Origin of the sequence: Streptomyces sp. NBC_01463 (assembly GCA_036227345.1) — a bacterium.
In the GTDB taxonomy this organism is placed as follows: Bacteria; Actinomycetota; Actinomycetes; order Streptomycetales; family Streptomycetaceae; genus Streptomyces.
Genome location: CP109469.1, coordinates 1 through 57213, shown reverse-complemented (window position 1 = coordinate 57213; position 57213 = coordinate 1). Strand labels below are relative to the sequence as shown.

56 protein-coding genes and 2 pseudogenes (1 of these 58 only partly in view) are annotated in these 57213 nt (G+C 67.9%); 28 read left to right on the top strand and 30 right to left on the bottom strand.

Going from position 1 to position 57213, the window contains the following annotated elements:
• From OG521_39870 to OG521_39845, 6 genes are all read right to left on the bottom strand, one after another.
• Positions 1-777 carry the 5' portion of a replication-relaxation family protein gene (locus OG521_39870; protein WUW27010.1) on the bottom strand. The gene continues 582 nt to the left of window position 1, outside the view, so only the first 777 of its 1359 coding nucleotides appear in the window; it begins with the start codon at positions 775-777; its stop codon lies beyond the left edge, outside the window.
• 340 nt (positions 778-1117) lie between these two features.
• Positions 1118-1891 carry a hypothetical protein gene (locus tag OG521_39865; GenBank protein WUW27009.1) on the bottom strand — a complete coding sequence of 258 codons (774 nt, stop codon included), beginning with the start codon at positions 1889-1891 and terminating at the stop codon, positions 1118-1120.
• 292 nt (positions 1892-2183) lie between these two features.
• Positions 2184-2576: a hypothetical protein gene (locus tag OG521_39860; GenBank protein ID WUW27008.1), complete on the bottom strand. Its 393-nt coding sequence runs from the start codon at positions 2574-2576 to the stop codon at positions 2184-2186.
• Positions 2577-2599: 23 nt separating this feature from the next.
• Entirely contained in the window at positions 2600-3559 is a 960-nt protein-coding gene (locus OG521_39855; GenBank protein WUW27007.1) for a helix-turn-helix domain-containing protein, read from the bottom strand.
• A 120-nt stretch (positions 3560-3679) separates the two neighbouring features.
• Positions 3680-3868, bottom strand: coding sequence for a hypothetical protein (locus OG521_39850; GenBank protein WUW27006.1), 189 nt, complete (start codon positions 3866-3868; stop codon positions 3680-3682).
• A 601-nt stretch (positions 3869-4469) separates the two neighbouring features.
• Entirely contained in the window at positions 4470-5702 is a 1233-nt protein-coding gene (locus tag OG521_39845) for a hypothetical protein (protein WUW27005.1), read from the bottom strand.
• A 224-nt stretch (positions 5703-5926) separates the two neighbouring features.
• On the opposite strand from OG521_39845, the gene OG521_39840 reads away from it, so the two are divergent.
• Both OG521_39840 and OG521_39835 read left to right on the top strand, forming a co-directional pair.
• Positions 5927-6274 (top strand): hypothetical protein, encoded by a 348-nt coding sequence (locus tag OG521_39840; protein WUW27004.1) that lies wholly within the window; start codon positions 5927-5929, stop codon positions 6272-6274.
• 101 nt (positions 6275-6375) lie between these two features.
• The gene (locus OG521_39835) at positions 6376-6621 is read left to right on the top strand and encodes a DUF6233 domain-containing protein (GenBank protein WUW27003.1); all 246 of its coding nucleotides are present in this window, start codon (positions 6376-6378) and stop codon (positions 6619-6621) included.
• A 72-nt stretch (positions 6622-6693) separates the two neighbouring features.
• Here OG521_39835 and OG521_39830 read toward each other — a convergent pair whose 3' ends face one another.
• Positions 6694-8535 carry a hypothetical protein gene (locus tag OG521_39830; GenBank protein ID WUW27002.1) on the bottom strand — a complete coding sequence of 614 codons (1842 nt, stop codon included), beginning with the start codon at positions 8533-8535 and terminating at the stop codon, positions 6694-6696.
• A 227-nt stretch (positions 8536-8762) separates the two neighbouring features.
• Here OG521_39830 and OG521_39825 point away from each other — a divergent pair, with 227 nt between their 5' ends.
• From OG521_39825 to OG521_39805, 5 genes are all read left to right on the top strand, one after another.
• On the top strand, positions 8763-11720 hold the full coding sequence (locus OG521_39825) for a DNA/RNA non-specific endonuclease (protein WUW27001.1): 2958 nt from the start codon (positions 8763-8765) through the stop codon (positions 11718-11720).
• On the top strand, positions 11717-12355 hold the full coding sequence (locus tag OG521_39820; GenBank protein ID WUW27000.1) for an SMI1/KNR4 family protein: 639 nt from the start codon (positions 11717-11719) through the stop codon (positions 12353-12355). Before OG521_39825 ends, OG521_39820 begins: the two co-directional genes overlap by 4 nt.
• A 184-nt stretch (positions 12356-12539) precedes the next feature.
• Complete coding sequence (locus OG521_39815) at positions 12540-13688, top strand: ParA family protein (protein WUW26999.1); 1149 nt, start codon at positions 12540-12542, stop codon at positions 13686-13688.
• Complete coding sequence (locus OG521_39810; protein WUW26998.1) at positions 13685-14659, top strand: ParB/RepB/Spo0J family partition protein; 975 nt, start codon at positions 13685-13687, stop codon at positions 14657-14659. Before OG521_39815 ends, OG521_39810 begins: the two co-directional genes overlap by 4 nt.
• A 317-nt stretch (positions 14660-14976) precedes the next feature.
• A complete protein-coding gene (locus OG521_39805) occupies positions 14977-15873 on the top strand; it encodes a hypothetical protein (GenBank protein WUW26997.1) in 897 nt (298 codons plus the stop codon).
• An 854-nt stretch (positions 15874-16727) separates the two neighbouring features.
• Here OG521_39805 and OG521_39800 read toward each other — a convergent pair.
• Positions 16728-16985, bottom strand: coding sequence for a hypothetical protein (locus OG521_39800; GenBank protein WUW26996.1), 258 nt, complete (start codon positions 16983-16985; stop codon positions 16728-16730).
• Positions 16986-17941: 956 nt separating this feature from the next.
• Here OG521_39800 and OG521_39795 point away from each other — a divergent pair.
• Positions 17942-18310, top strand: coding sequence for a hypothetical protein (locus tag OG521_39795; GenBank protein WUW26995.1), 369 nt, complete (start codon positions 17942-17944; stop codon positions 18308-18310).
• Between the two features lie 319 nt (positions 18311-18629).
• Here OG521_39795 and OG521_39790 read toward each other — a convergent pair whose 3' ends face one another.
• The 14 genes from OG521_39790 to OG521_39725 form a co-directional block, all read right to left on the bottom strand.
• The gene (locus OG521_39790) at positions 18630-18827 is read right to left on the bottom strand and encodes a hypothetical protein (GenBank protein ID WUW26994.1); all 198 of its coding nucleotides are present in this window, start codon (positions 18825-18827) and stop codon (positions 18630-18632) included.
• A gap of 22 nt (positions 18828-18849) precedes the next feature.
• The gene (locus OG521_39785; protein WUW26993.1) at positions 18850-19512 is read right to left on the bottom strand and encodes a GGDEF domain-containing protein; all 663 of its coding nucleotides are present in this window, start codon (positions 19510-19512) and stop codon (positions 18850-18852) included.
• A 22-nt stretch (positions 19513-19534) separates the two neighbouring features.
• Positions 19535-20641 (bottom strand): hypothetical protein, encoded by a 1107-nt coding sequence (locus tag OG521_39780; protein WUW27014.1) that lies wholly within the window; start codon positions 20639-20641, stop codon positions 19535-19537.
• A gap of 600 nt (positions 20642-21241) precedes the next feature.
• Positions 21242-21694, bottom strand: coding sequence for a hypothetical protein (locus OG521_39775; protein ID WUW26992.1), 453 nt, complete (start codon positions 21692-21694; stop codon positions 21242-21244).
• Positions 21695-22179: 485 nt separating this feature from the next.
• A complete protein-coding gene (locus OG521_39770) occupies positions 22180-24327 on the bottom strand; it encodes a chromosome segregation protein ParM (GenBank protein ID WUW26991.1) in 2148 nt (715 codons plus the stop codon).
• 85 nt (positions 24328-24412) lie between these two features.
• A complete protein-coding gene (locus OG521_39765) occupies positions 24413-24829 on the bottom strand; it encodes a conjugal transfer protein TraB (protein WUW26990.1) in 417 nt (138 codons plus the stop codon).
• Positions 24830-24853: 24 nt separating this feature from the next.
• Complete coding sequence (locus OG521_39760) at positions 24854-26566, bottom strand: ATP/GTP-binding protein (GenBank protein WUW26989.1); 1713 nt, start codon at positions 26564-26566, stop codon at positions 24854-24856.
• A gap of 557 nt (positions 26567-27123) precedes the next feature.
• Positions 27124-27432: a hypothetical protein gene (locus tag OG521_39755; protein WUW26988.1), complete on the bottom strand. Its 309-nt coding sequence runs from the start codon at positions 27430-27432 to the stop codon at positions 27124-27126.
• Complete coding sequence (locus OG521_39750; GenBank protein WUW26987.1) at positions 27429-27905, bottom strand: hypothetical protein; 477 nt, start codon at positions 27903-27905, stop codon at positions 27429-27431. The genes OG521_39755 and OG521_39750 overlap by 4 nt, the downstream gene beginning before the upstream one ends.
• A gap of 114 nt (positions 27906-28019) precedes the next feature.
• Positions 28020-29780, bottom strand: a complete 1761-nt coding sequence (locus tag OG521_39745) for a DUF2637 domain-containing protein (GenBank protein WUW26986.1) — start codon at positions 29778-29780, stop codon at positions 28020-28022.
• 184 nt (positions 29781-29964) lie between these two features.
• The gene (locus OG521_39740) at positions 29965-30285 is read right to left on the bottom strand and encodes a hypothetical protein (protein ID WUW26985.1); all 321 of its coding nucleotides are present in this window, start codon (positions 30283-30285) and stop codon (positions 29965-29967) included.
• A 362-nt stretch (positions 30286-30647) separates the two neighbouring features.
• Complete coding sequence (locus OG521_39735; protein WUW26984.1) at positions 30648-31073, bottom strand: hypothetical protein; 426 nt, start codon at positions 31071-31073, stop codon at positions 30648-30650.
• Positions 31070-31603: a WhiB family transcriptional regulator gene (locus OG521_39730; GenBank protein ID WUW26983.1), complete on the bottom strand. Its 534-nt coding sequence runs from the start codon at positions 31601-31603 to the stop codon at positions 31070-31072. The genes OG521_39735 and OG521_39730 overlap by 4 nt, the downstream gene beginning before the upstream one ends.
• A gap of 187 nt (positions 31604-31790) precedes the next feature.
• A complete protein-coding gene (locus tag OG521_39725; protein WUW26982.1) occupies positions 31791-32399 on the bottom strand; it encodes a hypothetical protein in 609 nt (202 codons plus the stop codon).
• A 510-nt stretch (positions 32400-32909) separates the two neighbouring features.
• On the opposite strand from OG521_39725, the gene OG521_39720 reads away from it, so the two are divergent.
• The 8 genes from OG521_39720 to OG521_39685 all read left to right on the top strand — a co-directional run bounded on the left by OG521_39720 (position 32910) and on the right by OG521_39685 (position 40584).
• Positions 32910-33722: a GntR family transcriptional regulator gene (locus OG521_39720; GenBank protein WUW26981.1), complete on the top strand. Its 813-nt coding sequence runs from the start codon at positions 32910-32912 to the stop codon at positions 33720-33722.
• Between the two features lie 54 nt (positions 33723-33776).
• Positions 33777-34334, top strand: a complete 558-nt coding sequence (locus OG521_39715; GenBank protein WUW26980.1) for a UTRA domain-containing protein — start codon at positions 33777-33779, stop codon at positions 34332-34334.
• Between the two features lie 76 nt (positions 34335-34410).
• On the top strand, positions 34411-34746 hold the full coding sequence (locus OG521_39710) for a hypothetical protein (protein WUW26979.1): 336 nt from the start codon (positions 34411-34413) through the stop codon (positions 34744-34746).
• Positions 34747-35433: 687 nt separating this feature from the next.
• Positions 35434-36906: a hypothetical protein gene (locus OG521_39705; protein WUW26978.1), complete on the top strand. Its 1473-nt coding sequence runs from the start codon at positions 35434-35436 to the stop codon at positions 36904-36906.
• Complete coding sequence (gene dnaB / locus OG521_39700) at positions 36903-38270, top strand: replicative DNA helicase (GenBank protein WUW26977.1); 1368 nt, start codon at positions 36903-36905, stop codon at positions 38268-38270. Before OG521_39705 ends, dnaB begins: the two co-directional genes overlap by 4 nt.
• 138 nt (positions 38271-38408) lie before the next feature.
• Positions 38409-38642 (top strand): hypothetical protein, encoded by a 234-nt coding sequence (locus tag OG521_39695; protein ID WUW26976.1) that lies wholly within the window; start codon positions 38409-38411, stop codon positions 38640-38642.
• Between the two features lie 921 nt (positions 38643-39563).
• A complete protein-coding gene (locus OG521_39690; protein WUW26975.1) occupies positions 39564-39857 on the top strand; it encodes a hypothetical protein in 294 nt (97 codons plus the stop codon).
• A 10-nt stretch (positions 39858-39867) separates the two neighbouring features.
• The gene (locus OG521_39685; protein ID WUW26974.1) at positions 39868-40584 is read left to right on the top strand and encodes a hypothetical protein; all 717 of its coding nucleotides are present in this window, start codon (positions 39868-39870) and stop codon (positions 40582-40584) included.
• A gap of 242 nt (positions 40585-40826) precedes the next feature.
• Here the strand turns inward: OG521_39685 and OG521_39680 are convergent, their stop codons facing one another.
• On the bottom strand, positions 40827-41027 hold the full coding sequence (locus OG521_39680) for a hypothetical protein (GenBank protein ID WUW26973.1): 201 nt from the start codon (positions 41025-41027) through the stop codon (positions 40827-40829).
• 222 nt (positions 41028-41249) lie between these two features.
• Between OG521_39680 and OG521_39675 the strand changes: the two genes are divergently transcribed.
• Together OG521_39675 and OG521_39670 are read left to right on the top strand one after the other, a co-directional pair.
• Positions 41250-41999 carry a helix-turn-helix domain-containing protein gene (locus tag OG521_39675; protein WUW26972.1) on the top strand — a complete coding sequence of 250 codons (750 nt, stop codon included), beginning with the start codon at positions 41250-41252 and terminating at the stop codon, positions 41997-41999.
• A 409-nt stretch (positions 42000-42408) separates the two neighbouring features.
• Positions 42409-42621: a hypothetical protein gene (locus OG521_39670; protein ID WUW26971.1), complete on the top strand. Its 213-nt coding sequence runs from the start codon at positions 42409-42411 to the stop codon at positions 42619-42621.
• Between the two features lie 218 nt (positions 42622-42839).
• On the opposite strand, the gene OG521_39665 is transcribed toward OG521_39670, so the two are convergent.
• Positions 42840-44237, bottom strand: coding sequence for a helix-turn-helix domain-containing protein (locus tag OG521_39665; protein WUW26970.1), 1398 nt, complete (start codon positions 44235-44237; stop codon positions 42840-42842).
• Positions 44238-44458: 221 nt separating this feature from the next.
• Between OG521_39665 and OG521_39660 the strand changes: the two genes are divergently transcribed.
• Positions 44459-44719, top strand: a complete 261-nt coding sequence (locus OG521_39660; GenBank protein ID WUW26969.1) for a hypothetical protein — start codon at positions 44459-44461, stop codon at positions 44717-44719.
• Between the two features lie 345 nt (positions 44720-45064).
• On the opposite strand, the gene OG521_39655 is transcribed toward OG521_39660, so the two are convergent.
• Positions 45065-45793, bottom strand: coding sequence for an HNH endonuclease family protein (locus tag OG521_39655; GenBank protein ID WUW26968.1), 729 nt, complete (start codon positions 45791-45793; stop codon positions 45065-45067).
• 503 nt (positions 45794-46296) lie between these two features.
• Between OG521_39655 and OG521_39650 the strand changes: the two genes are divergently transcribed.
• Positions 46297-46443 carry a hypothetical protein gene (locus tag OG521_39650; GenBank protein WUW26967.1) on the top strand — a complete coding sequence of 49 codons (147 nt, stop codon included), beginning with the start codon at positions 46297-46299 and terminating at the stop codon, positions 46441-46443.
• 10 nt (positions 46444-46453) lie between these two features.
• Here the strand turns inward: OG521_39650 and OG521_39645 are convergent, their stop codons facing one another.
• Together OG521_39645 and OG521_39640 are read right to left on the bottom strand one after the other, a co-directional pair.
• Positions 46454-46717: a hypothetical protein gene (locus OG521_39645; protein WUW26966.1), complete on the bottom strand. Its 264-nt coding sequence runs from the start codon at positions 46715-46717 to the stop codon at positions 46454-46456.
• 168 nt (positions 46718-46885) lie between these two features.
• Entirely contained in the window at positions 46886-47062 is a 177-nt protein-coding gene (locus OG521_39640; GenBank protein ID WUW26965.1) for a hypothetical protein, read from the bottom strand.
• A gap of 799 nt (positions 47063-47861) precedes the next feature.
• On the opposite strand from OG521_39640, the gene OG521_39635 reads away from it, so the two are divergent.
• The 3 genes from OG521_39635 to OG521_39625 all read left to right on the top strand — a co-directional run bounded on the left by OG521_39635 (position 47862) and on the right by OG521_39625 (position 51054).
• On the top strand, positions 47862-48728 hold the full coding sequence (locus tag OG521_39635; protein ID WUW26964.1) for a hypothetical protein: 867 nt from the start codon (positions 47862-47864) through the stop codon (positions 48726-48728).
• 289 nt (positions 48729-49017) lie between these two features.
• Complete coding sequence (locus OG521_39630; protein WUW26963.1) at positions 49018-50163, top strand: helix-turn-helix domain-containing protein; 1146 nt, start codon at positions 49018-49020, stop codon at positions 50161-50163.
• A 60-nt stretch (positions 50164-50223) separates the two neighbouring features.
• Complete coding sequence (locus tag OG521_39625) at positions 50224-51054, top strand: hypothetical protein (protein ID WUW26962.1); 831 nt, start codon at positions 50224-50226, stop codon at positions 51052-51054.
• Positions 51055-51604: 550 nt separating this feature from the next.
• On the opposite strand, the gene OG521_39620 is transcribed toward OG521_39625, so the two are convergent.
• A complete protein-coding gene (locus tag OG521_39620; protein ID WUW26961.1) occupies positions 51605-52381 on the bottom strand; it encodes a hypothetical protein in 777 nt (258 codons plus the stop codon).
• A 225-nt stretch (positions 52382-52606) separates the two neighbouring features.
• Here OG521_39620 and OG521_39615 point away from each other — a divergent pair, with 225 nt between their 5' ends.
• From OG521_39615 to OG521_39605, 3 genes and pseudogenes are all read left to right on the top strand, one after another.
• Positions 52607-52858 carry a hypothetical protein gene (locus OG521_39615; GenBank protein WUW26960.1) on the top strand — a complete coding sequence of 84 codons (252 nt, stop codon included), beginning with the start codon at positions 52607-52609 and terminating at the stop codon, positions 52856-52858.
• 190 nt (positions 52859-53048) lie between these two features.
• Positions 53049-53357: pseudogene (locus OG521_39610) on the top strand (relaxase domain-containing protein).
• 205 nt (positions 53358-53562) lie between these two features.
• Positions 53563-53715: a relaxase domain-containing protein gene (locus OG521_39605; GenBank protein ID WUW26959.1), complete on the top strand. Its 153-nt coding sequence runs from the start codon at positions 53563-53565 to the stop codon at positions 53713-53715.
• Between the two features lie 38 nt (positions 53716-53753).
• Here OG521_39605 and OG521_39600 read toward each other — a convergent pair whose 3' ends face one another.
• Entirely contained in the window at positions 53754-54272 is a 519-nt protein-coding gene (locus OG521_39600; GenBank protein WUW26958.1) for a hypothetical protein, read from the bottom strand.
• Positions 54273-54696: 424 nt separating this feature from the next.
• On the opposite strand from OG521_39600, the gene OG521_39595 reads away from it, so the two are divergent.
• Positions 54697-55293 carry a hypothetical protein gene (locus OG521_39595; GenBank protein ID WUW26957.1) on the top strand — a complete coding sequence of 199 codons (597 nt, stop codon included), beginning with the start codon at positions 54697-54699 and terminating at the stop codon, positions 55291-55293.
• A 580-nt stretch (positions 55294-55873) separates the two neighbouring features.
• On the opposite strand, the gene OG521_39590 is transcribed toward OG521_39595, so the two are convergent.
• Positions 55874-56053 (bottom strand): hypothetical protein, encoded by a 180-nt coding sequence (locus OG521_39590; protein WUW26956.1) that lies wholly within the window; start codon positions 56051-56053, stop codon positions 55874-55876.
• Positions 56054-56473: 420 nt separating this feature from the next.
• On the opposite strand from OG521_39590, the pseudogene OG521_39585 reads away from it, so the two are divergent.
• Positions 56474-57213, top strand: a pseudogene (locus OG521_39585) (hypothetical protein).

Below are 57213 nucleotides of genomic sequence, written 5' to 3'. Positions count from 1 at the left end.
CAGGGGCGGGTAGCCGGCGCGGGGGGAGTCGTCCCACAGTGTCGACCAGAACGGCACGTCCTTGCCCCGGTGGTCCTTGGTGGTGCGTTGGAAGAACCGGCGGTAGTTCTCGATCTTCCGTGCGACGACGGCGGCGGGCTCGGTGTGGTTGTCTACCTCGACGAACAGCACCGGCACCCCGTCCTCCGGCGCGGTGAGTACCGCGTCCGCGCGCAGACTTCCCCGCGCCGGTGTCGTGAACGTGCCCGAGACCGGCAAGGCCACCTCGGTCTCCCACCCACGCAGATGCCCCAAACCCTGGGGGCGTGTCGGCAGTACCCGGGCCTGGACGGGCACCGAGCCGGCCGGGGTGCGGCGGGCGACGGGCTTGGTAGGCAGGGGCGGGGACTGGCGGAACGCGTCGATCGTGTCCGTCACCGCGAGGGCGTGCGGGGCGCCGGCCTTCGCCGCGTCACGGGCGGTGCCGCCCATCTCCCGCACCGGACGCCCCACCTCCGTGGCGGCCGAGGCGAGGCCGGCCGTGGTCAGGTTCCACAGATCCCGCCACACCGGCCTCCCGGACTCTGTGACGAACGAGGTGCGGCCGACCGACTCCACCAGGCCGACCGACCGCAGGTCCTTGCACGCGTTCCGGACCGTCTGCACATCCGCCGTCCCTGGCAGCACCAACTGGCGCAGCTGCTCCGCGGTCGCGACCTTCACGACCCCGAGTGCCAGGAGCACCAGGCCCCGGTTCTTGCCTGTCGACTTGTACGGCCACGCACTCGCCCCACCCATCCCGGCCACTCCCCTTCCCTCGCCCAGTGCCTGTGCACTGGTCGCACCCCTTCGCGGGTCAGCACGGGCTGCCCGCGGCCCGCGCCGCCGCGACCACCGTCCGAACCCGTTCCCCGCCCAACAACAGCGGGGAAGAGGGTCGTCGGCGCGCTCGGCGAGTCCCGAAACGGGCACTGACCTGCGCGAGAACCAGGCACGCCAGCCATGGTCACTGTAGGGAAGAGTGTAGGGGCAACCGTAGGGGGATCTGTAGGGGAAACCGTGAGGTAGCGCTGCATCCTGCTGCACCTGCAGGAGGCCCGCGCGGGTCCAGGTGTGGTGCCCTCGGCAGAGCGGCTGCCTATGCCAGATGAGGGACAACTTGGTCTTCGTCCGTCACCTCGTAAAGGTCTATCCGCAGCACGCGGCGGACATGGAGCGGGACTCGTTCAGCGGCTTTTGCGGAAGACGTCGGTACGACCAGGGCGTACCGGGTGGTCGTGGTCTGGGCGGTCATTCGGCGCAGGAGTTGGCCGTATGCGATGTCGGCGTCGACGCCCTTTTCGCTGGTGCGGCCCTTGGCCTCGCAGATCAGGCGTTCCTCGCCGCGTACTGCTTCGATGTCCGTCCAGCGATCGGTGGGTGTGACCAGCACCCACTCTTCGGCGAGCAGCCAGCGCCGGAACGCGGCGGTGACGCGGTCTTCGTCGCTGGTCCGGGCGAGGAGCTTGCGTACCGTCGCCAGGTCGGTGTCCCGGTTTCGCCGCAGGCGGCCCCCGCGGTCGGCGTCGAGGTCTGCGGGCCGGATCACCACGAGTCTCAGTCCGTGCGCTGGGATCTGGCTGCCGCGGCGGGCGTCGTATAGAGCACGTTGTTCACCGCGGTGCACGCCGCTGACGGTAAGTCGGTTTGGCTTGTCGAAGTGCGCAACCGGCCGGTCGTGCTGGATCTCCCGGTACTCGACCACCATGCGGCGGCCGGGCCAGAAGGCGTCGACCGGCAGCTTGGCCCGCCGGCCGCTTGTCCCAGGGTCCCCCAGGAGCCAGTCGAACGTGTGCTGCGTGAGCGCCGTCTCCTCGAGGGCCTCGTTGCACAAGCCGACCACGTACGCCTCATCGCTGTCGTCCCTGCTCATGCCTGGGAATGATGGCACCTGCTCCGGACACTGGCTTCGGAATCGGTCACGCAGATGTCGGGTGGTTGGTGGAAACCGAATTGCAGTATCCCGAGGGGCGGGCGGCGGCCACTGCATGATCGTGACATGTCGAATCCTGCTTCCTTCCGTGACCAGTCCAACTGGGGCGCCGGACCGGCAGGGCTCCGGTACCGGAGCCCTGCCGGTGGGATGAACGCCAAGACGTGACCGGGGTCGCTGCCGGTTAAGGCTCGGGGCGGTGGCCGCCTACTCCCCATGAGGGACCACACCGTCAAAAGCTGGCCGGGGTTGCTGCAGGGCAGCGTCGGGCGGCGGCCAGGAGCGTGCTGACGACCGCTGGTTCGGTGCCGGTCACAGTGGCGATCTTGTCGATGCTCAGGCGCAGTTCTTCGTGGAGGAGCAGTGTCTCCTCTGCTGCGGTCAGCGTGCGGCCGCTGCGGCGGGCGACGGCCCGTGTGTGGCGTTGCCAGGCCCAGGCCGCAGGGTCGGGTTCGCTGACGACGGAGGTCCAGTTGCTGGCGACGAGGTCGAAGAGGTGGGAGACCGCTATCTGGGCCTCCTCCGGGGCCAGGCAGGCCGCGGCGTAGGCGCGGTAGGCGGGGCGGTGCAGGTCGTAGAACGCGTAGAAGGCGTTGATGAGGACGGTGGGCGGGGCTGGCTTCATGATCTTTCTCTGATCGGTTGTGGTCAGCCGAACGCGCCGGCAGAGAAGGTGGATGTAGCTGTGGAGGTGGAGGTGCTGTCGCCGGGCTCGACGGTGGAGCGAGCGTTGCGCCACATCGGCCATGTGATCTCCGGCAGGCTCTGGAAGGCAATGGTGAGCTGGCGGACAACCTGCCATTGCGGAACACCGGGGCCCTCGAATGCCTGACGCACCTCGGCCTTGATGATGGTGCGCTGGACGGAGTTGACGATCCGTGTGTCGCTGGGAGATCCGGCGGCGTAGTGCAGGGCGCGGAGGTAGGAGCGCATGGCCCGGACGGGTTCGTCGGCGGGGGTCTGTAGGCCGGTGGCGACTGCCCATAGGGGTTTGACCAGGTCGAGATTGCCGGCGCACTTGTCGACGATCATGTTCATGTGTTGCAGGGAAATGTCCCGCTCGCCGGAGAGCATGCGCGAGACGTAGGAGGCGTCGATGTTCATGTGCCGGGCGAGGGCGCTCTGAGGGAGTCGGGACTGCTTCCACATGCGGGTCATGGCGCAGGCCAGACGCTGGCGGGGCTGGCGCAGCAGGTCCTTCGTGGTGGGCACGGTTGCTGCGGTGGTGGTGAGGGACGCTCGCAGAGGGCGGGTGCGGGTGGCCAGGTTACGGTCGATGGTCTGGGGGTCGTATTTCTTGCGGATCCGGTCCTCGGTGAGATTGAGCTCGGGGGCGAGATCGCTGAGCGGTTTGCCCTGGGACCTCTGGCGCACGACGATGCCGCCGGTTGCCTGTTGTGCGAGGGAGGTGACCGTGTTGACGAGGTGGAGCAGTTCGGGGGCGGTAGCGGTGTTGTCGGAGGCGCGGTGGATGAGCGCGTCGGCGACGATGACGATGTCTTCGGCGATGTCGCGTACGCGCTCGGTGCAGCGGCCGGCCCGGTCGGCATCGACGGCGGGCCCTTTGCGCGTCGGCTGTTGGGGGCCGGGGTGCGAACGGATGGACATGGTGGGTCTCTTTCGGGGTGCGGGGGCGGGTATCTGTACCCGCCGGCTCTGTCGGCGCGGGGAGGATTTGGCCTGACGGCCGTGTGACGGGGACCTGGGGCCCGTCACACGGCCGTCAGGTCAGCGGCGGCGTACCCATTGGCGGACCAGCAACGATCCGTGAGAAGCCGTCAGGAAAAGCGCCAGAAAGGGCAGCACCCCGGGCGCGGCAAAGCCCGGGATCATCAGCAGGGGCAGACACAGCACGACGATGAGCAGACTTCCGCGGACCGTGACAGCTGTGACATCCCATTGCGGTGTTTGAACCATGCCCGGAGCAGGGATGATACGTTCGCGACTCAGTTTTCGCGTAGGTGCAGACGCACGTGCGGGGAGACGAGATCGACGTCGGTTGGACACGAGGGGATTCCCTTCCTTCAGGGTGTCAGACAGGCGTTGAGGAGCAGCAAGAGACCCCGGTGAGGCGACCAACCAGTAGCCGGGGTCTTTGCATGCCCGGCGAAAACCGGGAATCGGACTGTACTACCAAGCGCATCCGCCTGGTGCCGGAAAGTAGCGCCGTGGGCATGGGTACCCGCCGCCGACTCGCGGATCGGCCGGTTAAGCACTGTGGCACCAAAGGGTTGACGACCGGTCAAATACCGCCACCCGAAACGGGCAACAGGCTTAAATACCCTGTAATCGGCACCCGCGGAGTGCGCCCGCGTGGGCCCCGCCACCCCCCGCGCCACCACCGCGCTCCCTCTCTACCCACCCCCGAAAGCCGCCGAACTTGTCAAGGAATCCCTGAGGGCCGAGCACGCCGCTAACTCGAACGGGTGAACGCCTGGTCGCTCCCCGCCAGTCGACAGGCGGCGGCCGGACGGATCTCGCTGACCCCTGTCAGCGAATGCGCAGCCTTCTTCCAGCATCAGTTGCTGTCAGCCACATAGACCTTCTCGCCCAGCATGAGGGGCGCGTCGGCCGGCCCTTTGATGTAGGGGCCGCGCCAGATGAGGCGGTGTTCCTGAGCCGAGGGGTACCACTGCCGCACCTTGTGCATACGCACGGGCCACCGGTGGCGGTAAGTCCGCACCTCTTTGCCCTGGCCGGCTTCTGAGGTCCGTTGGGCCGGGATCTGCCGGGCCAGGCGTACCACTCGGATGTCAGGGTCATGGGGGTGGCCTGTTGACTGGGGGCCTTGGGGTGCGGGGGGCGGGGAGGTTGTGGTGGTGATGCCTTGGGCGACGAGGCGCCAGAATGCGAACATGTAGCGGCACGCGAAGTCGTCGTCATGGTCTTCCACACGCCCGCCGGACCACTCGCCGATGTCGGCGACCGGCTCGGAGCGCCAGGCGGATGCTTGTGTGAGTGCGGCCTGGAGTTCCTTGTGCTTTTGCGTCAGCAGTTCGGTGGACGGCTCGCTGGGGTGGGTTCCGGGGCGGTCGCCGCGCATCCCGTACGTACCGTCGGGAACGAGCCGGGGCAGGGGGTGGCCGGCGGCGCGGGCCTGGGCCACCGCGGCGCGCCAGTCGTCCGTCTGTACCGGGCCGTCGCGGTCCATGAAGGTGCTGATGCGGACGCCCGCGTACTGGGCGGTGGGGTGTATCTGGTGCTGGGTCGTGAACTGCCAGCCGTAGGCGAGGGTGTCGGACTGTGATCCGGTGCGGTTCACGCACACGACGGGCTCGGGCAGGACGAGCATGCCGGTGGGGGTGACGACGTCCCGGTCGCGTGAGAGCAGGGTGAGGTCGCCGGGCTCGAGGGTGGCAGCGGCCGCCATCACCGCGGCGTGAGCAGAGGGCGAGATGACCGTCAGCTCAGCTGATCGCAGGACGCGCACGTCCTGATCCAGTTGCCATGTCGCGGCCGCGTCCGGACCGGACGGCCATGGTGGGCGCATACCGAGCTTGCCCAGGATCATCGAACAGGCCAGCTCCCACGCGGAGCCCTCAGGTGCGTCACTGTTGAGGAGCACCCGGTACATGTCACTGAGCACGTTGTTGATGTTCGAGCTGACCATGACGCGCACCCAGGGGTTTCCCGGCAGAAACCTCAGCGTGTCCGACCGTATCGCTGACGCCTTCACCGCCGCCCTGGTGGCGGTCCACTCGCCCTGGTGGTCCCGGTCGCGTGCCTTCTTGCCCCGGCTAGCCCGCCCCACCGCTGCCCCCCTCCGTCAACTCCGGAAGATCTACCCACCCCCACCGCACCGACACCTCACCCAAAGCTCTCTGTAGTCGCTCGAACCCATCCCGTGAGTCAACGAACCGCGGCACGCACCCGACGGGCCCGCCCCCTTCGGGCGGCAGGGCTGTCCGGGTGAGCACTGCATGACGGGTCGGCGTGCCCTCACATCCATTATTCGAACAGGCGTACCATTCAAGGGTGCCGACGTACGACTTTCCCCAGGACCTGCGCGACGCCCAGCTCGCCCTCCACCGCACCCGTGCCGAAATGGAGAAATACGCCCTGACCTTGCCGTGGTCGGCTGAGCCGATGCCCGGCTGGGAGGCCGACAAGCAGCTGCACTCCGACTACCGCCCCACCAAGCCGGACAGCCCCGGCTACACCGACGAGCAGCACGAGCAGGTCGCGGCGTACAGGGCCGAACTGCTGCAGCTGAGCACCACCGTGATGACGCACCCCTACTGGAAAGGGCTGAGCGAGAACGTGGTCGCGGCCCGGACCGCGCTGCAGCATGTCCATGAGCAGCCGGTCGGCGAAGCGGACTGAGAGCGATGCCCGGCGCCGGCTCTGGTGCGATATCCAGCCTCGACAAGTGGCGGGCGACGCGCGAGTACCTCGCGTGGCAGCTGCGGTGCGCAGACCAAAGAGTGCGCGAGCTCGAAGCCGCGGAGGAACAGGAGCGCCGGCAGGCTGAGCAGGCGCGGGCGCGCGAGTCATGGAAGATCCAGCCGCAGCGCTCGCACGAGGCCGCGCTCCTGCACCGCGGGGACTGCTCCCTCTACAAGAGCGCCTTCGGCTTCATCAGCCACACGGACGCGCTCATCGCTCTGGACGAGCCGGATGTCGAGCCCTGCCAGATCTGCATGCCCGAGAGCGGACTCCCTCCTGCATGATTCCCCTCAGCTGCCCGGCACCCGGGGCCGCGGGGCGACGGCCCTCGGCCGCGTGTTGACCGGCGACTCAGCTCAGTTCACCCGACTGAAGGTGAAGGCCCGCAGTTGCGTGCCGTCGGGCGAGTCTGCCCATTGCACGTGCATGGTGTCGTCCTGGGGGCGGGTCATGACGCGACTGGGGGTTTGTGTGCAGAAGCCTTCGGGTTGGGACGCGGTGACGGTCTCCGGCCCGAAGACCAGCGTGTCACCGCCGGAAGCAAGGATGGAGAAGCCTTCGCAGTGGTGGGCGTCTCCGTCCCAGGTGAACGTGGCACGCGCCTTCCCCAAGGCACCCTGCCGGATGGTCATGCGCACCGAGGAGGTCGGGTCGTTCCCATCCTGGGCCCACCATGTGCCGACGTAGGGGGCGGGCACGGCCCGGTCCGGGGAGGAAGCGCGGTGCAGGGTGACAGTGATCCCGTCCGACTTCCAGGTGAGGCCGGCGTCCCCGTGGGTGCGCAGGGTGATGTCTCCGGCCGGGGTGCACAGGTGTGTGGGGGTGGCGGTGGTCGTTCTGGGTGCGATGACCAGCAAGGTGCCGGTGGAGCGGAGGGTTCCTTCTGCCTGGCACAGGGAGGTTCTCGACTGGGTCATGATGTCGGCGATCTCGGTTCCCACCAGGCCTTCACGCAGCACGATCCTGCGTAGTGAAGGGGCTTGTTCGCCGGGTTCGGTGAATTCGCCTTCCCAGGCGCCGACGTAGGTGTCGGGGACGGAGGAGGTGCTCCGGGTCTTGAGGGCGGACGGAGAAGGGGAGGGGCTGCGGGCGGGCGGGGTGGCGGAGGGTCCACGGGAAGTGGTGGTCGAAGAGCTCGGAGTCGGGCTCGGGGATGAGCGCGGCAGCGCAGCAGTTGTTTCGGGGGTCTTGTCCTGGGCTGCTGTGCGTGCGGGCTCGTGGTTGGGCAGGCCGAGTGTGGTGACGAGTACGGCTGCGGTGACTACCGCGGTGAGTGCCACGGCCGTGACCGCGACTTTGGCGGTGCGCCACCGTGTCGACCCGTCCCGGGCCTGTGCTGCGTCCGGACCTGTGGGCGCTCCGCTACTGGGCAGGGCGAGGAGTGTGTCGGTGTCGTACATCGTGGTGGGGGTGCCCGATAGGCGGGCAATGAGGGTGCGGGCCGCGGTGTGCTGCTCAGTCAGCGTGGCGCGCGAGACGAGGAGGATCGCGGCCGCGCCCCGTGAGGCCGCGGAATCACGGACGGGCAGGGCGTGATCGTCGCCGCTGTCCTCGGAGTACGCCGGGCTCTGTGCGGTATCGGCTTCGGAGCGGGGCAGGGATGCGGCTGCATCGTTCCGTACCCGGGTGAGCGCGGTGTGCACCAGGCGGACCTGGAGCAGGCTGCTCTCGGCTTCGCGGAGATCGTTGGCCGCCTGGTTGATGTCTCCGGCTCCCTGGGGCATTGATGCCGCTGAGGGGGCGGCGGTGGCGGTGGGAGGGGTGAGCTGTATCTGCAGGCCCGCGATGACGCCGAGAAGGATGTGGATGAGCCGCTCGGCGTCCTGCAGGGTTGTTGTGGCCTGGTCGAGGGTTTCCTCGGGTGCCACCGGCCGGCTGACGGCTTCCGGCTCCGCGGGGGCGGCGGGTTGTTGAGCTGCGACCGCCTGGGCGTGCAGGTCCCGGGCCGTTGCCAACAGCTGGGTGCGGGAGCGTTCGTCGTGTGCCAAGTCGTGCACCAGGCGTTCGAGCACGTGCAGATGGATGGTCTTGGTTCCTGAGCGGTACTCGCCCCAGAGCGTCTTGCTTCCCGCGCTCTTGTACCGGTCGGCGAGGTCGCGGACCGTCAGGCCCTTGGTGAGGTTGCGCAGGAAGAGGGCCAGTGCGTTGGCCTGCTCGTTGTGCCCTTTGGGCCCGCCCTGTGGGCGCCCGGCCTTCACCACTGTGGATCCCCCGTAGTTGTCCGTTGTCCGCGTTGTCCGCCGCTTGCGCGTGTCCCATCTGCACGTATCCAGCAGGGCAGTTGAGGACAATCAGACCAGGTCACACCGTGAGAGCTCCAGCACTTCCCGGACAAACTCTGGAGCATCTCGTGACCCGTGCGTATAAGAGGGGCCATGGCCGGTCCCGCCCCCGTGCCGGCAGAGCGCCGACGTTCCTGCGGCGTGTGGGCGTCGTCCTGGCCGGTGCGCTGACTGCCGGAATCCTGTCCGCGTTTCCCGCCCTGGCTGACGACGGTGCCCCGGCAGCCGGCGCGCCCGTCGCCCTGGGCGTGGTGGCGGCGACCGGGGACGACCAGCTCTTCGCGCTCGCCGCGGACCACTCGGCCGTCTACCGGTGGAACGGAGAGGGAAGCGACTGGACCAAGGTCGGCGGCCCCGCCGAGACCCTGCACGCGGGAGGCGCCGGGCTGTTCGCTACCGCACCGGATACCGGCAAGGTCTTCAAGTACGAGGGAACGCCGGACGCCTGGTCACCGATCGGTGAGGCAGGTGCGGACTTCGCCGTCACCGGCGACCGCCTCTACGCGCTGAATCCCGACCGCACAGCGGTCTACGAATGGGCAGGCACTGGCAGCGACTGGACCAAGGTCGGCGGGCCCGCCAAGGACCTCGAGGCAGGAGGAGCCGGGCTCTTCGCCACCGGCCCTGACGGCAAGGTCTTCAAGTACGAGGGAACCCCCGAAACCTGGACACAGATCGGTGAACCCGGCGCCGCCTTCGCCGTCACCGGCGACCGCCTCTACGGCATCGCCGCCGACCGCACGGCCGTCTTCGAATGGACCGGGCACGGCACCGACTGGAGCCGGGTCGGCGGCCCCGTCCAGGACCTCTACGCCGGCGGTGCCGGTCTCTTCGCGACCGACCCTGTCACGGGGCAGCTCAGCAAGTACGGCGGGCAGCCCGACGCCTGGACGAAGGCCGGCGAACCCGGTGTCGGCTTCACGGTCAGCGACACCCACCTCTACGGCATCGCCACCACCCACACCGAGGTCCTGCGATGGGACAACGCCGGCACCGGATGGACCCCCCTCGGCGCACCCACGACCGCGCCGGCCCCTCCCCCGGCCCAGGAGACACCGACGGCACCCGCTCCGCCGCAGCCGCAGGAGACCACCCCCGTCGCCCCGGCGCCGCAGGAGACAGTTCCCGCCCCGGCGGAGGAGGCTGAAGCCACGGAAGAACCGGCCGAACCGGCCGAAGACGTGGCACCCGACCCGGACAAGGACGCTCAACGCGACATTACCCCGGCGCCGGTACAGGCCACCGGGCCGTCCGACACCCTGGACGAGAACGGCGTCCGCATGGCCGTCACCGCACAGGACGACCTCTACACCCTCACCGCCGACAAGAGCGCTGTCTGGAAGCGCGGCAGCGACGGCTGGTCGCCCCTCAGCGGCGCCGCGAACGCCGTCTACGCCGGCCGCGCGGGCGTCTTCATGACCAAAGACGGCGGCGAACAGATCCAAAAGCACAACGCCGCCACCAGCACCTGGGACCCTATCGGCGGCTCGACCGGCCAGTTCGCCGTCACCGGCGACCACCTCTACCGGCGGGTCCCCGACGGCATCGGGGAATGGGACGGCGACACCTGGACCGCGATCGGCGGACCCGCGCGGAACATCTACGCCGGGCATGCCGGCCTCTTCGCGACCAACCCCGACACCGGCGACCTCTACAAGTACAACGGCAAGCCCGGCAAGTGGACCCGGATCGGCGGCCCCGGCGCCCAGTTCGCCGTCGGCCACGACCGCATCTACGGCATCAACCCCGACCACACGGCCGTCTACGAATGGGCCGGGAAGGGATCCGGCTGGAACAGGATCGGCGGGCCCGCCAAGAACATCTACGCCGGCGGCGCCGGGCTCTTCGCGACCAATCCCGACACTGGAAACATCCACCAGTACAACAACACCCCCGACGCGTGGACCGAGATCGGCGGCCCCGGCGCCACATTCACCGTCAGCGACACCCAGCTCTACGGCCTCTCCCCCGACCTCACCACCGCCTACCGCTGGAACGGAACCGGCAGTGACTGGACCCGGCTCGGCGGAGCCGCCGACATCGCCCAACAGGCACAGGACGAGAAGCTCCTGGCCGCGAACTGCGAGACCGGCCGCGACTGCGTCCAGGAATACCGCGACGCCAAGAGACTCCTGGAGACCAGCCTCACCGACTGGCTCAAGGACAACGGCGGCCAGATCCTCATCGACACCTTCGGCGTCACAGCCACCCTGGAATGCGTCGAGGACCACGATCTGAGCAGTTGCCTCGAAGTAGCCGCCGACGCCGGCACCACCCTCCTCGGTATCGGAGCAGTCAAAAAGAGCTACAAGATCGGCAGGTCAGTCAAGCGGGTCGCCACAAAGCTGCCCGAGTTCCGGGAGAAGACGAAGCAGGCACGCGACACCTACGACCTGCTCCGTAAGACCATTGATGAGGCACGAAAACTCAATGACACACAGGGCGAGCGGGGCCAGGACAAGACCAAGCCGCAGGACGACAGCGAACGGCTGAGGTACGGAACCTGCCTGAAGGACGGTAAGGGATGGCGTCGATACGGTGAGCGAGACGCCGTCCACGGCAACCGGGCCACGGGAGCGTACGCCTGTCTCAATAAGGCCTTCGTCAAGCGGAACCCCGGCAGCGACGTCACAGCCGAGACGAGGCCGCCCGGCTACAAGTGGGCCACCCGGTACGCCCGTTACCTGAAGCTCGCGCCCAGGAGCGTCATCAACAACTGCCATCTACTCGGAGCGGACCTCAGCGGCGAGGGCGACAAGTTGGAGAACCTGGCCACTTGCTCCCGACAGGCCAACTTCCATACCGCTGAGGAGAACGGCCGCCTGCCGTACAACATGTACACCTTCGAGGATCGGGTCAGTAAGGCAATCAAAGATGACCAGACAGTCGAGTACACCGTGCAGCCACAGTACGAGGGGCCACGTACCGTCCCCGTCTCCTTCAAGATGAAGGCCCGCGGTGTCAAGGAAGACGGCAGCGAAGGCCTGAGCTTCGACGAGATCATCCCCAATTCCGTGTACAGCCTCGCGTTGAAAGAGTGGCGGAGTCTCGGCACCGTCACCTACCCGGACGTGCCCATCCCTGTAGGGAGCATGGAGTGAACCAAGCGTACGGACGGGGTTCGGTAGCCGCGCTGACGCAAGTCCTCGCTCCTACCTTCGGCGCAGACGAGGGCATCGACTGGGAACTGCTCTCAGCGCGATGGAAAACTCGGTTCCCTGGCGACTACATCGCCTTCATGCGGACTTTCGGTGCTGGAGGGATGAGCGATTCTCTCGAGATACTGCGCCCCTTGTCGCCCTCGGACGGCATCGCCGACGGTATGAGTAGCGCAACAGCCGATGCTCGGGACCAGTGGCCGCCGACCACAGCACCGGCCAGCGCCCCGGCCAATGCGAACGCTGGAGACGCGGTGATCGCGTGGGGGGTGACTCCAGCGGCCGACACGCTCTGCTGGCTGACGTCGGGCGCCGACCCAGATCTGTGGCCTGTCGCGGTGCTGCGAGCCAGCCTCGACGCCCCCTGGACCGTGTACCCGATGGGCATGGCGGAGTTCCTGCATCGCCTGATCTTGGGTGACCTCGACCGCTGCCCACTCGGGGAGGCCACCCTGTGGGCGGCCGGCACCGGTCGGTTCCTCCACTGGCGCGAAGAAGAACGCCGCCTGCAAAAGGGGATCGACCCCTGGACCGTCCAACCTGACCCCTTGGACAACATCGAATTCGACGGGCCCTAGCGCGGTCAGCTACCGCATGTACGTCTCAGGACTGCTCGCCCGGGTGGACTCGTCGGCACAGCGGGACGCCCCGCCCGAACGTCCGGGGCAGATCGACTGATTTGCTCACAAGTCATGTCGCCGTAGGGCGGTTCGTCATACAGATGCGCTACAGAAGGGAGGTGACCTAGTAATGTTTGGCCACATGAGCATCCCCACCCCGAGGGGTGAGCGAGAGAAGCTAATTACTGCTCTCACCCCTCAGCTGCGCAGACACCTCAAGATCCGTGCTTTCGAGCACGGAATGGACATCCAGGACGCAACCGAGCACGCCATCAACGCCTGGTACTCGGCAGACAACCTCCCAGAGATCAGGACCGACGGCGCGAAGACCTGGGGCACCTTCCTCCCCGTCGGAGGCCCGGACACGTTCAAGGCCGCCTGCTCGGAACGCGGCGTCACCTACGTCCAGGGCCTGGCACAGGCCTTGACGCTGTGGCTCGACAACCACCCCTCCCCCAGCAGCCCTTTGGTGGCTCAGCCGGTGGTGCGGGTGATAGTGGCGAACCAGAAGGGCGGCGTCGGGAAGACGTTCATCTCGTCCGGCATCGCCCAGGCCCTCGCGGAGGCCGGCCACCGCGTTCTGATCGTCGACTACGACCCCCAGGGGCACCTCACCGCGGAACTCGGCTTCGAGGACGTCATGTACGAGGACGACGTCGAAACCCTCCTCATGCACATGGACGGCACAGCCAAGGGCCACGTCGGCGAGCTTCTGGTCGCCCTGGACCAGAAGCGCTTCGGTGAGCGGCTCCATCTCCTGCCAGCGTCCGACGACGCGTTTCTCCGGGACGTCGCGCTTTCGAAGGTCTCTTTTAGCGAGGCAGCGTTGGAGCGCGCGCTGGAGCCGCTGGAGGCCGACTACGACGTCATCATCATCGACGGTCCGCCCAGCCTCGGCCTGAACATGGACACGGCTCTTTACTACGTGCGTCGGCGCGACGGTGAACTCGCCGACCGGTCGGGGGTCATCACCCCGGTGTGGGCGAACAAGGCGTCGCACAGGGCCTTCCGTCTGCTTAAGAGTCAGAAGGAAGATCTCTGCCGCAAGGGCCGGATCCAGGTGGACTACCTCGGTCTCGTCGTCAACGCCTACGACAGCCGTCGCGGCAAGCTCGTTCAGGAGAACAAAGACCAGTGGGAGCTGAGCAGCTCCCCTGGTGTCCTGGCTGTGATCGGTGATCTCAAGGAGGGACGCGAGGCGGCTGACGGGGAGATCCCGCTGCTGGAGTACGCGCCCAACAGTGAACACGCGCAGGCGATGCGCGACCTCGCGAAGGAGCTCGCAGTATGACTCCCCCTCAGCCGCGGGTCACCCGCGGCTTCAGTATGGCCGAGGACGGTCAGGACTCCGGTAAGCCCGCTCCTCGCCGGGTCAGGACCCGCCAGCAGATCATCAACGGCGAGGGCAAACGACCGCCGGCCTCTGTTCCTCTTGCGGAGCTCGCGCACAACCCATTCAACCCGCGTGATGAGCTCACCGAAATCGCCGAGACCGCGGACTCGTTGAAGGAGCGGGGGCAGCTCCAGCCCGTCGCGGTCGTCCGGCGGGCGGCATTCCTCGCTGTTCACCCCGGCCATGACGGGGAGATCGGTGAGGCCGAGTACGTCGTCATCGACGGCAACCGGCGTCTGGCGGCCGCCAGTGCCGCCGGGTTGCCGGAGCTCCGCATCGATGTCAACGACGACCTGGCCGCCAGCGCGGAGGATCTGCTCGAGAGCGCGCTGATCGCAAACGTGCACCGGATCGACGTCCCGCCGCTGGATCAGGCGAAGGCCATCCAGGAGCTGCTCGGCAAGCACGGAAGCCAGGAGAAGGTGGCCAAGCGGCTTGGGAAGTCGGGGGCGTGGGTGTCACAGCGGCTGGCGCTGCTCGGGCTGTCCGAGGAGCTGCAGAAGAAGGTCGAGGCCGGCAAGCTCAAGGTCAAGGACGGGCGCCGGATCGGCCGGCTTCCCGCTGATCAGCAGCAGAGCGAGGCCGCCGTAGCCCTTAACCGGGTTAAGGGCCCGCGGAAACCGAGGCAGAACGCGGTCTCCCGCGAGGACGAACCGGCGCCGTCCCCGATCCCTCCGCAGAGTCCCGGACCGGCTGCACCCGTGGCACCGGCCTCAGAAAGCATTAACCCGGTTAAGGGTGAGCAAGGACCTGCTGCCACTCCGTCGCTCCCCTGGGAGGACCCGGTGTGGTTCGACGCCCAGCTCCGGGCGCACATGTCGCACGAGCACCGGGAGGAACTGGTGCTGCTACTCATGGCTGACGGCTGACGGTCCCACCTTCAGACATCGCGCAGCCCCTGCTAAGGCGTCAGCTAGGAAGGTCGTGTCGGAACCGCCCACAAGGACAGAGGCTGTCGCGGGCCGGAACGCAGAAGAGGCCCTGCTCGCCCTCCGACTGGAGAGGGAGCAGGGCCTTCGCAGGGGCGTCGGCACCGACGGGCCGTCATGTCCGTCTACCACCTCGGATATCGCATCTTATCCGAGGTGACTCAGGTCACAGAGAGGGAATCAAGATTCTTTGTCGGTCCGGGCCTTGCCCATGCCCAGAAGTAAGGGAACCTCCCCGTAACCGGCAAGGAGCCATCATGACTACCGCAACCCAGCGCTGCATCCCCAGCCCCTTCCTCAAGGTGACGACCATTGCCTCCCGAAGGGACGAATGGGCCATGCCTGACCGCGCCGCGCACTGCGGCGACGGGTCCGTGCATCGGTCAGGCTGGGCTCCGCTCGACGCCTTGCTCCAAAGCTTCCTGCTTGGTCTCGCCGAGACGTTCTTGAGCTGGTCAGTCGAGGGGATCACAGTCCGGTGGGACCGGGGCTCTACACACTTTGAGACGGAGCTCTGGGATTCGGGAGGTGGCACCGCGCTCCAGGTCAGTTTCAGCCCGACGACGCTGGACATGCCAGCTCGCGCTGCTCTGCTGTCGGTCCTCGCGGCCCGTAACGCCGCGATCGAAGGCGACCACGTGACCGTCGACACCTTCGCCCGCGACATCCTCGGCATCGCCCGGCCCGAGCTGTGCCGCGACGGAGTGATCGCAGCTCTGCTCGGCGACTGGGTGCACCACCTTGGCAGCTATCTGACCGATCCCGAACTGCTCCGGATTCTGCACGAATACACCGCAGCCGAGCGCCGACGATGGCAACCGCTCTGGGAACGGAGAACCGGCGGCGGCCGGGTAATGCTGACCGGCGTCACCATCGCCGACGGCATCACCCTCGATGACGTCCTCCCGGACCACCGCACGACCGAGGACCTGGCACTGCAGCACCAAGTCGACGATGCGCAGGTCCGTACGGTACTGCGGGGCCTCACCCCCGACGAGGCCGCCGTTGCCGCTCGATGGGCGCAGGGCGCCGGCACATGGGCCGAATCCGCCCTCAGCGCCGACCTGCCCGCGGCACACGGCGAGCGGGTACGCCGCAAGCTCCACCGCCTCGGCGCCCGCCAGACCCAGCGCGCGGCGGCGGTGGCCCGGTGAGCGAAATCCTGTACGCCGCCGTGCCCGAGTTCCTCGGCGGCCTCACCACGGCCCTCGTTCTCCTCGCCGGCGGAGCCGCGCTGCGCGCACTCCGCTCCAGGTCGAAGCCCTAAAGCCTCACCAGAAGCGAACGAGGTTCAGGCCGCCGCCAACGCGCTTCCATCTGCCCATGAACCGATCGGTTCTTGGGCGCAGCTCGGGGTTCCGACCCACCGATCACTCCCAGCATCGCGGACTGGCCCAGTTCCAAACGGTGGGCCGTGACCGCAAGCTCATCGCCGAGCTGTTGCCACTTGTTTGGGGCCAGCTTGGCTAGGGACTTGGGCTGGGGCATGCCGAGGCGGCAGCCGCTAACGTCGCAGCTGCCGCCTTTGGGCAGGCCCCGCTGTTCGCTGGTGCCTGACCGGCTCAGTCCTGGGTCTTCATCGTCGTCTGCACATGCACGAGCAGACGAGCAGCCCCTCTCCCAGCCCCGAGTGCATAGAGTTCAGGCGAAGAGATTTGGACTGCGCAGGGCAGGCCACATAGAGCCCCGTCAGGACATGGGCCGGGTGCTTGCATCCGATAGCACGCGATCAATGCTGCAGCGGTGGCTGCGACCATCCCCGCAGGCCGCACGCTCGTCCTCTTACACCGACCGATAGTGATGTCCGGTCGAGAGGACTCCTCCGCTGCTGCAGTGTCCCGTTGAGCAGACCGAATACCGGCGTATGTACATCGCTACGCAGTTACCGCGGTGAAGCCGTCTCGCGATTGGGCGTCTCCAGCAGCAGCGAACGCCACTTGCGTGTGGAGCGGCCACTGGCGCGCTTCACGGAGGCTCCTCCCCGAACCCCCTGAGCAAGCTGGACGCATCAGACCAACCACAGCTGCCGAACCGACTTCTTGTCTGGCGACTTGAGCAGCACTTCACTGCCCGTAGAAGTCTCCCGCTCCACCAGCTCCAGCAACGCGACTGCGCGACGGACGGTCTCCGTGATGGAGATGCCCTTCTGCTCCTTGTACCAGCGCAGCTTTGCGGCGGTCTCTTCGTTGATGTTGACGCTTAGCCGAGTGACGTGCGGTTCAGCCGCAGGCGCCCTTGTAGGTGCGTCGGTGGTGTTCTCAGGCATGCCAAGGCTCCCAGTTCGAAGATGTCGCGAAAGTGTCGCGGCCCCGGACGCGGAAAGGTCCGGGATTACGCCTGCCGGCGGCTATGCCGGAGGGTCCCGAACGGCTTTATGTCCAAGGCGGCAGATGTCGCACTGCTGAGCGAAGCAACTATCTGGCTTCCTTCAGCGGATCCCCCCAGTGCGGGTGCGACACGCGCGAACCACCAGCTAGATGGTGTTCTCAGAGGACCGATAAGTACCTCATCAAGGATCTCCATTCAGTCCGGCCGGAGGAACGCGGATAGCGACATGGTGCTCTTACCCGCACCCAATGTCAAGTAAACGCGCACCAGATGCGTACCGGATACACTACCTATGTGTACTCAGTGTGGATGAGATCAACACCAGATGTTGAAAATGATCACATCTGGTGTGGTACGCTCCCCCCCAAGCGCCAGCTTGGGGGCGACTGTCCTGCCAGCTCTGCGCCGCCTACGGCGACCTTCTGAGGGGATCCACCAAAATGGACGACCAGGTTTCGGCCTGTGGAGACGAGCCTCGACGCCGCCTGCCTGCCGTACTGATCTGTGAGTGCAACAAGCTCTTCCTGACGCCCTTCCGTGAGTGGCACAACGAACGGGCTGTCGGGTTGGTGCCCGAACCCAGCGCCGCGCGACGGGAATTGACGGGCGCCAAGCGCGTTGCTCTGATATCCCCTGACGACTTCCGAGAGGACTTCGCGCCGCAGCACACCAAGACCTGTGGCTGGGGTCGTCGTAGGAACCTTTACATCCTGCTACCGAGCCCACGGGGGTGCGATCACTGATGACCGGTGTTTCACCGCAAACGCCCCGGTCGCCCTACGGCGACCGGGGGATCGAGGAGGACGAGATCCCCTCGACCGGCAATACCTACAAGATCGGTCCGCCGATTGCGATATCCCCTCCCGAAATCCCTCGGCAGGGGAGGGCTGGAGAGTGAGCGAAAGCGGCTCCGGGACCGATGAGGAGTTCGTCGAGAACGAGCCGGCCAACTCCTACGGCACCGAGTTCGCGTCTGTCGGTGAGCCGGGTATCAGCGAGGACCTCGCGCCCGAGCACAGCGAGACCGCGCGCCTCCTTGCCCCTCACAACATCCATGAAACTCGTCACAGGCTGGCGATGGGCATGCTGGGGCTGGTCGCGCTGCTGGCCGTCCTTCCCGTGCTAGCCCTCATTGCAGGTCGCTGGACGAAATTTGACGACGAGTCGTTCCGAGAGCTCAGCCTGGTGTTCACCCCGGTCGTGGCTCTTGCCAGCGCCGCCTTCGGATTCTTCTTCGCCAGCGACGACAGAAACCGCCCCTGACGCTCCGGCACTGATCTCCAGCGAGCGCACCACAGTGCAGATGCTGGGACTGCCCACGTGCACCAGCCTGTCGCGACAACCTCTGCGACACCTGGGCACGTAGGCCCGCCGGCCGACGTTCGAAGCGCCCTCTCGCGGTAGCGCGAACTTCGCCCAGTGGGTGGCTGGTGTTCTGGACGTCGAGGATCGGAAGACGCCCACAAGGGCTGAGGCTGCCGCAGGCCAGAATGCAAAAGGACCCTGATCGCCCTCCGGATAGAGAGGGAGCAGGGCTTCCGCGTTTCCCGGTGCGATGGTTCGAACCGAGCCTCTACCTGCGTCATACATGGTCGTCATCGTGCTTTCGGCGGCGAGCCTGGGCGTCGGACACGAAGCGCCCCGCTCCGGGGTGCCGGCTATTCCATCGTTCTGCGCAGACCTTATGGACGGCCTCGCCTGCATGGGAGCGCAGCGGGGTGGGTTTGCGGCAGAGGGTGCAGGGGGGGGGTCGCGGCGGAACTGCAGGCCGGCGCGCCAATCAAGGAGCACTGGTTTCCCAGTCACGGCCGAGGGGTAGTGCGTACCGCGGTGCCGGGGCGGCCGACGCGGCGGCCGTTGACGGTGGGTTCCTGGGCATGGCCAGGGCGGGCCTGGATGATGACGCCGCCGTGTTTCCCCTCGTACATCGCCGCGTCGGCTGCCCTCATCAGGGTGGGCAGGTCGTGCACGGCAAGGTCGTCGGGGTTGGCCGCTCCGAGCGAGACCCTCAGGGGCAGCAGTCCGTCCTCATAGGGGACGGGGCGGGCCATGAGGCGACTGAGGTGTGCCAGGCGCAGCGTGTAGTGCCGGGGTTCGATGGGGGCGAGGGTGGCGAACTCGTCGCCTCCGAGGCGGCCTGTGACCCCGCGAGGGCCGGCCCACTCGGTCAGGCGGGCACCGATCGCGGCGAGGGCAGTGTCGCCGGCGGCATGACCGTAGGTGTCGTTGAGCTGTTTGAAGTGATCGGCGTCCGCGAGGATCAGCACTGTCTGTTCGAGGCTGCGCTCGAGGAGGCGCTGGGCCCGCTCGGTGAATGCCTCGCGGCGCCAGGTGCCGGTGAGCGGGTCGCGCTGCGCCTCGACGAGGCGGCGGCGCAGGAGGGTGGTGTGCAGGGTCCATCCGGCCAACGGAACGGCCATGGCGGTGAGGTGGAGCGCTGTCCTTGGTAACGCGGTGGTGGTCATACTGGGGACTTCCTTCTCGTATTCAGGACGGGACGGAAACGCCCAGGACTGCCGGTGCTACGGCGGCCCTGGGCTTTGTGTGCAGGCGGTCGGGCGGCCAGGCCATGGTCGGCCGGGGGCGGGGTGTAGGTGTGCGGCAGCGGAGTTGGGCGACGGGGTCGCGTCCGCCGGGCCGTAAGCCGAGGGCGCGTAGTTGTCGGCGGGTGGCGAGTCCGTCGGGTGAGGCCTGCCAGTCGAAGGTCTCGATGGTTGCCGAGGGTGTGGCGTACGGGTCGACGTCGACAGAAGCCGTTCCTGGGCTGCTGCTCGTGCTCATGCTGCGTCCCGGGTAACGGGCCACCGGTTGCTGGCAGGCGGGTGAGGGGCAGCCGTGTACGGGCTGCCCGGTGTCTCGGTGGACGTCCAGTCCGCGGCTGGGGCGCCGGCAGACGGGGCAGTGATCGAGGTGGCCGAGGTCCTGGGTGTCGCGGCCCTGGGTGTGCATCCAGGTGACCGGCAGTGCCCCGGGAGTGTCGGGGGAGGCGGTGCGGACCTGCCACTCGGTGCGGGTGGGGTAGGCGACGAACTGCGCCCGGCTGCGGGCGAGGGCGTGCCCGTCGAGTGGGTGCAGGCGTTGGCCGCAGGTGTCGCGGTAGTAGGCGCTCGAGGCGGCCAGGACGTCTCGCACGGGTGGGTGGCCGATGACGAGCACGACGCCGTCCTCCCCCAGCTCGGTCACCTGCAGGCCCCGGTGGATGACAGGGATGTCGCTGCTGGACGGGGTGAACACCGCATCGTCCATGGGGTAGTCGGGTGCAGGGACTGTGGCCGATGCCCAGATCCCGATGCCGTTGATGGCGGTGTCGAGCCGGTAGACCGCGCCGTCGATGACCGGTTCGGTGTCCAGGGCGTGAGCCCATGCGGTGATGCCGGCGGTGTCGTGCTCACCGACGTGCAGGATCAGGCTGCGTCGGGCCTCATCCGGCCCGGGCCTCATGGTGATGGACGTCGCGAGTCCGTGGAGCGGCAGGCAGGGATGCTCCGTCAAGAGATGCCGCGCGACGTCGGACATCGCGACGCTCTCGGGAGATCCGTTCTCTTCCAGCTGGGCCAGCAGCTGGACTCGTTCCGGTATTGGCGTGCTGATCATCTGCAACTCCTGACGAAAAGGGCAGGCGAGCTCGGATTGCTGCTCGGGGGCGGAGCAGCTGTAGTCACTGGTTCCAGGGGGCGGGGACCCTGGCGGGGCGCAGCGGGTAGTGAGGGTCGGGGCGCTGCGGGCGGGGCCGGCCGATCCGGCGGCGCGGGCGGGTAGTGAGCACGGGTGATCTCCTCCAGCAGTTGGGCGGGCAGGGGCGGGCGCCCGCCGCCCCGGTGCGGGGTGGCGGGCGCAGGGGGGGTGGTGCTCAGCGCGCGGGGGCGGTGCTGTGCGGTCGTCCGGTGAGGGAGGCCGGGCTGGTGTGCGCGGGCCGGTCCGGGTCGGCGGGAGGCGCGGCGTTGCTGGTGTGTGAGCAGAGGTAGAAGCCGCCGATCAGCCCGAGGACCAGGAGGACCTGGTGCCGGTTGGCGGGGCGGACTCTGCGAGGACACCTATGACGCGGGGCGCTTTCGCCACAGCGAGGGCTCCTTGGGGTCGTCGCAGTCGTGCTGCGGGAGGGGGGCGGTGCTGAGGCCGGGCGGCCTGTGAGGAACCCGGCCGTCGTAAGGGCGGCCGGGTTCCAGGCAGGGCGACGAGTCGGGGGAGGCAGGGTCAGAGGCTGCGGGCGTCGGCGAGGCCGGCGGCCTGATCGAGCATCCGCATCGGGATGCGGCCGCTGGCGAAGCCGTCGTTGAAGGAGGGAACGGAGTCGACGTCGGCGAACTGGCGGCGGATAGCGTCCATGAGGACCTGAAGGCCGCGGGCTTCCAGGTTTCGGTCGCCGGCGGCTTCGGCGCGGATGGCGCCGTAGAGACAGCGGGCTCCGTCCTCACGGATCTGGGATCCGGCGCACCACCCGTCGGTGAGCAAGCGGTGATGCGCACGCTGTAGAAGGGCGGCCACCAGGGTCGGGTACAGGGTGGGCGGTGGCTGAAGGGTCGGGGTGAGCGGGACGGTGAGGACGTCGTCCAGGTCGACGGGTTCGGCGGGGATGTGCGCGGTGTTGACCTCGAAGGCGACGGCGGCCTCGTCCAGGGCCACTGTCATGGCCGCGTTGGTGAACACCAGGCGTTCCTCGAGGGACAAGGCAGCCGCTGGCGCGTGCACTGTGGTCTGGACGGAGTGGGCTGTGACGGCCGTGGGGTTGGGCATCGGGGCTCCAGTCAGGGCAAGGCAACAGGCGCCGCCCGGGAAAGGGGATGCCGGGGGCGCCCGTTGGGCAGGGAGGTGAGGTGCGTTGCGTGGCAACTGGTGCCTTGGCTGCGTTGTTGCCGTCTGGCGTACGGGGCGGGCAGCCTTACTCAGACAGGGGGAGGCCAGGGATGAATTTCGTGTTCGTGTGTGGCTGGTGCGACGAGGAGTGTGTGGTGTTCTGCCCGCGCACGGGGTTCTGGGGAAACCGGTTCGAGGATCCCGAGGAGTTCGATTGCTGGAGCTGCGGGGGGACGAGCACGACTCCCTACAGCCCGTGGACGCCCGCCGACTGACCACCCCGTCACCGTGGAGGCCGGCCCTGCCCGGGCAGAGGCAGTTCCCACGGTGGGAGGAAGTCAGGCGTTGTTGAGGCTCTTGATGGCCTCCAGCGCCTGGCGGGGCGAGGTCAGCTGGGGCTCGCGCCTGCTGGCGGATGTGGTGCGGCGGGTGCCGCCCCTGCCCTTGCTGCCTGAGCTGCGTCGGCGGGAGCCGGCATCCTCGTCGCTGTCGTCTTCCTTGGGTTCGGGTTCGGGCCAGAACTCGCCGGGCCTCACGGGTTCGTTCCAGTCGAACCACAGGCCGCGCTTCTCCAGCTCAGTGATCTCGTGGTCGGTGAGCCGGTTGACCTCATCGGGGAACAGGTCAACGAGATCGGTGTCGAAGTCCGCATACAGCGACCGCATGAGAACTGCCCGGCCGTTGTCCAGGACCATGACGGCCACCCCGCCGGTGCTCACTCCGTTGTCCGGGTCGGCCTCGCCCTTCATGGCCCGGTCGATCGCGGAGCCTTCGTTGCGGGAGTAGCGGGCCGGGATGGTCGGCACGTCGTAGGCGTTCTCCATCGTGCCCTCCGCCGCCTTGCGGGTGGCGCCGGGCGAGCCCATGTTGAAGATGGTCGGCCGGCTGTTCTGGCGGAGGTTGTCCTTCATCTCGGTGGAGAACCCGTTGTGCGCGAACGGGGACTGCCCAGCCGGGTTGAAGCCGATGCCGTACTTCAGGCCGGTGACCGTGAGGTCGTCTCCGTCCTTCTGGATGAACTCGCCGAAGTCCCCGTCCTGCGCCGCGGTCATGAACTCGTCCGCGAAGACGTTCAGCTGCTTGTAGGGGCAGCGGGAGTCGCCCGGCTTGTAGTCGTGCGCCTCGCCGTCGTACGCCCAGGGCATGTCTGCGCGGATCTCGCACAGGGCCTTCGCCGCGCGCAGGGAGCGGGCCATCCACAGCGCGTTGGAGCCCTGCCGGTCGATGTGCCGGCCGAGCACGGTGGTCTTCTCGTCCTTGCGGACGGTGGAGAGCCACACGACCTGGCCGGCCAGCGACATCGCGGCCATGTCGATCGCGAAGAACTGTGTCTTCCCGGACCGGGACACGCCGAGGATCAGCCCGTGCCGGGCGGCGTTCTTGTCGTGCTGGAACACCATGTTCTTCACCGGCTGGCCGGTGATGGTGTACCCGCACACGTACATGCCCTTGGCGTCCGGGGTGAGCAGCTCCCGGGTGGCGGGGAAGATCGCGGACAGCGGGGGCTTGTCGAAGGCGCTGATGAGGAACTCGGTGCCGTCGATGAGGACGAAGACGCAGGAGTCGTCCTCGGGCAGGCCCAGGCCGCGGCAGACCTTGGCCAGGTCGATACGCGGGGTCTCGGTGGCGTCGGCCATCTTCGCCCGGTAGAAGGTGACCTGGCGTACGTCGTCGCGGGTGCGGTGGACCAGCTCGGATCCGGGGGCGCCGCCCTTGGGGGAGCCGACCTTGTCCGTCCAGCGTTCCTGGGGTGTGGGCTTGGTGCGGCGGCGCTGGTTGGCGTCGGGGGTGATGCGGGCCTCCAGCCAGCCCGGCCCGCCCTGCCGGCCGGGCTGGACCGCGACGTCCGCGAGGACGACGTCGCCGGCGTGCACGCCGAACGGGGCGGCGACGGCGGCCTCGGACAGGCCGGTGATCGGGCGGCCGGTCTCCGAGGCACGCAGCAAGATCGTCATGTCGTGCTGCATGCCGGGGTGGCGGGTCGCCTTGACGATGTGGGTGCGGGCGGGCATCCCCGCGCGTTCCCACAGCACCCGCGCGTCGCGGGTCAGCAGGTCGGCGCCGTCGTCCACCACTGCCGCGGGCGGCTCGGCTTCGGCGAGCACGGGCACCTGCTGCAGGGTGGCGAGGGCGGGGCGGTGGCGTCGGCGTGCGTGCCGGGCGAAGGGCATCACCAGGTAGCCGGCGGCCGCCCAGGTCGCGGCGAGCAGTCCGTCCAGTCCGTAGGGGCCCCATCCGGTGGTGTGCCCGGCGGCGGTGTCGATGGCGGCGGCCAGGACCAGCGGGGACCAGCGCAGGATCTTGCGTCCGGCGCCGGCTTCCTCGCCCTTGGCTGCCAGGATCCAGCCGCCGATCCCGGCGGCTCCGGCCAGCTGCACGATCTGGTTGACGGGGCTGTCGGGGTAGAGGTTCGGGGCCACGGCCAGCACGGGCGCGGCGAGGGTGTAGGCGAGGCGTTCGAGCACGACACTGCGCGGCGTGGGCACCGTGGGCTCCTTCTGGGATGAGGACGGGCGGCCCCGCAGGGTCTGCGGGGCCGCCCGTGGCGGGGGTGGGTGGGGGAGGGGTGGGTCAGCGGTCGAAGAAGCCCGGCCGGGGGGTCTTCTCGTGCCGGTTGGAGCGGATGTCGTCCAGCGCCCCGTAGAGCGTGGAATGGGCGCGCTGGGTCTCGTGGGTGAGGTCGGCGGTCTCCTGCGCGGTGTCACACAGCCGCCTGACCTCCACGGCGGCGCCGCCCAGGGCGACGGAGACCAGGTTGGTCACCTCCACGAACGTGCCGTCCAGGCCGGCGTTCTCGATGTCGCGGGCGACGTTCTCGGTGCGGGTGGCGTTGGTCTGCATGCTGCGCCGCAGCGACTCGAGTTCGAGGGCCGCGTCGTCCATGGCCTTGCCGAGCTTGTGCAGTTTGTTCTGCACGGCCGTGTAGCGGTTGTCGTCATCGGCCGGTGCGGGCGCGGCCCCGGCGGGGCGGGGTACGAGATCGCTCATCAGGGCAGGTCCTCTTTCCTGGTTCTAGTCGTGGTGGGCGGCGGCCGACGCGTGTTTCAGGCCCGCGTCCTCCTTGGCGTTCATGTCCTGGCCGTAGACGCGGGCGACCTGGGTGGCCGCGAGCAGTGCGGCTTCCTTGGCGATGCCGCACTGCTCCGCGCAACGCTTGGCCTGCTCCTTCATCCGGGCCGCGGAGTCGGCGAGGTCGGCGATCAGGTCGGTGACGGCGGTGGAGATGTTGTGGTCGCCGACCAGGTCGGCGGCCATGTCCCGCAGGGCGTCGGCGACCTTGCCGAGCGCCTCCATCAGCGCTTCGGCGCGCTCCTGGTCGGAGGCGGCCTTGATGGCGATGCTCGCCATCTCCATCAAGAACTCGTCGAACGTGATGTCCGTGCGGTGCTGGGCGGCCAAGTTCCCCTGACCGGGCTTGCTGACCGATGCGCTGCTCACGCTGCTCCCTTCCGTGTCTGTGCTGGTGGGTCGGCTGGTGCCGGGCCGTGCGGTGTGCGGCTCCGGGGCGGGCGGCAGGCCCTTGACGCCGGTCGTCGCGGCCGCGGGGGCGTCGGGGACGGTGTCCGCGTCGACGATGTCGTCCTCGACGCCGGCGGCGGGCTGCGGCGGGCGGTTGGGGTGGTCGGGCCACTCGACCGTCGGGGTGGGCGGCGGCCCGAACCGGCCCTTTGACGACCGGCCCGACTGCCCGGCCCGACCGGCACCCGCCGGCCGGTCAGCACGACCGGCACCTGAGGCGCGGCCCGTTCGGCGGGTGCGACTCCGTCGTCCGGACGCGCCCGAACCGCCGGCGCGACGGAACCGCCGACGCTTCCTCGCGTCGCCGGACGCCCCGTCAGCGGCCTTGTTGTCCTTGCCGGACTCACCGGCCGCCTTGTTGTCCTTGTCGGCGCTGGAGGCCTCCTCCTGGGCCGGCTTGGCGGTCTTTCCGCCCTTGCCGTCGGCGCCCTTGCCCTTGCCGTGCTTGTCCTTGGTCAGGCCCACCTTCTCGGCGGGGGCCTTGTCGGCCGTCGCGCCGGCACGGCGCTTGTCCCAGCGGCGCTGGGCTCCCTCGCCGACGGCCTGGCCCAAAGTGGTACGGCCCGCATCGGGCGACGCCGCGGCTTCCCGCTTCGCCCGCCTCGCCGCGTTCCGCTCCGCCTTCCTCGCCCGGCGCTCCTTCCGGTCGTTCTGCCGGTTGCTGCGGGCCTGGTCGCGATCCTTGGTCCGGTCGGCGACACCGGCACTGTGCCCGGCGCTGCGCCGCTCCTGACGTCCGGCCTGGCGGGTCCCGGCGCGCTCGGCACGGCCACGGGCCCGCTCCGCGCGGGCGTTGGACGCCGGGCTGTGTTGCTGCGCCCGGCCGCCGTCGCCCTTCGAACCGCCGCCCTTGCCGGAACCGCCTGAGCCACTGTGGGAGCCCTTCGAGTCCCCACCCGGTCCAGGGCGCCCGGGACCAGTTGAACGGTTGGCAGAGGAGCGGTCAGAGGCCTTTCTGCCGCCACCCGCCCCGGCCCCCGAACGCCCGGCGGTACCGACGGGGTTGGAGCCGCGCGACACGGGCCCCTTCGAACCAGGCCCCGAGCTGTTGCGGGATCCGCCGCCGGCCTTCGAGCGGCCCTTGTCGGCGCCCAGCCCAGCGCTGGAGGACTTCGTGCGGTCGGCGTCCGCCTTTCCGCGGGCCGCCGCCCTGTCGCCCTTCGCTTTCATCATCGCGGCGTGGAGCTTTCCGTTCTGCTCCATCATCGCGACGTCCTGCGCGGTGCGACCTGCCAGGAGCGCGGCCTTCCGTGCTATTTCAGCCTCACGGAAAGGAGCTTCGCTTTCGTGGTTGTACCGCGCCATTTCCAGCCGGAGTTCCAGCCAGTCACCGAGACGATCGGCGAGAGAGCGCGACTGGTCGTATTCGCCCTCCTCGTATTCGTCGTCATCTTCACCGGTTTCCGACGGGGTGATCCCTTCGGAACGCAGTGCGTTTGTCGGGTTCGGAGCTGCCGGAATCGCTGGGAGTTCCATCGTGGTCTCTTCCGGGGACTCCGGGGGAGCCTCCGGAATGTCTTCCGGCGGTGGAATGGTGTCGATGAAATCCGGGATCGGCGGCAGCGGGTATGTGGAATCGCCGTTCCAGGGACCGTGGACCAGCGTTCCGCCGCCGGTGTCGTCGGGCTCGTCGGACACGGCGCACCTCCCTTCAAGGGGGTTGACAGACAGGGGGTCTCGCGTGCACACGTGCACGTGCACGTGTGCACGCTTTACGCGCGCGAGGCCCCGCCGGAGTCCGGCGGGGCCTTCGTGGGTGCTGCTCAGGTCCGCGGGCCGTGCTGCTTCAGGACGGTGTCCGCGTACTGCATGAGGTGGTCGAACAGTCGCGGGTCGCCCGCCTGCCGCTTCTCCAGTACGAGCTTGAAGAGGCGGCACATCAGCGTGAACGCGGTAATGACATCGCCGCGACCGGCTTTGGCTTCCTTGGTGATTGCGGACCGAGTAACGCGGAGCCAGAATTCCATCCGGCCGACTTCACCGCGACTTTCGATCGCCTTGCGTTCTTCTTCCCGCAGCCAGCCGTTCCGCCCGTGAATGGAGCGTTCGGTACTGCTGAGGGGGCGCGTCACGCCGACTCCCTGTTGCCCAGGTCGTAAAGCGACGTAGGTCCACCGTAGCCGGAATTCTGGCCCTGTCCACCCTGCTGCAGTGGATTCTGCGGAGCGGCCTGGAGCGGCAGGGCTTTCTTTCGCTTCTTTTCCAGTTCCTTTTCCTTCCTCTTATCGGCCGTATTCGAGACCGTCTCGTCGTGGGCGCGGCGCTTGAATGCGCTCTTCTCCAGGCCCTTGGTGACGTCTTCCACGCTCTTCAGCACGCCCTGGAGGGCGCGCTCGACGGGCAGTGCGCGCAGTCGGGCGTGGTAGAACCGGTCGCCGTCCACGCTGGTGTTGCGGCAGTGGATGCGGGTCTCCAGGGCGAGGGTCTCCAGGTTCCTGCCGATGTCCAGCAGGACCCGCTGAACGTCGGCCAGGTAACGGGCGGTCGCCTCCGGGCTCTGCGCCACATCGCGCAGGGGCGCGTGATTCGGGTCATGGCTGTTCACGGTGGGTTTCCTCCTGCTGTACTTGGGGCGCTGTCGGCTGCTTCCGGCAGTCGCAGCGAGGGCCAGCCCATTACTGGTGGGCTGGCCCTCACTGGTGTGTGCCGGACGATGGGGTCAGGGGCGGTAGCCGCCGGCGAGCAGGGCGACGGCTTCCTGTCGGTACTTCGAGGCGGTGTCCGTGGACGACACGTCGAACTCGCGCTGGACGTCGGCGATGGAGATTCGCTCGCACAGTTCGTGCGCCAGGTCCTCGTGCGCCAGGCCCTCGGGCTCCAGACCGGCCGCCAGCGCCAGGCGGGCGACCCTGCGGACTGCGCGCTGCCTCGAGGTCAGCTTCGCCTCGTCCTCGATTTCGACCGCGCGCCGCTCGGCTTCGGCAGCGGCCTGCCGGATTTCGGCAGCGGCCCGCCCGGCTTCGGCGGCGTCCTTCTGGGCGTGCGCGATGTGGGCGAGAGCGTCGGCGTGGCGGCGCTCCTCCTCCGCCTTCCCGCGGTCGGCTTCGGCGGCGGCGTGGCGGGCTTCGGCAGCGGCCCGCTCCGTTTCGGCAGTGGCCCGGTCCGCTTCGGCGGCGGCGCGGCGGGCTTCGGCGATGGCCTGGGTCTCAACGGCCTGAGCCTCTGCCGCGGCGACTCGGTCGGCCTCCGCCGCTTCCTTCCGCTTCTCGGCCGCCTGAGCCTCCAGTCCGGCCGCGCGCAGGTCCGCCTGCGCCTGCGCCTCGCGCTCCTGCGCTTCTTTGTGTGCCGCCTGCGCCTCGCGGGTGCGGGCCTCAGCGATCACCGCGTTCTGCAAGGCCTCCTTTTCCAGTGTGGCAACCCGCTCTGCGGCGCTTACCTGGGCTTTGGCGTGTGCGCGGGCCTGGCCGGTCTGGCCGTCGACCTCCGCACGGACCGTCTCTGTCTGGCCCTTGGCGCGCAGCCGGTCGGCCTCGGCCTTGGCCTTGGCGACCTCGCTGCGGGTCTCGGCGTCCAGACGCTCACGTTCAGCGTCCTCGGCCCGCTTCTGAGCAGCCCGTTCCTGTTCGCCGGGCAGGGCCAGGGCCTGGGCGACGGTGTAGCCGTACGGGGCCATGGTCATCGGCAGCAGTTCGTCCTCGTCGGCCGTGGCCAGGTCACCCTTGTACTTGCGCTTGAGCCACTGCTCGTAGGCGATGAGGTCCTGGTCGCGGCGGATCATCTCCGGGTAGGAGGTGACGCTCCACAGCCGCATCCGGCGGAAGATCCGGGCCGTCGCCACGGGTGCCAACGTCCACCGCATCCACGGAATCGAGTCCCGTTCGTCCTGGTCGGGGCGGACGATGCGGTCGATCGAGGTACGGCCCAGCTCCACCACCGTGATGAACAGGATCGGGACGACGCCGTGAGCGCCGGCAGCCACGTAGTCCAGCAGCTTCCAGGCCCCTTGTGGGGCGCCGGACGCGGCGTTGAGAACGACCGTCGCACTGGTCAGCAGCCATACCGGGTAGCGGATCCAGCTGATGGGACGCTTGAGCCAGGCCATCAGCAGATCGACGGCGATCATGACCATGATGCCGACGTCGACTCCGACGGCGAACAGCTGGCCTTTGCCGAGCGAATCGAAGCGCAACTCCTTGAACGCGAAGACCGCGACGTGCTCGAACGACAGGTACAGGCCGATCCCTGCGAGCACGAGCGCGGCGGTCACGATCGCACCGGCCGCCCACTTCTGGGTGCCGGTCAGCCTCCCCGCAGAAGGCTTCGTTCCCCTTCCGCTTGCCGTCTCCGAAACGGACTCAGCCGCGCCCGAAACGGTGCCGGGCGTCAGCGAAACCGGCTCGGGCGTATCCGAAACGGCGGCCGGTGAGACCGAGCCGGGGTCAGGTTCAGCCGCAGTGCGCGGCCAGTCGGTGATCGTCATGTGAGGCCTCCAGTCGGGTCGTTCAGGGCGTGTCCGAAACGGCAGCGGCTGCTCCCGAAACGCGGTGGCGCGTTCCCGAAGCGACGGCCGGTTCGGGCTGTCCGGCTCCCCGTCACCGCGAAGCACTCCCCGCTGTGGTGCTGGCGGGGAGTGCTTCGCGGATCAGGCAGCCTGCAGACCGTGGTCACCAGCCGTTCAGGTGCGCCTCGAAGGCCGGCCAGCCCATCCGGGCGGCGGCGGCGAGCTCGCGGGTGTCGCGGGCGCCGCGCCGCCAGATGTTGGCGGCCGTGTCGTGGCCGTCGGCGGCCAGCCTGTCGGCGACGGCCTGCTGCCGGACCGCGGAGCGCTGATGGTCGGCGGCGATCGCCACCATCTCCGCGTGGGTGTAGGGGAGTGCGTCCGGCGGGGCGATCTCCCCGATGACGAGGTAGCTGTCGATGTCGGCGGGCGTCCAGGTGGCCGGATCGCCGTGGTCTTCGCGGTACTGGGCGAGGGTGAGCATCATCGGTCTCCGTTCGCGGTGTGGCGGCGGTTCAGGTAGGCGTCCTGCAGGCGCTCGAACCGCTCAGTGAGCGTGGCGCCTGCCGTGCAGGGAGCGCCGGGCTGGCAGGTGGTGCAGTCTGCTCGGTGAGCACGCCAGGCTTCGGCGGCGTGCATGTAGCGGGCGTGCAGGTCATCAGCCATCGGGGGTGGTGCCTCTCGTGGTGCGGGGGTGGGTGTTGGCGACGGGATGGCCCGCGTCCCACGCCCTGGCGGCCGCCGTTGCCGCGGCCACGAGCAGGGCGAGGGTGAGCGGGTGGGCCAGCCCGTGCTCGGCGATGGCCCGTACCGTCTGGTGCTGAGCGGTACGGGCGCGGTGTATCCGACTCAGCGGCCGATGGCCTGACAGGCGTCGCAGGTCCAACCGGTGACGGGAGAGAAGCTGAACCGGCCCCCGCACCGGTCGCACTGCAGGGTGTTCTGCGTGACCGGCAACATGCCGGGCTCATGGGCCGCGCTGCCGCAACGGCACGTCCAGTAGCCGCACAGCGGGCACGCGTCGTCCGCCGACCGGAAGGCGAGCGGTCCGGTGAGCACGAGCACCGGCTGCCGTTCGTAGCCGGAGGCCATCTCAGCGAGGGTGCGCCGCGCCTGGCGGCCCGCGGCCCGGGCACGGCCATCGCCGTCGATCACGAGGTGCCGCACCACCTGGTGAAGCTGGTCGGTCTCGTCACGCTCGTAGCCGCGGGAGTCGTCTTCGCGGCTCATGTCGTCGGCGATCCCGGAGCGAGGGGGCAGGATCGTGGCGCTCACGCCGCCACCCCCCAGCCGTTGCGCGCACGGCGGGCGGTACGGATCTGCTGGATCTCCGTGGCCAGCGAGCGCACGAGGATGTTCTGCGCGTGCTGCGCCCGGCCCTGCGTGCGGTGACCGCCGACCCCGTCCGGGTTCTTGACCGCCTCCCGCCGCAACTGGACCGAAAGGTTCACCAGCCGCTTCCACTCCGGCTCGCCGTCGGCGGCGACCGCCGCCTTGAGCCGCTGCGCCTGCTTGCTGCGCTCGGCAGCCAACGCACTGCCGGAGGAGCCGCCGCGCACCATGTCCTCGGTGTGCGCACGGCCGTCGCCCTCGCGCAGGGCGAGTTCGTGGCAGGCCGCCCTCACCGGGCAGGCCCCGCAGAACGCGAGCGCGGCCTTGCGGCGCTTGTTCCAGCTGCGCAGCGGCTCGTCGTCGGCGCGGAAGAACGCGTCGACCGGGGCGCCGGGCTGGGCGCACAGCGCGCCGGCATCGACCGCGGCCTGAAGTGCGGCCCGGCGCGTGTGCTGGGCCTGGGTGGATGTCATCCTGTGCATGCGTAGATCCCCTTCTACCGAGGGTGAGCTGCGAAGACGAACCCCCCGGGCTTAGGCCCCCGGGGGGTTCGTCGTGTTCAGGGCGTGTGGCCCTGTGACTGCTGTACGAGCAGCCACGGCCCCGGCCGCCCCTGATGAAAAGGGGCGGCCGGGGCCGTGGTAGATCGTCCGGAGCTGGTCAGGATGCGCGTCGCTCGAGACGCAGCTTCTTGAGCGGCGCTGGTGATGCACCCAGCGGCGCGTCACCGGTGGGCACCTGGGCGCGGCGCGTATCGGTACTACGGACCGCGGACTCGGCAGCCGTCCACTGCTGCTTGCGCAGCAACCACAAGAGCCGGCCATCACCGTGCTCGTCAGCTGCCAACGCCTGCTTCTGCGCAGCGATCTGGCTGACGGCCGGGGCGGGCACGGCCTTCGGCTTACGCAAGACGGTGGTCGTGCGGCGGTGCACGGTCTCCGCGTGGCCGTCCTCCAGGCGCTCCTGCCACTTCTTGACCGTCACGTCGACGGTGACCAGGCGGTTGCTGCCCAGGCGGCAGCGGACGGCCGCGTCCTTGCCCGCACGGCCGGTGTCGTGCGGCACGACCTTGGGCTGCTTGGTCTGGAGGCCGGTGATCGGCACCCACGTCTTGCAGTCGGGGCAGACCAACGACGCGCAGGCCGGGCGCAGATCGAACTGGTGAGGCTTGAGGGTGGAGATGATAAGCGCCGGGCTGGCGTTGACAGTGCGGGAGCGAGTCCGGCTCTGCCGGGTGCGGGCGGTGCGCTCAATGGTCGAAGCAGGCATCTGAACTCCTCCTAGGCGGAGTGGCAGGAGCGCGTCGCAATACTCTCTCTGCCCTCCAGGCCGCACGGCACAGGGCCGGCGTCCCGCAGGACAGACAGCGCACTGCGCTGCGAAGTGCACACAGTTGTCGCGGCCGTCAGGCTCCGGAGGAGTTCGATGGTGCTCTCGCGCCCTCAGCAAGCTGAGGACTACTCCGGCCGCCCCGAAAGGCGGACGACTACTAGCGGTCTTGCTGCTGGCGATGCACCCAGATGTGCAGGAACAACACCGACTACGCCCTGCAAGCGGCTACTTACCGCTCGCTGGCACATCTCGATAGAACCTCACTATTCGACACCGGTCAACCTGTCTAGCTAAGTAGTTTCCAAAAGCGCCTCTGACCTGCGATTTCATAGAGACACTTAAACCGTGTCGCGTCTCGGCTTTCGAGAAACAACTAGACATGCGATGCTGTGCAGACCGGGCAGCGAGATCCACTGGCTGCCACGACGTGTACGGAGAGGGGGAGCAGTGGCCACCAAGCAGAAGGAGCCAGGGAAGGTCGAACGGATCGCGTCCGAGATCCGGGACAAGATCGAGCGAGGCGCACTCGCACCTGGGTCGCGCCTGCCTGGCGTGCCTCAGCTCCAGAAGGAACACGGCGTCGCCTACCAGACCGCGCGCGACATCTACGGACTCCTCGAAGACGAAGGTCTGGTCTTCTCTCGCCGGGGCAAGGGCACCTACGTATCCCTGGTGATCGGCAAGATCGTCTCGGATCGCACCCAGCGCTACCTGCCGACGCTGCGAGAGGCTGGCGGAGCCGTTGGAGCCTTCGAGGCAGAGATGCGGTCGATGGGCTTCGAGAACAAGGACCCGGTCGTCACGATCGCCAAGGACGTGCCGCCGAAGAAGGTCGCTGAGCTCTTTGGGATGCACCACCGCGCGAAGACCCTCAAGCGTGAACGAATCATGCGGGTGGGGCTCCCGGGCAACACCGATGCTTTGGAAGTCGTCCAGGTGGCCACGAGTTGGTTCCCGCCGGACGTCGTCGACGCCTGCCCCGTGCTCGCGGAGAACAACACGGGCACGGGGGGCAGCAAGTCGCGGATGGCGGAGGCCGGCTTCAGACAGGAGCGGCTGCGTGAGGAGATCGAAGTTCGTTCGCCCACTCCGGAAGAGGCCGATGCACTCGGCATTCCGGTTGAGCGAGCCGTACTGGAGATCACCCACAAGGGGCTGACTGCCGACGGCCGGATCGTAGAGATCTGCCTGCACGTCCTACCGCGCACCAAGTGGCGGTTGGCCTACGAGTGGGTCATCGACACCCCGGGAACTAGCTGACCAGCACGAAACACACAAACGTCCATCAAGACACGAGCAAGGAGCATTCAGCACATGGCTAGCAACCGAATCGACGACAGCGGCGTGGTCATGCGGGACGCGCGCACCCGCTACACCACCGACCAGCGTGAGGAGAACGGCGCGCACGGTGCGTTCGACGCCGAACTACGCCGGTCCGGCCGCGCTCCGCGGACCGAGGTCTCCGTCAGCCGCGCCACTGCGCCGGCGGATGTCGCTCAGTTCCTGGGCGTCGACGGCGAGGTCGTCGTGCGGGCTCGGGAGATGTTCGACGGTGAGCGCGTCATTCAGCTCGTCACGACGTACATCCCGGTCGACGTTGCCGAGGCCGCGGGCATCGAGCAGGTGGACACCGGCGTCGGCGGCATCATCAGCCGCATGAAGGAGGCCGGGTTCGACCAGGGCTCCAGCGCTGTCGAGGATGTCGAACTCCGTCCTGCCACCTCGGAGGAGTCGGCTCGGCTCGGTCTGCCTGACGGAGCGGACGTGCTGACCATCAACCACATCGGTGCCGCGGATGGTCGCGTAGTCGAGGTGACCCAGCACGTCCTGGGCAAGGGCTGGAAGCTGCGCTACGCCACCCCGCTCGCCTGACGCAACTCCCCGGGTGCCCCGACCGTGCCGGGGCGCCCGCCTCGCTGACCCCTCTGAGTCCCCGGAGTCTGATCCCATGAGCACCGAGAAGCGGCTCAGCACCCCCGAGCTGGTGGATGAGATCCGCAGCTCCCTTGTTGTGAAAACCGGGTGGATCCCCATGTTCTCGGGCCCGGACGGTCCGTCCGGGGTCTCTGATAAGGCGTCCCTCTCCGGAATCGCGCAGAGCCTGCTCGAATTCGCCGACGCGCCGACCATGCCCTCCACCGTGGCGCAGCAGCTGCGCAGGGCCTCGGAGTCGGCGGCTGCGGCGGTCGCGGCAGACAACGCCACGGCATACGGACACCTGGGAGCGGCGTACGCGTACGTGGTCCAAGCCCGTCGCGTAGCCAGCAACGACGCGATCAGCTAGTCGTGAATTCCGCAAGCACCGCAAAGGAGGAGGACGGTCGCCGGTGTTGATCTACTGCCGGTTCCGGACGGGGTGAGCTGGGAGAGGATCCGGCAGCACAGCACCAACGCACTATCGACCCGAACTCGCCGCCAACGAACCGGCACATGGTCCGCACAGAAGGCCCCACACTGCACACGAACTGGTGCCTTTCAGTGACAGGATGCCTCCATGAATAACGTCGCTCGGTCCCCGTAGAACGAGCGAAGCCGCTCCCTCCTGGCAGAGGGAACGGCTTCTTAGCTACCGACTCGCACGCCTACCAGCAACCCGAGTCGTGTCCGGTGAGGTGACCTCGCCGGGGTGATGCCCCGTGGACCCTTGGGTCCGCGCAGTCACCTGTACCCAGAATAAGCGTCCCGCGACGCGGAACGCCACCATCTGGGTCTCCTGTCAGGTCACATCTGCTGGTCACGACTCCCCTATCCCAGGGGAGAACCACCACATGCACTGCCATCTCCGGCCCCGCCGCCGGCCCCCGGCCGCAACTTCGCAAAGTCCTTTCGGGCTGGCTGTCGGGCCGACGCCTGCATCAAGTGTGACTACTTCCTGCGCCTCGTCCGCCGCTCCCATCTGTACCGCCCCTCCTCACCAGAAGCGGCTGGACGTGCCTTCCCCCAACGCTCACCTGACGTCGGGGGTGATCCGATGAAGGAGATGTCGCAGGCTGATTTCTTGAGCGCACAGATCCGCCGGGCGTGGGAGCCCCCGGAGGAGGTGGTCGTTCCAGCGCCGCTGGCGTTCTCGCCCGACCTCCAGCCCGAGGACTACGGCGTGCTCCTACGCCTTCTGCTCCGGGATCCGGAGCTGCCCTCGGGAGTGCAGGCTCTGGCCGCCGAGTTCCAGGAGTCGGGCTGGAAGATGGGAGACACACGGCTTCGGGGCGTAATGAAGCGGCTGCGTAAAGCGGGACACGTCCAGCGCGAGCGGGACGGCTACGACACCCAGGCAGGGCGGCCTCGCTGGGCGTTCGCTGTGTACCGGAACCCGGCAAACAACCCCGACCACACCCCTTCTCAGGCTTCCGCGTCTTCGCAGGTCAGGCCGACACGTGGATTTTCAACGAGTCGGGCCGTATCACCCCCTTCCGACGCGTTGGATTCCAACGTCTTTGCAGGTCAGGCCGACACGTTGGAATCCGGCGTGTCGAGAGCGGACGCGTTGGAATCCGACGCGTTGGATTCCAACGTCTTTGCAGGTCAGGCCGACACGTTGGAATCCGGCGTGCCGGGCGTCGCCCCCCCCACTCCCCCCCGTAGGGAGGAGGAGGATTCCTCCTCCCGTAAGTCCTCCTCCGACACCTCCATCGCGGTGGGCGCTCAGGCAACAGATGCCGCAGCGGTTACGGCTGCTGTTGAGTTCCTTGCGGAGCTGCCAGGGCGGTGGGCGTGTGGACGGAAGTCAGCGGCAGAGCTCGCGCCGCTGCTGGCCGAGGCGGTACAGGCACAGGGCTGGGAGTTGGGCGCGGATCTGGTTCAGCAGCTGACGCGTAGGTCTCAGGCGCGGCGCAGTTCCCAGTCGGTGCTGCGGGAGCGGCTGGAGGACCTGCCCCGTTACCGCGCCGCCCGTAAGGTCCTGGAGCAGGAAAGCGGGAGGGCAGCAGCTGGCCGGGTTCCCGGGCAGCAGCTCGCCCTGGAGGACACGCAGCACAGCCGCGGTGACGTGGCGCAGCCGTCGGCAGCTGTGACGCCTGAGCAGGTGGAGCAGGCCCGGACGTTTCTGCTGACGTTGTCCGCACCGTGGGCGTTGGGCCCCGAGGCCGCGCTGCGTCTGGCTCCCCTGCTCGCGGACAAGGCGGCCGAGCGCGGCTGGGCCCTCGACGAGCAGCTGCGCCAGCAGCTGATGTCGAACCCGGGCGGCGGCCAGAACTACGAGTGGCTGCTGGAGAACCGTCGAATCGCTACCCTGCCCGACCGCACCCGCAAAGTCGTCCTGGCCCGTCCTGCGGTTCCGGCGGGGATGTGCGTCCGGCATCCGGCGTTCGCGGAGGGTGACTGCCCGCCGTGCCGGCACGCAGAGAATGCGCGGCTGGCCCGTGGCCGGTCCGAGCCGGGGCCGATCGACGGGATGGGGCTGCTGGCCCGGGTCCAGGCCGGAATGCCTGCCGGGGGTGCTCAGTGAGCGACCTGGATGTGTTTCCCCGTCAGCAGAGCGGCGAGGTACCGGCGCAGGACCTGGACGCCGAGATGTCCGTGCTCGGGGCGATGCTGCTGGGCAAGGACGCGATCGCGGACATCCTGGACTGCCCGATGCAGCCGCGGGACTACTACCGGCCCGCCCACGAGACGATCCACACCGCGATCCTGGCCCTGTACGTCAAGGGCGAGCCGGCCGACCCGATCACGGTCGCGGCCGAACTGGTCAGGCGCGGCGAACTCAGCCGGGTTGGCGGCGCGCCGTACCTGCACCAGCTGGTGCAGGCGGTGCCGACCGCGGCGAACGCCACGTACTACGCCGACGTCGTCCACGAACGCGCCGTCCTGCGGCGTCTGGTTACAGCTGGGGGCCGGATCGCGCAGCTCGGTGCGGCGGGGGAGGGCGGCCTGGACGAGATCCGCTCAGCGGCCGAATCGGAGCTCCTGGACGCGCTCAAGGGGCCGGACCAGACCTCCGGGTACGCACCGGTGGGTGAGGACGTCCCGACGTTCTGGGACAGCCTGGAGACCCGGATGCGCACCGGCAGCGGCGTCGCGCTGACCGGCGTCCCGACCGGCCTGTCGGACCTGGACGCGCTGACCGGCGGGCTCCAGCCCAAGCAGCTGATCGTCATCGGGGCGCGCCCGGCCATGGGAAAAAGCACCCTGGCCCTGGACATCGCCCGGCACGCGGCGATCGTGCACGGCAAGACCGCCGCGTTCTTCAGCCTGGAGATGGGCCGGGACGAGATCTCCCAGCGCCTGTTCTCCGCCGAGGCCCGGGTCGCGCTGCACCACATCCGGTCCGGCAGCGTCACGCCCGAGGACCTGGACCGGCTCGCTGCCCACACGCCGGCCGTCCAGAACGCACCGCTACTCGTGGACGACTCGGCGGACCTCTCGATGATGGAGATCCGTTCCCGGGCCCGGCGGATCCAGCAGCAGCGGGGCCTGGACCTGCTGGTGATCGACTATCTCCAGCTGATGCAGTCCGGGACGACCCGACGGCCGGAGAGCCGGCAGCAGGAGGTCTCCGACATGTCCCGCAACCTCAAGCTGCTGGCCAAGGAACTGAACGTTCCGGTCATCGCCCTGTCCCAGCTCAACCGCGGTTCGGAGCACCGCACCGAGAAGCGGCCGGTGATCTCGGACCTGCGGGAGTCGGGATCGATCGAGCAGGACGCCGACATGGTGATCCTGCTCCACCGCGAGGACGTGTACGAGAAACTCTCGCCGCGCGCCGGCGAGGCGGACCTGATCGTGGCCAAGCACCGCAACGGGCCCACCGCCGAGATCACGGTCGCCTTCCAGGGGCACTACTCGCGCTTCGTCGATATGGGCCAAGCGTGATCCCGTACGGGCCGGGAGGCGCCGTTATGCGGCTCCCTGATCGCCTGTCAGCCCTTTCCGGCACCCCTCGTCCGGGGTGCCGTACTGGGCCCGCAGATCGGCGTACAGGGGCACGGGTGGTCGTGTAGACCGGGTGGCATGACGAAGCCCCTTCCGCTCACGGTCGGCGATCTGCGGCAGCTGCTGGCCGACGCTACCGACGAAACCCCCGTCGTGGTCCATGCCGACATCCTGGACGGTGATTTCGTCTCCGTGCTCCGCCTGGAGTCGGTGGGCAGAGCCTGGACCGCCGAGGGCGTCCAGGAGGTGACCCTCACCGCAGGACTGGGCGAGGGCCAGACGATGCGCAAACCGCCCCTGTCGCGCTTCTGAGCGTCTTTCTGTAACTCAAGGCCTCCTGGCTCCAGGGCGGGCCTGTTCGTCCGTCAGATCGCCACCCAGGGGCCTTGTTGGCCTTCATGGCGCTTCGGGCCCTGTCGAGATGGTCGGCGGTGCGCCCGCGGGTACGTCGCGGCGGGGCGGGAGGAAGCGTGCGCCCTCGTCCTTGAGCACTTGGTGCAAGGGGCTTGAGGCGGCTTCTGCGAAGCTGGATGCAGGTGAAGCCGATGCCTGCCCGGAAAGGGCACGGCGATCGGCTTCACGCGGGCGGATGCGCCAACATCCTGCCCGTAACCCCTGGTGCGCCGGTTGGAGCCAGTAGCAATCAGGGCAGAGGCCGGGCCTTGCTAGGCCGCGCGCCTTCTGGAGATGAGTGTGCCCGGCGAGCGGTGATCATGCCGGAGCGAGCGGGCGCGAAATTGAATCAACCCAGGTCAGATGTGCGGAGGGCGAGTGACGCCCCGGCGCGGGGTGGTAAGCGAATCGCGAGCATAACGTCCCGCTTCGTTGTGCCCCGCAGTCAGTACTGCCTGGCCCGTTGGCCTGGGCATACCCGTTTCAGGTGCCCCGTTTGTCCGCATTCAGGGTTGTCATTACACCGTGGTAGGCGTCGCACGGTGCTCTGACCTGCACTGTTGCACCACGCCACCGCCACGTAGGTCCTGCCGGCGCGCTACATCCCGTACCTGAGCGACAAGTTCGCGCCCCGAGTTCACGTTGGTGCGTTGGTGAATCAAGGGCCTGACCCACTCTCAGGACCCCTTACAGGCCTGGGAAACTTGCCCCAGCAAGTAGTCCATCTGTGCGCAGGGAGCGCCAACTCCCCCAGACCGCACTACGGGCTTTCCGGTTGGAGCCAAGTAGCACCGTCCGGCGATCTCACGGTCGCCGGACGGTAGTAAGGGAGACCCAGTCATGGGCAAGAAGCCCATCGTCGCGGCCAAGACCGCGACCATCGAGTCGGCGACGGCCGACACCACCGTCACGATGAGCGGCCGGTTCGCCATGCCGCACGCGCTGGTCATCATCGTGTCCATCGTCACGGGCGCGTTCCTCGCCCCGGACACGATGAGCGTCCAGGACGTCCTGCTGCTCCTGGCGGGCACCGGCGGTATCGGCGCCGGGGTTGTCCTCGTGGTCGTGACCGGAGGGCGCCGAGGCAGCCGCATCGCCCGCTCCGTCCGCGCGTACTTCGGCTCGGACGACTGAGGTGGCCGGCATGGGACGCCCCGAGAACGAGGTGGACCAGACCGTTCCTGCCCGCGCGGCGCTCGCGGAGTTCCTCCGCGAGCGCCGGCGGGCGGCCGGCCTGACCTACAGCCAGATGTCCGAGGTCCAGGGCGGTTGGCTCTCGAAGGCCACCTTCGAGCGCGCCGCCTCCGGTTCGACCGTGCCCGCCGCGGACACCGTCGAGCAGTTCATCATCACGACCCTCACCGAGAACGACGTCTTCGGGCCCGAGGTGTTCCTGAACCGGGGCCACGACCTGTGGGTCAAGGCCCGCCGGGCCACCCGGGCGCCGTACTACGTCCACAAGGCACCCGACCCCACCTTGATCTCGGACACCGCGGGCTTCCTGCGCGCGCTGCGCCACCAGCATGTGTGGGCCGGCTGTCCGACTCCCGGCGAGATGGAGGCGACGGCCAGGACCGGGATGCTGCCCAAGACCTCCACCCGTCGCATCATCGCGGGGGACACACTGCCCGCGGATCCCCCGCAGGCCCTCGCCTTCCTGCAGGCCTGCTACGTCCAGGGGGAGACGGAGCTCGAACGGTGGCTCGCCGCCGCCGTCCGGGCTCTGCGCGAGGACCCGACCCGGTCGAAGGACGTCGGCAAGTGGGTCGAGGCCCATCAGGAAATGGCCCGGCAGGCCAAGGAGAAGCAACTCGCCTCGGTGACTCCGCTGCCCGGGCAGGAGGAGCAGCGCGCAGCATGACGTGACGTACCACCTACGGCGCCCCCGCACGGGGGCGCCGTAGTCATGTGGGCAGTGGTTCAGGCAGGCGAATGCTCCCGAGATTCGTGTCCGGGGCGGCTCGCGTTCGGCCCGCAGATCGCCGTACCGCGGCTCCCGGCCCGTCAGGGGGTGCGGGGCCGGGAGTACGGCCGCGACTACGGCGTCCTCACCCCCGGCCCGCTGTCTGCCAGACGCATCTTGCTCGGGCCGGGGCTCAGGGTTCAGTTGCTTGCTTGTGGTTCCTCGCCGTCGGTTCGCGTGTCGTCGAAGTGTTCGGCCCGGGTTGCCGGCAGTTGCTTCTTCGCGGGCCTGGGCCGGTTCAGGAAGCGACGGGTGATGGCGGTGGTGAGGGCCGCCAGAGCGGCGGTGGGGAATCCGGACAGCAGACCGTGGGCGATCTCCTGGCATACCTGGTGCAGCATCGTGCGTGCCTCCTTGATGGACACGGAAAAGGGCAACGCACACAGATCAGCCCGGGTGGGGGCGCAGCCGCCGCAGAGTGGGCTGCCTTGCAGATGCTTGCTCCGGCCTTGAAGAAGTCCGTGGTCAGAAGGGCGCAACCTCCTAGGATCGGCTCAAGACTGCGGGAGATTGAGGGGGATTCCATGGCGGGGCCGGCAGGAGTACGGACTGAAGAGCAGCTCATGCACCAGCTTCGGCAGCTCGTTGATCACAGCCGGATCGCGGTTCAGCAGCTGGCCCGGTCCGCCGGGGTATCGGAGAACACCATCCGGGCCATGGCACGGGATGGCGCCCCGTTCCCGCAGCAGAGCACCCTGGAAGCTGTGGTGAAGGCTTGCGGCGAGGACCCGAAACCGTGGATGGACGCCTGGCACCGGGCCAGCGACGCCCGTCCCCGGCCCGAACGGAACGGCGGCTCAAAGACAGCCCAGCTGCAGATCGACGAACTCACCAAGGTCGTGGGCCAGCTGGTCGAGCAGGTGGCACTGCTGACCGCGAAGCAGGATGCCGTCGTCGACGAAGCCCAGAACCAGCAGGTACGCAGTAAACGGGCGTACCACCGGCTTCTGGTCAGCCTGCCCGAGGCCCGCTTCACTCCGACCAAGTGGGTACAGAAGTCCGCCACAGACTTGACCGTGTGTTGGATCCCGGAGCAGCCGGCCTACGCATCGAGCGACGTAGATGGCGTTCTGGAAGAGCTGATTGGCATGACCTCGAAACAGAAGTCGCTGCCGGAGCTCCGGACCATCCTTATCTCGGTCACCCCCAACATCGACGTGGTCGAGGAACGTGTACTCGGCATCGACGACGACCCGTCGGACTATCCGGCGGTCTCCCGGACCCAGGTCGACGGGTACCTCAGGGAGATGAATAAGTGCCTGCGCAGCTACTTCGCAGAGCTGGCCGAGGGGCCTTCCCCTGAAGCGCCGTGACGAGAGCATCAGGCGATCCCCGAGTGGGCCAGGGTGCCGCGGGGATCGCGATCCAGCGAAGCCTGCGAATGTGCTGTGACGTGCGTCACTGAAACATTTGACGCTTAACCCCCCATAACTAAGGCAGCGGCAGAACTTGCGCCGCTTGCCCATACCTGTGCTCAGCGCCCCATTCAAGATCTGACCGACCGTTAAAAGGCCAGGTCAGGCATTGAATGGGGCGTTTTTTCATGGCCAGAGTGAGCCGGGCTTGCGGAGCTAACCCTTCGCCGTTCCAAAGTGCTGCCTATGACGCCGCATCAACGACGTCGTGCTGTCCGCGGTGCTGCCCGAGACCAAGGGGTGCGCACCACTCAAAGATTCGCCCGCCTGCGTGCCGGCCCGGCACACCGACTCGAAAGGACACACCGTGTCCACCCTCGACCTGACCGTCCTCGCCCTGGCCCTGTTCGTCGGGCTACTCCTGATCCTTGTCTCCGGCCTGGTCCTCGCCGGCCTGATGTACGTGACCCACCGGCACCCCCGCATGGAGCGGCCCCTGGGCATCGGAGGGCTGTTCGCGGGAGTGATCATCGCGCTCGTGGCGGTCCTGCTCGCCGCCGTCGCTGTGGTCGCACAGTGATGGGTGGCTTTGTCCATGAGAACGGGCTCTGGCACAACTTCCGTGAAGCCCCGTCGGCCGGGGCTCGCGCGGGCCTCTGGACGAGCTGCTGGTCTGCCGGTTCGCCAGGGTCGCCGGCCTCGGACGCCGAGATCGGTACGGTTTCACGGAAGTTGTGCCAGAACCCGTTCTCGTGAACAGAGCCACCCGGTGGACCTCTGCGGTCACAGCACTAGATGTCAGAGCAGGCCGCACAGGTCAGCGAGCCAGTGGCCGCCGAAGCCGAGGTCGGTGGTGAGGGGAATGACGATGCACGCAATCGCGGCGAGAGGGGCTGCGAAGAGGAGGCAGCTGAAGTGGGCGTCGGAATGTTGCTCGTCCGTTGATGCAATCGCGAAAACACCGACCGCCCAGACAACGAGGCTGGTGACCAGAGCTCCGAGCGCGGTGAGGCTCTTCGCGATCCAGGAGGGCCCGCTGGTGTCGAAGACGCCGGCCGCGGTGACCCAGATGAGACAGACCGCCCCCAGAGCCAGTGCCGCTATGGCGGCCTCCCCGCGATGAATCGGCTTCCTGGGGGCCCTGGGGGCCGGACGGGTGATCCATTTGAACGAGGCGTGGAAGGCGTTGACCTCTTCAGCCGTGGCCCCCAGAGCGCGCAGGATCCGCTTCCAGTCACGAACATAGAGGTGGGGGAGTTTGCCCTCGTCGAACCACCGGGCCGCGTACTTCGGATCGAGGCCGGGGCTTGCGCTTGCCAGACGTTCCGCTGTCCACCGGTGGCGGCCTCCGGCCCGCTCGCGCAGCGCCTGCATCTCGCGGAAGAGCTCTTCGCGTGTATCGGCGGTGCCCAGCAGAGGCTGAGACCCCGCCGAGGATGAACTACGGGATCCCGCCGACGATGAACCGGAAGCGTCGCTGGAGGCTCTTTGCGACGTCCCCTCTTTGCCCGACTGCTGGCCTGTGGCCTGCGTTGACACACTGGAAACGGTCTCGGGGGAGTGCTTCTCGGAGCGGGTGGTGCTCTCCTCGATCAGGCGACGGTTCTGGCCTCGCAGGGTTTTGATCTCACGCTGCAGCCGAAGGGCCTCGTCGCGCTGCTCGGTGAGTTCGGCTTCGAGTTGCCGGGCGTAGTTCTGCGCGTCGGCCAAGTGCTGGTCCTGTTCCCCGACGCGGGCGCGCAGCTCGATCTGGCCGCTCTGGGCGGTACGGGCCTGTTCCAACGCGGCCTCCAGCTCCTCGGTCAGCTGCTGGGCGTGCGTGGTGAGATCCTCCAGTTCCTGCTCGGTGGCCTCTTTCTCGCCCTTCACCTGAGCGAGTTCCTCTCGCAGGTACACCAGCTGAACGGCGGGGGAGCGGCTGGCTTCATGGGCCCGGCCGCACAGGTCCTCCAGCTGCGTGCGCACTGCGGCGGGCATGGGCCTGGCGGCCGTGGCGAGGAAGGTCTCCAGCATCTGCAGGAAATGCGGTGGTGCGATCCGGTCACCGCTGAGGTAACGGGAGAGGGTCGCCGGCGCGATCTGTGTCGCCTTCGCGATCTCGCGCTGCGTGCCGCCGTGAGAAACGAAGTCGGCCACCGCGGAACGCAAGGTGGCCGCGTACGCAGCCGCCGGCCCCACGGAACTCGGCTGATCCATCCAGTGCCCCCTCCGGTGCCCCGGCGGTCCGGCGGAGCAGATCCCCGCATTGTCACCCGCCGCACCACCACGGCGAAGGGACTTCGCGACAGCGGAGCCGGCTGCCGCGTTACCACTTGGCCGGGAACTCCTCGTTCCCTCTCCCGCACGCCGACAGCCCGCCAGACCCTCGATACGAGGCGCAACGGCGCCCCACGAATCGAGAGTGGAGCGAGGCCCCAATGACCGTCTCAACGAACCTGATCCCAGCGCTGCTGTCCGCCGCAGCCGGCCTGGCGATGGCACTGAAAGGAACAGTGCAGGGGCCCGGTCTCATCCTGGGCCTGGCCGCCCTCGCCCTGCCGGCGCTGCGCGTCATCCTTCGTCACCGGTTGCACGTCCGGGCCGTCGCCAAGGCTGAGGCCGCCGACCTGCCCGCCCTCTTCCGCGCCTTCAGCCCCAACGAGGCAGAGCCGGCCCCTCCAGACAACGCCGGCCCATAACGGCGCGGGAGCCTTCCCGGCCACGGTGGCCGTGAACGTCTCCGGTTCCGGCGGTACGTCGGGATGACGTACCGGTGGTGAGCGCCAGGAGCTTGATGTCGTCCGGGCGGGGCTACGCGGTGGAGGCTGGGGTTTCGTGTGGCCGGTAGGGGGCTATTGGAAGTAGTCGGCGTACCGGGGCCCCCTTGACCAAGCTGCCGACGTGCGGGTCCTCCAGCGGGGAGTTTGGTTGAGGCGCCCTCGCCGGCCGCCGCCGCGGCGGTAGGGGCGACGATCGGCGTCGACGGCCAGGAGTGCCATGTCGTGCAGACGGGCGTGAGGGAGGTTTGTCTGTGGGGTGGAGGGCTACGGTGCGGGCTCGTAGGTGACGGTGGTGCCGGAGCAGTCCTCGGCTGTGCCGAGCAGAGCCTGGCGCTCGGCGTCATCCACGGCGAGGTCCCAGCGGAGTTTCGTTCCGACCCAGGTCGCGGCGTAGGTGCAGTGGTAGGCCGCGTTCGTGGGCATCCACTGGGCGGGGTCCTTGTCGCTCTTGGACCGGTTGGAGGCCGCGGAAACCGCGATCAACGTATCCGGGCTGCCCTGGTCGTTGGCATAGGCCTCGCGCCGCTCCGGGCTCCACGCCGTCTGCTCGGAGTCGAAGACTTCGGCGAGCGGCACGAAGTGGTCCACGTCGAGCTTGCCTGCGTCGGTCACCACCAGGCCGTCGTACGCGCTGCGCCAGGTCCCGCCCGACAGCTTGCAGCCGGCCGCGACTGTAGGTGCTTCGACGGCCTCGGCGAGGATGACCTCGCGGCGTGTGTCGCAGCCGTCCGAGGGCAGCAGCCCGCGGTTCCAGTGCTTGTACAGGTTCCGCTTGTAGCCGTCCCGGTGCTCCTCGGCGACGGGGAGCCGGTCGATCGCGTCGAACAACGCCAGTGCCACCCGGGCGCCGGGGGCGCCGGCGGGAGTCTGTGCCGGGGCATACGAGGTGAACGGCTGCTCGTCCACCGGCGTCCCGCCGAGAGCGCTGGCGGGGCCGGTGGTGGCGAGCAGGGGCAGGGCGGCGAGAGCGAGCGCGGGAAGGCCGCGCCTCATCAGGGAGATCATCACGGGTCGTGATGTAACAGCCGCCCCGTGCCGCGCGTGAGAGGGATGACGTTCCGTCACCCGATCGCGGTGCAGGTTCACCTGAAGAAACGGATCACCAGCCGGTCGGTCGCTGGGTGCGGGCTAGCCACGCCGCGTTGCACGATGCAGTCCGGCACGTACGTGACAAAAGGGACGGGTGTCCCCGCTTTTCCAACGCGCGACCGTGTCGCGGAGTGCCCGTCACTCGTGACCCGGGAGACGTAGACTTCCACGCTGTCGAGAAACACGAAGAGAGACCCACTGCAAGGCCGTTGCTTTGGCGGGCAGGCCTGGCGGCGGATCTCTCTCACGTTTCGCGTCCAGTGACGTCCATCCCCCTGTCGAGAGAACGGAGCTTCGTGACGCACTACGAAGGTAACTCACTGGACTGACTCCGACCCGCTGATCTGCGAGGTCCGGCCCCCTCAATGCGCCCGGCCCTGGTTCCGTGCGCCCGAAAAGGAGCAGCAATGCCCAGTGAGAAGCAGCGCGACGTTCTGTCCGTGCTGGTGGCAGTCATCCTCGGCTACATCGGCTACATCCACCCCAGCGCGGTGTCGGCACTGACCCTCGCAGCCGCGGTGTGGGCGGGGATGTGCACGTACCTGAAGGAGTAGCCCACCGCGGTCAGGGGACGTCGCCCTCCCACACCCACGGCCCGTCCGGGCGGCTGAACGTCGGCCCGTACGACGCCCGCCCGCCCGGCCCGTAGGTGCTGTGAGGGGTGATCAGGAAGGCGCCGGCGGTGATCTGGTCGTCGGTCCAGCCGGTCACCTCGAGCAGCTGCCCGTCCAGCGGCCCGCCGGTCAGCTCACGGTAGTCGCGGCCTGGCTGCGGTCCGGCCTCCGGGGTGTCGTGGTCAGTGCCGTACACCCGTGGTTGTTGCGTCATGCGACCAGTCTGGTGCCGGCGTACGGCGGGCCGGGCCGTTCGTGAGTGGCGACGCGGTTTACGGAACGCAGGAAGGCCCCGAACCGAAGTTCGGGGCCTTCCCCACGTCCTGCGCTGTTCTACGGGGCATACCCAGTCCGCAATGCGGGAGCCTTCGATTCCGCATGCTCACAGGAAGCTGACGTACCGGTTGTAGTCCGGCAGGACCTCCTTGCTGAGCATGTCGCTGATGGTGCTGCGACGCAGTCGGCCGTTGCTCCGCGCCTCAAGCTTCCGGAGCGACGGAGAACCAGCCCAGATGTGCACGGCGCGCAGCGCCTCGACGAGGCCCTTGGCCTTGGTCACGCGCAGAGGGTCCGGCTGACCGAACGACGGCACCGTCTCGGCACCGTCTCGACGAGACGCACGGTGGTTTGGCGGCGACGGGGGCGCTCGCCGATGCCGAGGTGCTGCTCAACGCGGTGGGGCGCACAGTCCTGGCCGTAGTTGCGCCACTGCCAGAGGGAACAGCGCGTCTTTTCCCCTGCCCGTAGCGTGACGCCAGACGCCAGACGCCAGACGCCAGAGCAGCGATGCGGTGGTCTCTCCGGGCACCGGCGCGGCCAGGGCCGGGGTGGGGTGGGCCGAAGACGGTGACCATGGGCCTCGGACCTGTCGGTGAGCGGGAGGAGGGGGAGGAGGAGAAAGGCTTGGGGACGGGCACAGCAAGCGGCCCCGGGGCGTCGCCCCGGGGCCGGTGGGTGCTCTTCGGCGGACCAGGGCGGGGAGGCACAACCCCGCTTCCTCCTGGTCCAGCGTCTCGGCCCGAAACCGCTTCTCCATGCGGACGACGGGCTGGGGGACTGCCGAGTGACCCTGCAGCAGGCGCCGTCGGTCACGCGGAGATTGGGGGGTACAACCCCTCCGGTGGCCCGTCCTCGGCCTGCTGCGTCTTCGACGGTACAGGCACCCCTGATGCGTGGTCAACAAGCTTCTACGGGACGCCCGTTAGTCACTCCACCCTAGCGCCGGGCTAGTGACGACCTTGCTGGTCTGATGACAACCCTTGCGTAGGGGTGGTTGATTGCTAGAACCCGGCACTACAGTACTTAAGAAAACTTCTCCTACTAGGAATTACGGCGGTGACCCGGTGCAAGCGGATCAAATGGCAGAAGCGGCTAGGTCGCCCTCGCTGCGCGCGTTGAAGATGGCGGAGAGTGCCGGACGGATCGGACGGCGCAGGGCTCAGGTCCGGTACACCTTCGTCGAGCGCTTCACTCACACCGAACAGCCGCCGCCGATGGCCCGCATGCTCCGTGGCGGCCGCGGCGGCCAGGTCCGGCTCAAGCTCTACCTGAGCTACCTGTGGCTGCAGAAGGAGGACGCGGCCAGGGAGCTGGCCATCCGGCACAGCGCCTGGGCCACGCTGCTGGACCTGCCTGATCCCGAGAAGGCCGGGGCCCGCCGCATCAGCGATGCGCAGGCCTGGCTGGAGGAGCACCGCTTCATTGACGTGCGCCGGACCGGCCGGCTCAACCTTGTCACCGTCCTGGACGAGAACGGCCGCGCAGAGCCCTGGATCGCCCCGGGTGCGGCTGCGAAGAAGGAGAAGGAGACCAGCGACCTCGGCGTACTGCTGCACCGCTACATCCAGATCCCGCAGACCTTCTGGACCCGCGGACACATCGCCGTGCTCTCCGGCGCCGCGGTGGCCATGTTCCTGGCGCTCCTGTGCGAGAACGGCGGACTTGGTGAGGACGTCCCCTTGTGGTTCAGCCCCCGTGACGCCGAGGGCCGCTTCGCCCTGAGCGAGGACACCCGCAGCAAAGGACTGAGGGAACTCGGCAACGCGGGGCTCGTCACCACCAGGCGGCGCCCGGTCAATGAGACCGACTTCCAGGCCGAGGCGCTCTATATGCGCAACGTGCACTTCCTGCGGATGGAACGCCTGTCCGAGACCGCAGCCCTCACTCCCCGGCGCCGCGTAGTGAGGGTTCCCAGGCGGCGCGGGCCCGCTGAGGACGACGAGTAGCCGGCTCGGCCACCGGTCCGGCATCACGTCTGTTGGCCGGGCGGGATCCCGCCCGGCGGGCCGGGACGCCGGGGTGCCCGGCTCTGTCCTGTGCGAAAGCGCCCCGCTTGCGGCGTTGGCTGCCGCCTTAGGGGAACCGCGCCGGGAGGGAAACTTGCTCGATCTTCGAGCTTGCTTAACTAAGGAAACATGAGAAGTAGAGTTAACTTGCCTGTAAGTGGAGCTTGCTTAATCAAGGAAAGTTCCTCAACCAGGCAAATTGTCACTTTAAGTAGCCGTTGGAGTAGATGTGGATCTGAAAAGTGACGGAGAGGAGTCGCCGAGGCAACTCTTCGATACGGGCCTGGAGCAGTTGCGCGGTCTCTTCGGCGAGGGCTGGACGGTTGAGGCGGCCCCCGGCTATCAGCAGGATGCTTCTGACTGGTACACGGACCGCGTCATCGAGATCCGCTCCACCGATCTGGGCCACACCACCCGGTACGTGGTGGACCTGAAGTCCTCACTCACGCCTCGCACCGTCAACACCGAGCTCCTGAGCAAGCTGCACCTGGTCCGTCAGGTGAACTCGTTCACCTCGCTGATGGTCATGGCTCCCTGGATCTCTCCCAAGACCCAGAATCTCCTGCGCGCTCACGGCATCAGCTATCTGGATCTGACCCGCAACGTCTGGATCCGGGCGGACCGTCCGGCCATCTTCATCTACACCGAGGGCCAGATGCGAGCCCCGCGCAGCGCCTCGCCGTCCTCGTCGGCGGTGACCTTGTCGGGCTCGAAGGCCGAACGCCTGGTGCGCATCCTGGCGGACGTGAGGCCTCCCTACCGTGCCAGCGACCTTGCCGAGGCGACCGGGCTCAGCCTCGCCTATGTCTCCCGGCTTCTGGGGGCCCTCGAGGACCAGCTTCTGATCCGGCGCGATGGTCGCACCATCCACACGGTCAACTGGCAAGGGCTGCTGCGCGCCCGGGCAGAGCATTCCCACTTGCTCAACCTGAGTCCCTATAGCGGCTTCATCGCTCCCAACGGCATCGACTACCTACTCAACCAACTCCGCAACGCCTCCGCCTCCCGCCACCTCATCGCCATCACCGGCTCCTACGCCGCACGGGAGGTGGCTCCGCTGTCCGTCGGCGGGCAGCTCATGGTCTACATCCGCCCTGACCACTTCTCCGGCGAATTCGTGGACCATCTCGGGCTTCTTGAGGTGAAGCAGCAGGCTGACGTGCTCTTCCTCGATGCCCACGACCCGGTGGTCTTCTGGAATTCCCGCACTGTCGGCGGCCTGCGGCATGTGGCACTCAGCCAGCTCGCCCTCGACTGTCTCAGCGGTCCCGGACGTCTACCAGCCGAAGGCGAAGCAGTCCTGGAGAGAATGGCCGCCCACGAACAGTGGAGGAACTTGGACATTCACACGATCAAGGACTGGAAGGCCGCCTAAGCTCAGCTGTCCTGTGCAGTGAGCAAGGGTGGGGAGACAATGGCCATAGTTCCTGAAGGCGTGGATGCCCAGCAGCTCCACGTAGTTGCGCGCCGGGTCCTCCTGGACGGACTGACCGCCCTCAGCGACCAGCTCGACGCCCTGACCGTCGTCGGCGCGCAGGCCGTCTACCTGCGCACACCCGAGGCCGCCCTGCGGACCTCTCCCTTCACCTCCGACGGCGACATCAGCATCGACCCCGACCGCCTGCAGAACGCCCCGCTTCTCGATCAAGCGCTCCAGGAGGCGGGCTTCGAGCTGCTGCGTGACAACCAGCCCGGCTTGTGGGCGCGGACTCAGCAGATCGGCGACCGCGAAGTTCCGGTCGAGTTCGACCTGCTCATGGCCAAGGGACTGGCCCCCAGAATCGGCAGTCGCAGTGTCAAGATCCCCCCGCACGGTGTGATGTCAGCGCGATGGGTCCCGGGCCTGGAAGTCGCTGCCGTCGACCGCTCACCCATGACCATCACAAGCCTCGAGGCGTCCGACCCCCGAGCGGTCACTGTGAACGTCGCCGGCCCCGCCGCCCTCCTTGTGGCCAAGGCCTTCAAAATCAACGACCGCCTGAAGCAAGCGGATGACCGCCCCGCACGCCTTGCCAACAAGGACGCCGGCGACGTTCTGCGCATCATCCGAGCCATTCCCGTGGCTCAGGTCGCAGCCACTTTTGCCGGCCTGCGCGACGATCCCCGAGTCGGCGAGATCACCCGGGAAGGCCTGCAGCTCCTCCAAGACATTTTCGGTGGACCCACCACGCCCGGCGTCAACATGGCAGTACAGGCCCTGAGCGGTGACCTGCCCGAATCCACAGTTCGAGCCCTCGCGCCGGCCTACGTCTCCCGCTTGACCTGACGCAGCGGAATCGGCTGCGCTGACGGCGCAGCCGTACCTCTTCGTTGGTGTCCCCGGCAGAGCTTCCAGGATCAACACCGCGATCTCATCCGGTGATGCCGATGCGGGTGAGGGGGTGTTGTTGGTGAGGGTGGAGGATGTGCTGGCGGGTGCGTTGCTGCGCGGCCCAGCGTTTGGAGCGTTCCTTCGGGTTCGTGAGGGCGTCGGGAACTGTCGCGCCACCCGCAGGGGCCCCCGTCGCCGTGTCGTGCCCGTCGTGGTTGTCGTTGAAGGCGCGTGGCTACATCGGCTTCATCCACCCCAGCGCGGTGCCGGCACTGGCCCTCGCAGTCGCGGTGTGGGTGGGGATGTGCATGCACCTGAAGGAGTAGCCCACCGTGGTCAGGGGACGTCGCCCTCCCATACCTACGGCCCGTACGAGAGGCCCGGCCGCCCGGCCCGTACGTGTTGCGAGGGATGGCTCTGTACGCGAGAAAACGGGCGGCACTTCGACGCCGGTTCGGGAGGCGCTGGCGTCGGGCCGCAAAGTTCCAGGCTTGGAGCTGGGGCCTCAGAAGGGCGGTTCGCTAGGATATTGCGATTTCTCGACTGCTTCCGCCCACTCCGTCCCTGGTTGCCAATCTTGGAAGGGATCGTTCCGCTCGGGTTCCTGCAAGGGGTCCGAACCGTTCGTTCGCCAGGCATGCGCAGGAACTCCCGGCGCCGTCGGCCATCCTCCCCGCCCCGCCTGCCCACTCGAGGCTGTCGGCCATGCTCCCAGCCCGGATCCTCTGCTTTGCTGCGCCAGCCCTCTACGGTCTCCTCCCTCAGTCGCAACGGCCGAGACCTGACCTGTGTCTGCAGCGTGCGCCATTTCTGCATCCTCTATCGCCGCCTGCGCTTCAGCTTCGGCGACGGTCACAGGGCGCGTGGACTCCCCACTGCCTGCTTCATCCTTCTGTGCCCATGGATTTGGCATGATCGGTTCCCGTGCTTGATGCGCGGCCTCGACTGCTTCATCCCACAGGCGTTTCACCCGTTGCCCATGGGTGACCTCTGAGTACTCCGGCTCGCCTTGGGGCGACGTCCCATCACGTTCACACAGCACGGTCAGGACTGCTTCTACGGTGGTCCACCGCTGAGGAACGGTCTCGCCGCGCAGCATCTTGCGGATTGTTTCGCGGCTTGCTGAACCCCTCAAGGCGTCATGGCTGGCGATGTCGTCGGCGATCTCGGTCAACGACGGCCTTCCCGCGGCCTTGTACCAGTCATAGAGGGCTTGCGTGAAGCCCCGGACCGGGCCCGGCGGAAGGACCCACTCACTCGGCATGGTGATGAAGCGGCCCATGTTCCCCCCTTCTTCCCCTTGCCACCAGCTGTCCAGCGACGTCCAGAAGAGTCTAGCCACGACAACTGATGACAAGTCACGTCTACCCAAGGCAGTACAAGACCCGTCGGAACAAAGATCGGCTGGACGAGACAACCAGCCCTCCCAGGGGGCGAGGGTTGTGGAGACGGACCAGACAAGTTCAACGACAACACCGCGTACCGCACCGACCCCGAGGGGGACACCATGACCACCGCTCCATCCCCGCCCCAACCCGACGGCGCTCCCGCGCCCGGCCCTGCCGTTCCCGACCGTGAGGCGTGGGTGCTGCCAGTGGCCGTGATCGGAGTGGTGGTCGTGCTGATGGCGTGCGCGTTCGCCGCGTTCCTCGTCCACGCCTATCCGGTACTCAAGGAACCGCTGACGATGGCCGTGGGCATAGCGACGCTGGCCGGACTGCTCATCGCCACGGTGGTGCTGCTGCACCGCAGGCAATGAGCACACGGACGTGGTGACAACAGCCCGCACCGGAGCTCTGCCGGTCCGGAGCGGTTGTGGGCGACGCAGGCCTCGACTGCTCGCCCCGCGGGATGCCCGACGGGTAAGTCGACGATTCCCTCCCGCCTCACGGGAGTGCCCCGGACATGTCGCTGACCAGGTGTTTTCGCGTGCTGGGCTGGGTTGCATGATGCCGTTCAAGCAAGTGAGTAAGGGCACCGCGTACCGGTATTACCTGCGTCAGGTCGCGGTCAGGGACGGCCGTCGGCCACGAGGTAAGAGCCTGGGCCAGGCGCAGGAGGAAGCCGGCGTTCCGCCTGGCGTATGGATGGGCCGCGCCCTGCCCGCCGTCGGCCTGTATGCCGGGGACGGGGTGACCGAGGCGCAGGTGCGCAACCTGTTCGGCGAAGGTCTCCACCCCGACGCCGACCAGATCATCGCCGATTGCCTGGCCGTCGGCGACACCCCGGCTACCGCGGCCAAGAAGGCCCGGCTCGGCTACCGGATCCAGAAGTGGACGGGCATCGACCTCGTCTTCCGCCCCCAGGGCAGCGTCCAGGTCCCTGGGCACACCACCGGTGCGCCGGCTCATCGAGCAGCTGCCGACCTGGGTCATCGAGGAGGTTCTGGCCGTGGCCGAGGTGGAGCATCTCTGGGTCCGCGTCGGCGCCGACAGCGCCGTGTAGTCCGCTCACCACAGTGTGATGGCTGCCCGCTTCCGCCACTACGAGAACCGCGACGGCCAGCCCCTCCTCCACGACCACGTCGTACTGTCCGGCAAGGTTCGCCGCCTGGACGACGCGTGTCCTTGGACAGCGAAGTTAGTCGACGACGACGCTCTAAACTGCGACGACTGAGTTCATTGTCAGCAGGAGTAGAGCTCCGAAGTTGATCGCTAGGGGCGGATGGCGATGGTGCTGACGGTGCCGTTGCCCCAGACGGTGGTGTTCATCATCATGCGTCCGTCCAACGACACTGCGGTAAATTCCGGCACGAAGCGCGTAGTGAACAGTGTCGCGAACCCGCTCCGAAGCTGGGTCACTTCGCTCGTGACCAGGTCCCAATCGTCGAGGAGACGGACCTGGACCCAGGCCCAGCCGTCATCTTCGGGCTCCCCGTCCGCAGGGTGCGTGTTGTAGCCGACGCCGAGGAGGAACTCGCGGTCCTGATTGAAGAGTCCGTATTGCGTTGCCATCCGATACCAACTCGCGTTGACCTTGTCAGCCATATCCGGGGCGTCGACGTCGGCAATCTCGTCCGGGTATGAGTCGAATCGCCCGTGCTCGGGGCGGGCACTCGCGGGTGAGCACCCTGCGGGCAGTGGCGGCAGCTGGACCTCGTCCCGGCGTCGTTGCACGAAGTGAAGCCCGGCGGGTGCGATCAGGGCGGCTATCTCGGTGTCGGTCAGCGTCACGGAGGCACGATAGTCGCAGGCAGATCGCCTGGTGTGCCATGCCATCCGCGACCACTGCACCGAACCCGAACCCCCGGACAGGCCGGCACCACTCACCTACCGCACCTTCACCCCCATTTGGGCACCCACCGCCCCGCCTACCTCGACCACACCCGCAACCCACCGGATCCACCACCGGGCCCAGGCCGAAGTCGCACGCCGTACCGTTCTCGCCCGTACGAAGACTGCGCTCCCGCCACCTCGTGGTCCTTCGACGGCGCCCGCACAGTTTTTCCCGCAGTTGCCGACGGGGCAGTGCTCAACGCCGCGACCAGGACATGCCTCTCGCTGAGCTGGCAGCCGGAACACCGCAGGGCCCCAGTTCTCCGACAGAGATCCAGCGTTCACATGAACGTGAGGGTCCTTCCGTGGCAAATTCGACGGCATGGATCAGGGACTGGCTGCTGCGGTAGCTGGAGTGGCAGGCCTCCTAGGAGCCGTCGGCGGGGCTGCAGTAGGTGGCTTTGCCGCCGTGCGAGGAGCGCGTATTGGTGCCGAGACGAACGCCTGGGCTGTGCGCCAACAGGTATCGGATCAAGCGGCGGCAGAACACGTTCACTGGGTGCGTCAGGAGAGACAAAGGAATTACCGGGAAGTTCTTGATGCCTATGGGGAAGTATCCTCCGAGGCATACGACTTCAGGATGAAGCTACGCGAAGGTTCTTCCGCTACTGAAGAGGAATTTAGAGACCTGAGTAGAACTTTCAACAGGGTTCACGTGACGTGCAGCCACCTTGTTCTGTTGGGCCCCGATTCCGTACATAACTCTGGGAGGTATTTAAGGACATGTGTGGGGAGAATGTACGAAACCCTTAAGTTCTGGTCCGATGAGCTCACGGAGACGCCGTCGCCGACGGAGGAAGAAATGCATGAATACGACGAAGAGGCTAAGGAAAGAGGGGCAGCAATGAAATATGCATATCAAGATTTCATGAGAGAAAGCAGAGACGCACTGCTCGAAATCGAGGGCACTCGGAGATAGAGCAACTATTCCCAGTTTGTGCATCGGCTCATAGACGTCGTGTGATGCGCACTGGGTGTGCAGTTCGAGCTTTCACTGGTGAGGGTAGCGGGGGGCGGGTACCGCGCTGCTCGGGTGTCGTTCGGTCGGTGAAGGTTGGTTGCCATGCGCGTAGGCGTGGGTCCTGTTGCCAGGCAGGCGCGACCCCGCGGGACGGGGAGCGGAGCGCCGAGGAGCGGGCCGAAGCGGAGGAGAACGCGCGTTTCTGGAAGAAAGCGCGGTCAGCCCGCGCAGCCCCCGGAACCCGGGGTCACCGACGATCACGGCTCTGACCCGGCAGACCCGCGCTCATACCCCCTGGGCGCTGCCCGCCCCTGGGATGGCGCACGGCGCCCAGGACATTTCGCCGGAGCGCTACGCCGCCTCGTAGCGGTGCGCGCGGAGGCTGCGCTACTGCACTCACGACGTGTCGCCGAGGAGCTGCTCGGGGTCGGGAAGGCCGGCCCGCCGTAGGAACTCGGCGACGTCGTGGCTGACGTGGGCGAGTCCGGCGATTTGCCCGCGGATGGTGATCCGCCGCCCGCCCGTCCTCGCACATCCCTTACCCGATGCTTGAGCCCAGTGCCAGCGCAGCGATGATCAGCGTTACCGCACCGAACCCGACCAACATCGCCACACCCAGCTCCCGGTGACGGTAGGCCAGGTAGGTGACCAGGCCACCGACCGTCAGGATAAGCAGGCCACCCAAGACGGCCAGCGCGTAGAGCCCCTGCGCAGTCAACGGGTCCCCCCTGCCAACTGCCGGCCACTCAACCCGGGGCCGTGGATCTGATGAAATACAAGATCCAGCGGGCACTTCTCCCTCACCATGGTGATGAGTCCTTTCGTTGGATGGAGGCCTGACGCCCACAAGGGACGACGGCCGAGAGGTTCTCCAACCACGATGAGCGACCAGCACGGTCGAATCGTCCGCCTGAGCGCATCCGGCGAACGTTCGGGGTTATCCGCGGACAACCCCAGCAGGCGTGAAAGCGCAGCTCAGAGCCACAGTTGACTCGACACTCGCTGTCGGGGCTCCGGGGTAGTCCGCGAACAACAGTGAGAGGGAACGGTGGCAGCCGAGAGGCAGCGATCTGGAGGCCGACCGGCCACCGCACCCCTCCAGGGGGCCTGCGAAGAACACCACCAGCTCGTCTCCCTCATGGACCTCTGGCGTGAGCAGGCCTCGCTCAACCGCGCCGAAGTGCTCCGCCGGCTCACCCCCGACCACTTCGGCGGCGAGATGCCCAAGCGCACAGCCGTCTACGCGATGTTCAAGGGCAAGGACATCACCTGGGAATTCCTCGAAGCAGTCGCTGACATCTGCACCGAGACCCCCGAGGACCAACAGGCTCTCTGTAACCAGGCCAAGCCCATCTTCACGAAGTCCGGCAAGGACCCCACCCCTCTAATCAGTCCAGAAGAGACGTCGCAGCAGCAGCTCATCGATGCACTGAGCGAACTCAAAGACGTCCAGGCCGAACTTCTCCGCGTACGTCAGCTCCGTGAAACAAGTGACCAGACCCTCATCGCTGCCAACCAGATGGTGATGATGCTGCTCATGGTCGTCGGCCAGCTGCAATCTCAAATCGCCAGCCTCAACCACCAGATCAACAATCTCGCACCCCGGCAGCCCAATGCAGATACACGGGCCCAGCTCCAAGAGCAGCTCTCCGAAGCCCAGATCCACCACCAGACAGCACAGAGTCAACTCGGGCGAGCTCAGCACGAGCGCGACGATGCCCTAGGCCTCTCACACGTTGCGACAGTCGAAGCACAAGCCCTCACGGAGGAAGCTCAGCTCCTGCGTGAAGTCAACGACCTGGGCGTCGACGAATCACTAGAGATCCCACTCCCACCCCTACCAACCTTTGGCTCAACCAACGGAAATCTCGGAGGGGT

What these genes read in the sequence shown, in the direction of transcription:
- OG521_39850 (WUW27006.1), bottom strand. Translation starts at nt 3,868, where the DNA reads ATGGTTCAAACACCGCAATGGGATGTCACAGCTGTCACGGTCCGCGGA.
- OG521_39860 (WUW27008.1), bottom strand. Translation starts at nt 2,576, where the DNA reads ATGAAGCCAGCCCCGCCCACCGTCCTCATCAACGCCTTCTACGCGTTC.
- OG521_39695 (WUW26976.1), top strand. Translation starts at nt 38,409, where the DNA reads ATGACGAAGCCCCTTCCGCTCACGGTCGGCGATCTGCGGCAGCTGCTG.
- OG521_39680 (WUW26973.1), bottom strand. Translation starts at nt 41,027, where the DNA reads ATGCTGCACCAGGTATGCCAGGAGATCGCCCACGGTCTGCTGTCCGGA.
- OG521_39660 (WUW26969.1), top strand. Translation starts at nt 44,459, where the DNA reads ATGACCGTCTCAACGAACCTGATCCCAGCGCTGCTGTCCGCCGCAGCC.
- OG521_39635 (WUW26964.1), top strand. Translation starts at nt 47,862, where the DNA reads ATGGCAGAAGCGGCTAGGTCGCCCTCGCTGCGCGCGTTGAAGATGGCG.
- OG521_39730 (WUW26983.1), bottom strand. Translation starts at nt 31,603, where the DNA reads ATGACATCCACCCAGGCCCAGCACACGCGCCGGGCCGCACTTCAGGCC.
- OG521_39715 (WUW26980.1), top strand. Translation starts at nt 33,777, where the DNA reads ATGGCTAGCAACCGAATCGACGACAGCGGCGTGGTCATGCGGGACGCG.
- OG521_39800 (WUW26996.1), bottom strand. Translation starts at nt 16,985, where the DNA reads ATGCCTGAGAACACCACCGACGCACCTACAAGGGCGCCTGCGGCTGAA.
- OG521_39815 (WUW26999.1), top strand. Translation starts at nt 12,540, where the DNA reads ATGAGCATCCCCACCCCGAGGGGTGAGCGAGAGAAGCTAATTACTGCT.
- OG521_39805 (WUW26997.1), top strand. Translation starts at nt 14,977, where the DNA reads ATGACTACCGCAACCCAGCGCTGCATCCCCAGCCCCTTCCTCAAGGTG.
- OG521_39785 (WUW26993.1), bottom strand. Translation starts at nt 19,512, where the DNA reads ATGACCACCACCGCGTTACCAAGGACAGCGCTCCACCTCACCGCCATG.
- OG521_39740 (WUW26985.1), bottom strand. Translation starts at nt 30,285, where the DNA reads ATGATGCTCACCCTCGCCCAGTACCGCGAAGACCACGGCGATCCGGCC.
- OG521_39690 (WUW26975.1), top strand. Translation starts at nt 39,564, where the DNA reads ATGGGCAAGAAGCCCATCGTCGCGGCCAAGACCGCGACCATCGAGTCG.
- OG521_39810 (WUW26998.1), top strand. Translation starts at nt 13,685, where the DNA reads ATGACTCCCCCTCAGCCGCGGGTCACCCGCGGCTTCAGTATGGCCGAG.
- OG521_39595 (WUW26957.1), top strand. Translation starts at nt 54,697, where the DNA reads ATGGATCAGGGACTGGCTGCTGCGGTAGCTGGAGTGGCAGGCCTCCTA.
- OG521_39710 (WUW26979.1), top strand. Translation starts at nt 34,411, where the DNA reads ATGAGCACCGAGAAGCGGCTCAGCACCCCCGAGCTGGTGGATGAGATC.
- OG521_39665 (WUW26970.1), bottom strand. Translation starts at nt 44,237, where the DNA reads ATGGATCAGCCGAGTTCCGTGGGGCCGGCGGCTGCGTACGCGGCCACC.
- OG521_39615 (WUW26960.1), top strand. Translation starts at nt 52,607, where the DNA reads ATGACCACCGCTCCATCCCCGCCCCAACCCGACGGCGCTCCCGCGCCC.
- OG521_39855 (WUW27007.1), bottom strand. Translation starts at nt 3,559, where the DNA reads ATGTCCATCCGTTCGCACCCCGGCCCCCAACAGCCGACGCGCAAAGGG.
- OG521_39605 (WUW26959.1), top strand. Translation starts at nt 53,563, where the DNA reads ATGGCTGCCCGCTTCCGCCACTACGAGAACCGCGACGGCCAGCCCCTC.
- OG521_39705 (WUW26978.1), top strand. Translation starts at nt 35,434, where the DNA reads ATGAAGGAGATGTCGCAGGCTGATTTCTTGAGCGCACAGATCCGCCGG.
- OG521_39685 (WUW26974.1), top strand. Translation starts at nt 39,868, where the DNA reads ATGGGACGCCCCGAGAACGAGGTGGACCAGACCGTTCCTGCCCGCGCG.
- OG521_39745 (WUW26986.1), bottom strand. Translation starts at nt 29,780, where the DNA reads ATGACGATCACCGACTGGCCGCGCACTGCGGCTGAACCTGACCCCGGC.
- OG521_39760 (WUW26989.1), bottom strand. Translation starts at nt 26,566, where the DNA reads ATGATGGAGCAGAACGGAAAGCTCCACGCCGCGATGATGAAAGCGAAG.
- OG521_39620 (WUW26961.1), bottom strand. Translation starts at nt 52,381, where the DNA reads ATGGGCCGCTTCATCACCATGCCGAGTGAGTGGGTCCTTCCGCCGGGC.
- OG521_39675 (WUW26972.1), top strand. Translation starts at nt 41,250, where the DNA reads ATGCACCAGCTTCGGCAGCTCGTTGATCACAGCCGGATCGCGGTTCAG.
- OG521_39865 (WUW27009.1), bottom strand. Translation starts at nt 1,891, where the DNA reads ATGAGCAGGGACGACAGCGATGAGGCGTACGTGGTCGGCTTGTGCAAC.
- OG521_39725 (WUW26982.1), bottom strand. Translation starts at nt 32,399, where the DNA reads ATGCCTGCTTCGACCATTGAGCGCACCGCCCGCACCCGGCAGAGCCGG.
- OG521_39765 (WUW26990.1), bottom strand. Translation starts at nt 24,829, where the DNA reads ATGAGCGATCTCGTACCCCGCCCCGCCGGGGCCGCGCCCGCACCGGCC.
- OG521_39780 (WUW27014.1), bottom strand. Translation starts at nt 20,641, where the DNA reads ATGATCAGCACGCCAATACCGGAACGAGTCCAGCTGCTGGCCCAGCTG.
- OG521_39645 (WUW26966.1), bottom strand. Translation starts at nt 46,717, where the DNA reads ATGACGCAACAACCACGGGTGTACGGCACTGACCACGACACCCCGGAG.
- OG521_39650 (WUW26967.1), top strand. Translation starts at nt 46,297, where the DNA reads ATGCCCAGTGAGAAGCAGCGCGACGTTCTGTCCGTGCTGGTGGCAGTC.
- OG521_39655 (WUW26968.1), bottom strand. Translation starts at nt 45,793, where the DNA reads ATGAGGCGCGGCCTTCCCGCGCTCGCTCTCGCCGCCCTGCCCCTGCTC.